This is a genomic window from Pantoea sp. AG702 (assembly GCF_003182295.1).
In the GTDB taxonomy this organism is placed as follows: domain Bacteria; phylum Pseudomonadota; class Gammaproteobacteria; order Enterobacterales; family Enterobacteriaceae; genus Pantoea; species Pantoea ananatis.
Genome location: NZ_QGTU01000004.1, coordinates 295,780 through 353,450 on the forward strand (window position 1 = coordinate 295,780; position 57,671 = coordinate 353,450).

The 57,671-nt window shown below is 54.1% G+C and carries 51 protein-coding genes and 1 tRNA gene (2 of these 52 only partly in view); 23 read left to right on the forward strand and 29 right to left on the reverse strand.

Annotation, left to right across the window (positions count from 1 at the left end):
* Together DFO57_RS13665 and sanA are read left to right on the forward strand one after the other, a co-directional pair.
* Window positions 1–1,096, forward strand: partial view of an NAD-dependent malic enzyme gene (locus tag DFO57_RS13665; RefSeq protein WP_014594107.1) — the 3' portion only. The gene continues 602 nt to the left of window position 1, outside the view; the window shows 1,096 of its 1,698 coding nt (coding positions 603–1,698); its start codon lies beyond the left edge, outside the window; its stop codon occupies window positions 1,094–1,096.
* Window positions 1,097–1,229: 133 nt separating this feature from the next.
* The gene (gene sanA, locus DFO57_RS13670; protein WP_014594108.1) at window positions 1,230–1,949 is read left to right on the forward strand and encodes an outer membrane permeability protein SanA; all 720 of its coding nucleotides are present in this window, start codon (window positions 1,230–1,232) and stop codon (window positions 1,947–1,949) included.
* Between the two features lie 262 nt (window positions 1,950–2,211).
* Here the strand turns inward: sanA and mglC are convergent, their stop codons facing one another.
* The 7 genes from mglC to DFO57_RS13705 form a co-directional block, all read right to left on the reverse strand.
* Window positions 2,212–3,222 carry a galactose/methyl galactoside ABC transporter permease MglC gene (mglC, locus tag DFO57_RS13675; RefSeq protein WP_013026418.1) on the reverse strand — a complete coding sequence of 337 codons (1,011 nt, stop codon included), beginning with the start codon at window positions 3,220–3,222 and terminating at the stop codon, window positions 2,212–2,214.
* Between the two features lie 19 nt (window positions 3,223–3,241).
* Window positions 3,242–4,762, reverse strand: coding sequence for a galactose/methyl galactoside ABC transporter ATP-binding protein MglA (gene mglA, locus DFO57_RS13680; RefSeq protein WP_013026419.1), 1,521 nt, complete (start codon window positions 4,760–4,762; stop codon window positions 3,242–3,244).
* A 70-nt stretch (window positions 4,763–4,832) separates the two neighbouring features.
* A complete protein-coding gene (mglB, locus tag DFO57_RS13685) occupies window positions 4,833–5,828 on the reverse strand; it encodes a galactose/glucose ABC transporter substrate-binding protein MglB (protein WP_013026420.1) in 996 nt (331 codons plus the stop codon).
* A 321-nt stretch (window positions 5,829–6,149) separates the two neighbouring features.
* Entirely contained in the window at window positions 6,150–7,190 is a 1,041-nt protein-coding gene (gene galS / locus DFO57_RS13690) for an HTH-type transcriptional regulator GalS (RefSeq protein WP_013026421.1), read from the reverse strand.
* A 142-nt stretch (window positions 7,191–7,332) separates the two neighbouring features.
* Complete coding sequence (yeiB, locus tag DFO57_RS13695) at window positions 7,333–8,493, reverse strand: DUF418 domain-containing protein YeiB (protein ID WP_014605427.1); 1,161 nt, start codon at window positions 8,491–8,493, stop codon at window positions 7,333–7,335.
* 50 nt (window positions 8,494–8,543) lie between these two features.
* Complete coding sequence (gene folE / locus DFO57_RS13700) at window positions 8,544–9,209, reverse strand: GTP cyclohydrolase I FolE (RefSeq protein ID WP_014594111.1); 666 nt, start codon at window positions 9,207–9,209, stop codon at window positions 8,544–8,546.
* Window positions 9,210–9,334: 125 nt separating this feature from the next.
* Window positions 9,335–10,462 (reverse strand): YbfB/YjiJ family MFS transporter, encoded by a 1,128-nt coding sequence (locus tag DFO57_RS13705; RefSeq protein ID WP_019106545.1) that lies wholly within the window; start codon window positions 10,460–10,462, stop codon window positions 9,335–9,337.
* Window positions 10,463–10,568: 106 nt separating this feature from the next.
* Between DFO57_RS13705 and DFO57_RS13710 the strand changes: the two genes are divergently transcribed.
* From DFO57_RS13710 to fghA, 3 genes are all read left to right on the forward strand, one after another.
* Window positions 10,569–11,480 (forward strand): LysR family transcriptional regulator, encoded by a 912-nt coding sequence (locus DFO57_RS13710; RefSeq protein ID WP_013026425.1) that lies wholly within the window; start codon window positions 10,569–10,571, stop codon window positions 11,478–11,480.
* 78 nt (window positions 11,481–11,558) lie between these two features.
* Window positions 11,559–12,683 (forward strand): S-(hydroxymethyl)glutathione dehydrogenase/class III alcohol dehydrogenase, encoded by a 1,125-nt coding sequence (locus DFO57_RS13715; RefSeq protein ID WP_028715350.1) that lies wholly within the window; start codon window positions 11,559–11,561, stop codon window positions 12,681–12,683.
* A gap of 15 nt (window positions 12,684–12,698) precedes the next feature.
* Window positions 12,699–13,544, forward strand: coding sequence for an S-formylglutathione hydrolase (fghA, locus tag DFO57_RS13720; RefSeq protein ID WP_013026427.1), 846 nt, complete (start codon window positions 12,699–12,701; stop codon window positions 13,542–13,544).
* A gap of 36 nt (window positions 13,545–13,580) precedes the next feature.
* Here fghA and DFO57_RS13725 read toward each other — a convergent pair whose 3' ends face one another.
* The 5 genes from DFO57_RS13725 to DFO57_RS13745 all read right to left on the reverse strand — a co-directional run bounded on the left by DFO57_RS13725 (window position 13,581) and on the right by DFO57_RS13745 (window position 18,484).
* Window positions 13,581–14,372, reverse strand: a complete 792-nt coding sequence (locus tag DFO57_RS13725) for an ABC transporter ATP-binding protein (protein ID WP_028715352.1) — start codon at window positions 14,370–14,372, stop codon at window positions 13,581–13,583.
* The gene (locus tag DFO57_RS13730; RefSeq protein WP_013026429.1) at window positions 14,369–15,445 is read right to left on the reverse strand and encodes an iron ABC transporter permease; all 1,077 of its coding nucleotides are present in this window, start codon (window positions 15,443–15,445) and stop codon (window positions 14,369–14,371) included. Before DFO57_RS13730 ends, DFO57_RS13725 begins: the two co-directional genes overlap by 4 nt.
* A gap of 142 nt (window positions 15,446–15,587) precedes the next feature.
* Window positions 15,588–17,054, reverse strand: coding sequence for an amino acid permease (locus DFO57_RS13735; RefSeq protein ID WP_029570288.1), 1,467 nt, complete (start codon window positions 17,052–17,054; stop codon window positions 15,588–15,590).
* Between the two features lie 183 nt (window positions 17,055–17,237).
* Window positions 17,238–18,104, reverse strand: coding sequence for a DNA-binding transcriptional regulator YeiE (gene yieE, locus DFO57_RS13740; protein ID WP_014594115.1), 867 nt, complete (start codon window positions 18,102–18,104; stop codon window positions 17,238–17,240).
* Window positions 18,105–18,118: 14 nt separating this feature from the next.
* Window positions 18,119–18,484: a YkvA family protein gene (locus tag DFO57_RS13745; protein WP_013026432.1), complete on the reverse strand. Its 366-nt coding sequence runs from the start codon at window positions 18,482–18,484 to the stop codon at window positions 18,119–18,121.
* 102 nt (window positions 18,485–18,586) lie between these two features.
* On the opposite strand from DFO57_RS13745, the gene DFO57_RS13750 reads away from it, so the two are divergent.
* The 3 genes from DFO57_RS13750 (at window position 18,587) to nfo (ending at window position 21,801) form a co-directional block, all read left to right on the forward strand.
* Window positions 18,587–19,639: a YeiH family protein gene (locus tag DFO57_RS13750; RefSeq protein WP_110015428.1), complete on the forward strand. Its 1,053-nt coding sequence runs from the start codon at window positions 18,587–18,589 to the stop codon at window positions 19,637–19,639.
* Window positions 19,640–19,817: 178 nt separating this feature from the next.
* On the forward strand, window positions 19,818–20,711 hold the full coding sequence (locus DFO57_RS13755; protein WP_078828800.1) for an Rpn family recombination-promoting nuclease/putative transposase: 894 nt from the start codon (window positions 19,818–19,820) through the stop codon (window positions 20,709–20,711).
* A gap of 247 nt (window positions 20,712–20,958) precedes the next feature.
* Window positions 20,959–21,801 (forward strand): deoxyribonuclease IV, encoded by an 843-nt coding sequence (gene nfo, locus DFO57_RS13760; RefSeq protein ID WP_014594118.1) that lies wholly within the window; start codon window positions 20,959–20,961, stop codon window positions 21,799–21,801.
* 45 nt (window positions 21,802–21,846) lie between these two features.
* Here the strand turns inward: nfo and fruA are convergent, their stop codons facing one another.
* The 6 genes from fruA to DFO57_RS13790 all read right to left on the reverse strand — a co-directional run bounded on the left by fruA (window position 21,847) and on the right by DFO57_RS13790 (window position 29,828).
* Entirely contained in the window at window positions 21,847–23,541 is a 1,695-nt protein-coding gene (gene fruA, locus DFO57_RS13765; RefSeq protein ID WP_014605420.1) for a PTS fructose transporter subunit IIBC, read from the reverse strand.
* A 16-nt stretch (window positions 23,542–23,557) separates the two neighbouring features.
* Window positions 23,558–24,496: a 1-phosphofructokinase gene (gene fruK / locus DFO57_RS13770; protein WP_013026437.1), complete on the reverse strand. Its 939-nt coding sequence runs from the start codon at window positions 24,494–24,496 to the stop codon at window positions 23,558–23,560.
* Complete coding sequence (fruB, locus tag DFO57_RS13775) at window positions 24,493–25,623, reverse strand: fused PTS fructose transporter subunit IIA/HPr protein (protein WP_014605419.1); 1,131 nt, start codon at window positions 25,621–25,623, stop codon at window positions 24,493–24,495. Before fruB ends, fruK begins: the two co-directional genes overlap by 4 nt.
* A 394-nt stretch (window positions 25,624–26,017) precedes the next feature.
* Entirely contained in the window at window positions 26,018–27,304 is a 1,287-nt protein-coding gene (locus tag DFO57_RS13780) for an anaerobic C4-dicarboxylate transporter family protein (RefSeq protein ID WP_028715355.1), read from the reverse strand.
* A 315-nt stretch (window positions 27,305–27,619) separates the two neighbouring features.
* Window positions 27,620–28,549 carry a dihydrodipicolinate synthase family protein gene (locus DFO57_RS13785; RefSeq protein ID WP_022623417.1) on the reverse strand — a complete coding sequence of 310 codons (930 nt, stop codon included), beginning with the start codon at window positions 28,547–28,549 and terminating at the stop codon, window positions 27,620–27,622.
* Window positions 28,550–28,796: 247 nt separating this feature from the next.
* Window positions 28,797–29,828: a LacI family DNA-binding transcriptional regulator gene (locus DFO57_RS13790; RefSeq protein WP_064374086.1), complete on the reverse strand. Its 1,032-nt coding sequence runs from the start codon at window positions 29,826–29,828 to the stop codon at window positions 28,797–28,799.
* 475 nt (window positions 29,829–30,303) lie between these two features.
* Here DFO57_RS13790 and DFO57_RS13795 point away from each other — a divergent pair, with 475 nt between their 5' ends.
* Window positions 30,304–31,686 carry an MFS transporter gene (locus tag DFO57_RS13795; protein ID WP_044042313.1) on the forward strand — a complete coding sequence of 461 codons (1,383 nt, stop codon included), beginning with the start codon at window positions 30,304–30,306 and terminating at the stop codon, window positions 31,684–31,686.
* A 160-nt stretch (window positions 31,687–31,846) separates the two neighbouring features.
* Here DFO57_RS13795 and DFO57_RS13800 read toward each other — a convergent pair whose 3' ends face one another.
* Entirely contained in the window at window positions 31,847–32,101 is a 255-nt protein-coding gene (locus tag DFO57_RS13800; protein ID WP_014605415.1) for a YkgJ family cysteine cluster protein, read from the reverse strand.
* 284 nt (window positions 32,102–32,385) lie between these two features.
* Between DFO57_RS13800 and yeiP the strand changes: the two genes are divergently transcribed.
* The 9 genes from yeiP to yejF all read left to right on the forward strand — a co-directional run bounded on the left by yeiP (window position 32,386) and on the right by yejF (window position 43,218).
* A complete protein-coding gene (yeiP, locus tag DFO57_RS13805) occupies window positions 32,386–32,958 on the forward strand; it encodes an elongation factor P-like protein YeiP (protein WP_014594125.1) in 573 nt (190 codons plus the stop codon).
* 77 nt (window positions 32,959–33,035) lie between these two features.
* Complete coding sequence (locus DFO57_RS13810; RefSeq protein ID WP_110015429.1) at window positions 33,036–34,013, forward strand: GTP-binding protein; 978 nt, start codon at window positions 33,036–33,038, stop codon at window positions 34,011–34,013.
* A gap of 41 nt (window positions 34,014–34,054) precedes the next feature.
* On the forward strand, window positions 34,055–34,756 hold the full coding sequence (locus DFO57_RS13815) for a phosphatase PAP2 family protein (RefSeq protein WP_029569009.1): 702 nt from the start codon (window positions 34,055–34,057) through the stop codon (window positions 34,754–34,756).
* A gap of 516 nt (window positions 34,757–35,272) precedes the next feature.
* Window positions 35,273–35,842 carry a bifunctional murein DD-endopeptidase/murein LD-carboxypeptidase gene (gene mepS / locus DFO57_RS13820; RefSeq protein ID WP_013026447.1) on the forward strand — a complete coding sequence of 190 codons (570 nt, stop codon included), beginning with the start codon at window positions 35,273–35,275 and terminating at the stop codon, window positions 35,840–35,842.
* Window positions 35,843–36,048: 206 nt separating this feature from the next.
* The gene (locus tag DFO57_RS13825) at window positions 36,049–37,611 is read left to right on the forward strand and encodes a cyclic di-GMP phosphodiesterase (RefSeq protein ID WP_089517179.1); all 1,563 of its coding nucleotides are present in this window, start codon (window positions 36,049–36,051) and stop codon (window positions 37,609–37,611) included.
* Between the two features lie 65 nt (window positions 37,612–37,676).
* Window positions 37,677–39,485 carry an extracellular solute-binding protein gene (locus tag DFO57_RS13830; protein ID WP_110015430.1) on the forward strand — a complete coding sequence of 603 codons (1,809 nt, stop codon included), beginning with the start codon at window positions 37,677–37,679 and terminating at the stop codon, window positions 39,483–39,485.
* A gap of 11 nt (window positions 39,486–39,496) precedes the next feature.
* Window positions 39,497–40,591: a microcin C ABC transporter permease YejB gene (locus DFO57_RS13835; RefSeq protein WP_015699894.1), complete on the forward strand. Its 1,095-nt coding sequence runs from the start codon at window positions 39,497–39,499 to the stop codon at window positions 40,589–40,591.
* Window positions 40,591–41,613 (forward strand): ABC transporter permease, encoded by a 1,023-nt coding sequence (locus DFO57_RS13840; protein ID WP_029569011.1) that lies wholly within the window; start codon window positions 40,591–40,593, stop codon window positions 41,611–41,613. The genes DFO57_RS13835 and DFO57_RS13840 overlap by 1 nt, the downstream gene beginning before the upstream one ends.
* A complete protein-coding gene (gene yejF, locus DFO57_RS13845) occupies window positions 41,614–43,218 on the forward strand; it encodes a microcin C ABC transporter ATP-binding protein YejF (protein WP_022623421.1) in 1,605 nt (534 codons plus the stop codon).
* Here yejF and DFO57_RS13850 read toward each other — a convergent pair.
* The 3 genes from DFO57_RS13850 to rsuA form a co-directional block, all read right to left on the reverse strand.
* Entirely contained in the window at window positions 43,205–43,525 is a 321-nt protein-coding gene (locus DFO57_RS13850; RefSeq protein WP_013026453.1) for a hypothetical protein, read from the reverse strand. The genes yejF and DFO57_RS13850 overlap by 14 nt on opposite strands.
* A 265-nt stretch (window positions 43,526–43,790) precedes the next feature.
* Window positions 43,791–44,987 (reverse strand): Bcr/CflA family multidrug efflux MFS transporter, encoded by a 1,197-nt coding sequence (locus DFO57_RS13855; protein WP_013026454.1) that lies wholly within the window; start codon window positions 44,985–44,987, stop codon window positions 43,791–43,793.
* Between the two features lie 11 nt (window positions 44,988–44,998).
* Window positions 44,999–45,718 (reverse strand): 16S rRNA pseudouridine(516) synthase RsuA, encoded by a 720-nt coding sequence (gene rsuA, locus DFO57_RS13860; RefSeq protein ID WP_013026455.1) that lies wholly within the window; start codon window positions 45,716–45,718, stop codon window positions 44,999–45,001.
* Window positions 45,719–45,873: 155 nt separating this feature from the next.
* Between rsuA and DFO57_RS13865 the strand changes: the two genes are divergently transcribed.
* Both DFO57_RS13865 and rplY read left to right on the forward strand, forming a co-directional pair.
* Window positions 45,874–47,628: a DEAD/DEAH box helicase gene (locus tag DFO57_RS13865; protein WP_110015431.1), complete on the forward strand. Its 1,755-nt coding sequence runs from the start codon at window positions 45,874–45,876 to the stop codon at window positions 47,626–47,628.
* A 131-nt stretch (window positions 47,629–47,759) separates the two neighbouring features.
* On the forward strand, window positions 47,760–48,044 hold the full coding sequence (rplY, locus tag DFO57_RS13870; RefSeq protein ID WP_013026457.1) for a 50S ribosomal protein L25: 285 nt from the start codon (window positions 47,760–47,762) through the stop codon (window positions 48,042–48,044).
* A gap of 92 nt (window positions 48,045–48,136) precedes the next feature.
* Here rplY and yejK read toward each other — a convergent pair whose 3' ends face one another.
* The gene (yejK, locus tag DFO57_RS13875) at window positions 48,137–49,141 is read right to left on the reverse strand and encodes a nucleoid-associated protein YejK (protein ID WP_014605406.1); all 1,005 of its coding nucleotides are present in this window, start codon (window positions 49,139–49,141) and stop codon (window positions 48,137–48,139) included.
* Between the two features lie 158 nt (window positions 49,142–49,299).
* Between yejK and DFO57_RS13880 the strand changes: the two genes are divergently transcribed.
* The 3 genes from DFO57_RS13880 to DFO57_RS13890 all read left to right on the forward strand — a co-directional run bounded on the left by DFO57_RS13880 (window position 49,300) and on the right by DFO57_RS13890 (window position 51,451).
* The gene (locus DFO57_RS13880; protein ID WP_013026459.1) at window positions 49,300–49,524 is read left to right on the forward strand and encodes a YejL family protein; all 225 of its coding nucleotides are present in this window, start codon (window positions 49,300–49,302) and stop codon (window positions 49,522–49,524) included.
* Between the two features lie 22 nt (window positions 49,525–49,546).
* Window positions 49,547–51,301, forward strand: a complete 1,755-nt coding sequence (gene yejM, locus DFO57_RS13885; protein WP_110015432.1) for an LPS biosynthesis-modulating metalloenzyme YejM — start codon at window positions 49,547–49,549, stop codon at window positions 51,299–51,301.
* A gap of 73 nt (window positions 51,302–51,374) precedes the next feature.
* Window positions 51,375–51,451, forward strand: a tRNA-Pro gene (locus DFO57_RS13890).
* A gap of 105 nt (window positions 51,452–51,556) precedes the next feature.
* On the opposite strand, the gene DFO57_RS13895 is transcribed toward DFO57_RS13890, so the two are convergent.
* The 6 genes from DFO57_RS13895 to DFO57_RS13925 form a co-directional block, all read right to left on the reverse strand.
* Window positions 51,557–51,742, reverse strand: a complete 186-nt coding sequence (locus DFO57_RS13895) for a hypothetical protein (RefSeq protein WP_064352332.1) — start codon at window positions 51,740–51,742, stop codon at window positions 51,557–51,559.
* Between the two features lie 96 nt (window positions 51,743–51,838).
* Window positions 51,839–52,867 carry a DUF2891 domain-containing protein gene (locus DFO57_RS13900; RefSeq protein WP_042678205.1) on the reverse strand — a complete coding sequence of 343 codons (1,029 nt, stop codon included), beginning with the start codon at window positions 52,865–52,867 and terminating at the stop codon, window positions 51,839–51,841.
* Window positions 52,868–53,089: 222 nt separating this feature from the next.
* The gene (gene tldD, locus DFO57_RS13910) at window positions 53,090–54,547 is read right to left on the reverse strand and encodes a metalloprotease TldD (RefSeq protein ID WP_110015434.1); all 1,458 of its coding nucleotides are present in this window, start codon (window positions 54,545–54,547) and stop codon (window positions 53,090–53,092) included.
* Window positions 54,548–54,564: 17 nt separating this feature from the next.
* Window positions 54,565–55,914, reverse strand: coding sequence for a TldD/PmbA family protein (locus DFO57_RS13915; RefSeq protein ID WP_233255864.1), 1,350 nt, complete (start codon window positions 55,912–55,914; stop codon window positions 54,565–54,567).
* Between the two features lie 26 nt (window positions 55,915–55,940).
* A complete protein-coding gene (locus DFO57_RS13920) occupies window positions 55,941–57,197 on the reverse strand; it encodes a co-chaperone YbbN (RefSeq protein ID WP_110015435.1) in 1,257 nt (418 codons plus the stop codon).
* A 29-nt stretch (window positions 57,198–57,226) separates the two neighbouring features.
* Window positions 57,227–57,671 carry the final stretch of an ABC transporter ATP-binding protein/permease gene (locus tag DFO57_RS13925; RefSeq protein ID WP_019106562.1) on the reverse strand. It continues 1,247 nt past the right edge of the window, so 445 of the gene's 1,692 nt are visible here — the last part of the coding sequence; its start codon lies beyond the right edge, outside the window; its stop codon occupies window positions 57,227–57,229.

A 57,671-nucleotide genomic window follows, 5' to 3' on the forward strand; every position in this document is an offset into this window, starting at 1 on the left:
CCAGCAGCTGCTTAACGATCCGCTGTACATGGGCTGGCGCCATCCCCGTATCACGGGCGAAGAATATGACGAGTTTGTAAACGAGTTTATTCAGGCCGTAAAACGCCGCTGGCCAAAAGTGCTGTTGCAGTTCGAAGATTTTGCACAGAAAAACGCCATGCCGCTGCTGGAGCGCTATCGTGACGAAGTGTGCTGCTTCAATGATGACATTCAGGGTACTGCTGCGGTCACCGTTGGCACCCTGATTGCCGCGAGCCGTGCAGCAGGCAGCCGCCTGTGCGAGCAGAAGGTTGTCTTCCTGGGCGCGGGTTCAGCCGGTTGTGGTATTGCCGAACAGATCATCGCACAGATGAAATCGGAGGGTCTGAGCGACGACGAAGCCCGTCGTCGCGTCATGATGGTGGATCGCTTTGGTTTGCTGACCGACAAACTGCCTAACCTGCTCGATTTCCAGAGCAAGCTGGTGCAGAAAAGCGACAACCTGAAAGACTGGGATACCTCAAATGATGCGATCTCACTGCTGGACGTGGTGCGTAACGCACAGCCAGACATCTTAATCGGTGTGTCAGGTCAGCCTGGGCTGTTCACAGAAGAGATCATCCGTGAGATGCACAAGCACTGCAAACGTCCAATCGTGATGCCGCTTTCTAACCCAACGTCTCGCGTTGAGGCCACGCCGGCAGACATTATTGCCTGGACCGATGGTGCCGCCCTGGTCGCTACCGGTAGTCCGTTCTCACCGGTTTCGTGGAACGGTAAGACCTACCCGATCGCGCAGTGTAATAACTCCTACATCTTCCCTGGCATTGGCCTGGGCGTGATTGCGTCTGGCGCATCGCGTGTCACCGATACCATGCTGATGACGGCCAGCCGTGCTCTTGCGGATTGTTCACCGCTGGTGAACGATGGTGAAGGCCCGGTTCTGCCTGAAATTAAAGATATTCAGGGCGTGTCGAAGATTATCGCGATGGAAGTGGGCAAAGCTGCCCAGCTCGCGGGCGTCGCGGTGGTGACTTCAGAAGACGTGCTCTCACAGTCTATCGCCAATAATTTCTGGCTGCCTCAATACCGCCACTACCGCCGTACCTCTATCTAAAAACACGGCGCTGGACCCCTGCGGATCCAGCGCTGCTTAAATTTACACCAGCCAGACGGGGTAAACTTGCTTAGCGGGTGACGCTCAAGTAGCCTTGTCCCACCCAAACTTCGGATCTCGAGTGCTCAGGCGCATGTTGAAACGCGTTTTCATTGCTCTGCTTTTCATCATCTTAACGATGGTGGCGACGGCGCTCGGCCTGGACCGCTGGATCAGCTGGAAAACGGCACCCTATATCTATGACAACCTTGCATCCCTTCCCCACCGTCAGGTCGGGGTGGTACTGGGCACGGCCAAATATTATCGCACCGGCGTGATTAACCAGTATTACCTGTACCGCATGCAGGGCGCGCTTAACGCCTATAACAGTGGAAAGGTGAACTACCTGCTGCTGAGCGGGGACAATGCGCAGCAAAGCTACAACGAACCCATGACTATGCGGCGCGATCTCATCAAAGGTGGCGTCGATCCTGCTGATATTGTGCTGGACTATGCGGGCTTCCGTACGCTGGATTCTATCGTCCGTACGCGTAAGGTATTCGACACCAACGACTTTATTATCATTACCCAACGTTTTCACTGCGAACGGGCGCTGTTTATTGCCCTGCACCTGGGGATTCAGGCGCAGTGCTATGCGGTTCCGTCTCCTAAAAATATGCTCAGCGTACGAATGCGTGAAGTCGGTGCGCGGCTGGGTGCGCTGGCCGATCTGTTTTTACTGAAGCGCGAACCGCGTTTCCTTGGCCCGCTGGTGCCGATCCCGGCTGTACATGAAGTTCCTGAAGATGCACAGAGCTATCCTGCAGTGACGCCGGAACAGCTACTGGAACTGGAACAGAAACGCCGTCAGTAATTCACCCCGTTTACCCGCGTTTCAGTAACAGATGAGCCCGGAATGGCTTATGGCTCCCCCACCTTACCTGCCTGATGCGGCTGTCAGAAATGAAACGGGAAGGCTGCGGCGACGTCCGCCAGCCAATTCAGGGTTGCGCACCGTGACGTTGAGCCGGTGCCATGAAAGAAACAGCGCCCCGACGATGAGCAAACCCCACAACACCACGTAAAAGGGCGCAAAAAAAGCGGCCCTGAGGCCGCTTGCATCATTGCCACTGCTGTTATTTTTTACGCGAGTACTTCAACGAGTCGAGCGCCACAGCGAAGATAATGATGCCGCCCTTGATGATGTACTGCCAGTAAGGGTTGATACCGATATAGGTCAAACCGTAGTTGATGACCGTGAAGATCAGCACCCCGGTCACCACACCGGCCACCGTACCGACACCACCGGCAAAGGACACGCCACCGACTACGCAGGCTGCGATAGCATCCAGTTCATACATGAAACCGAGGTTATTCGTGGCTGAGCCGATACGACCCGCTTCCAGCATACCGCCGAAGGCATAAAACACGCCTGACAAGGCATAAATCAGGATCAGGTTCAGGTTAACGTTCACACCTGACACTTTTGCCGCTTCCGGGTTACCCCCGATAGCAAAAATGTTTTTACCAAAGCGCGTTTTATTCCACAGAATCCAGACAAACACGACAGCAATCGCTGCATAGAAGGTGATGTAAGACAGTTTGAAATCACCGAAACGAAGGAAGCCTTGTGTGAAAGTTGAGAAGCCATCATAGAAGCCCGCAATCGGTGAGGCCCCAACGAAGTCGTAATACAGTGAGTTAATGCCATAAACGATGATCATGGTACCCAACGTAGTGATAAAAGGCGTCACTTTCAGATAGGCAATAATGACACCATTCACCAGACCAATAACGGCACCAATCACACAAACAATCAGGATAACGACCGGAATCGGCACGGTTTCCAGATGCGGAAACACTTTGTTGACGTTATCCATGGATTGCAGCAATGAGGCGGCCACAATGGCGGCCAGCCCCACCTGACGCCCGGCAGAAAGGTCAGTACCCTGGGTCACAATCAGCCCCGCCACGCCCAGCGCGATAATAATACGCACCGAAGACTGGGTCAGAATGTTACTCAGGTTCATTAAACTTAAAAATGTCGGATCCTGGAAAATAATAACAGCCAGTAGTACCAGCAGTACGACATAAATGCCGCCCTCTTTCAGCCAGGTTAGCGCATTCTTTTTTGTAGTCGCTTTCATGTTAACAGCCCTTACTTCATTAAAGGTGTAATGACGCTAAACGCAATATTTCGTTCTGCGTGGTCGTTTTCGTATCAACAATGCCGGCGACCAGACCGTTACTCATTACCAGAATACGATCGGTGATGCCCAGCAACTCTGGCATTTCGGAAGAGATAATAATGATGCCCTTTTCCTTCTTCGCCAGCTCAGCCATCAGCTGATAAATTTCGAATTTGGCCCCCACATCAATACCGCGCGTGGGTTCATCAAGCATTAAGATTTCAGGCTGAGTCAGCAACCAGCGACCAATAATGACCTTCTGTTGGTTACCACCAGAAAGTGAACCAATTTGCGTATGATGCCCTGGCGTTTTTACCCGCATAGCGTCGATAACCCATTGGGTATCGCTTTTCATGCGTTTATTATCCAGCAGACCAATACTGTTCTTATATTTTTTGATATTGGATATCAGGGAATTAAATCCAATATCCAGAAAAGCGTAAATACCGGTAGAACGACGCTCTTCAGTTACCAGCGCAAAACCATGGTTAATGGCTTCATTGGCGGTATGATTGTTAATCGTTTTACCATGCAGTTTAATTGTGCCGCCCGATTTTTCGCGAATGCCAAACAGCGTTTCAACGATATCGGTACGTTTTGCACCCACTAACCCGGCAATGCCGAGTATCTCCCCTTTACGTAAATCAAAAGAAATATCGCGAATTGAGGGCTGACGCAGCGAGGTCAGATTGCGCACCTCCAGAATGGTTTCACCCGGAACATTGGTGCGATCCGGGAAGCGCTGACTGAGAGAACGCCCAACCATCATGGAGATGATCTTATCCATATCCAGCCCTTCAAGCGGCTGAGTCACAATCCACTGGCCATCACGCAGGATGGTAATTTCATCGCACAGCTGGAAAATTTCTTCCATTTTATGCGAGATGTAAACAATTCCGCAGCCGCGATCTTTGAGCTTACGAATAATCGTGAACAGATGATTAACTTCTTTTTCGGTTAACGAAGAAGTCGGTTCATCCATGATCACGATTTTGGCGTCATAGGAAAATGCTTTGGCAATCTCAATCATCTGCATTTGCGAGACGGAGAGATGGGCGACTTTATCACGCGGATCGATATTAATATCCAGCTCGTCGAAAATCGCTTTGGTATCACGGTACATTTTGTCCTGATCGACAAAAAGGCCTTTGCGTGGATAACGCCCAAGCCACATGTTGTCCATCACGGTACGCTGTAATACCAGGTTTAATTCCTGGTGCACCATCGACACGCCGTTTTCCAGCGCTTCTTTGGAGCTTTTGTAATCTATTTCCTGCCCTTGAAAAAGAATGCTGCCTGTATCTTTTTTATAGATACCAAATAAACACTTTAACAATGTCGATTTACCAGCGCCGTTTTCACCCATCAGTGCATGAACGGAGTGAGGCCGCACTTTTAAATTAACGTTGTCGAGAGCTTTCACGCCGGGAAATGATTTACTGACGTTGGTCATTTCCAGCAGATATTCGCGCTGCGCGGTCGTATTATCACTGGCCATAATTTACCTGGCTACAAAACGGTGATGACATAAAAAAGGCGCAGCAGCTGCCGCGCCCGTCTGCAAAGAGTTATTTCTGGAACTGAGACAGGTTTTCCTGATCAACCGGTACATAAGGTACGCGTACGATCTTATCAACCATCTTGAAGTTGGTGCCTGCCGTCGCCGGTTTGCCATCTGCAAGGTTCTTGGCCATGTCGATGGTGGCTTTCGCCTGGTTTTCCGCGTCATTCAGCACGGTACCGGCCATTGCGCCTGACTTAACCAGCGCCAGTGCTTCAGGTAACGCATCCACACCGAAGACAGGGATGGAAGACATGTTGTGTGCTTTCAGCGCTTCTACGGCACCCATTGCCATGGCATCGTTGTTGGCGATAACCACTTCGATTTTCTTGGCGTTAGGGCCTGACAGCCAGGCGTCCATCTTATCTTTCGCCTGAGCGGTATCCCACATTGCCGTATCCATCGCTAACTGCTGGGTTTTAACACCGTCTTTGTTCAGCGTATCGATAACGTATTTGGTACGCGCTTCCGCATCCGGATGACCCGGCTCGCCTTTCAGCAGAACGAACTGAATCACACCGTCTTTATTCAGGTCCCAGGCCGGGGTTGCTTTCCAGTGCTTCTCAATCAGTTTGCCCTGAATCACACCAGACTCTTTTGAGTCTGTCCCCACGTAGTAAGCTTTGTCATAGCTGGCCAGCACTTTCGCGTTTGGCTCTTTGTTAAAGAACACCACGGGAATGTCGTTAGCACGGGCTTTCTGGACAACCACCGCGGCAGCCGCCGGATCGACCAGGTTAATTGCCAGCGCTTTCACGCCTTTTGCCATCAGCACGTCAATTTGATCGTTCTGTTTAGACTGGTCGTTCTGCGAGTCATTCATCAGCAGCTGAATACCGCCCAGCGTCTTGGCTTCTTTCTCGATATCTTTACGTACCATCGACATGAAGTTGTCGTCGTATTTGTAAATGGTTACGCCGATACGCGTGTCAGCGGCATGCGCCGTTGCACCAAACATCATGCTGGCAACCAGTGCTGTGAGCGTGAAAACCTTCTTATTCATGGTATCTCCGGTTTTTTTGCAGGGTCTTTTTTTTGTTCTGCCGCGCAGATGGCGTTAGAACATCAGGTAGAATTATTCGGCGAGGCAGGATGCGCTCTCTATCAGGCTGAGCCACTGCTGTGCCATGCAAAACTCAACTTCCGTGACTTCCGTGTAGGCTACTGCATCCATAGTGCGTGTCATGAACCATGTAAACCGGCGACCAGGCCGGTGCCCTCAACAGGAGAGTGGCGTTACATAATGTTTCAGTACTGTAAGACGCTGCCATCATAGTGATAGCAATGTTAATTAACTGTGAATACAATCACAGATTGAAAACGGTTACATCGTGGAATCGCCTGAATTAGTGACGGACTCCACAATTTGCTTTTGCGCTACGGAATGGCGGCGTACCAGCGTCGGCATAAAGATGTGTTTTGCACTGCTGTCGATACAGCCCGCGGCCCCCTGAAGCGCCAGCTCCGTGGCAAGTTTTGCCATTGAAACAATGGGATAGCGAACGGTGGTCAGCTGCGGATCGGTGTATCGTGAAATCGGAATATCGTCGAAGCCCACTACGGAAAAATGCTGAGGGACCTGAATTCCGTTGTCTTTAAGGGCCGTAAGCGCGCCTGCCGCCATGCTGTCGTTATAGGCGAATATGGCGCTCAGATTGAGATTACGCCCCAGCAGTTCAACCATTGCGGCTTCGCCGCCCTGCATGTCGGGTTCGGCGCTGGCTATCCAGCTTTCCTGCGGACGAATCCCCTGCTCTGCCAGGGCCTGCAGCCAGCCTTCACGCCGCTGTGTAACGTCTTCAATGGGATGACTGGAACACAAATAGCCAATGCGGCAATGCCCCTGTTGCAGCAGCATTCTTGAGGCCATCAATGCGCCCGTTACATTATCAAGGCTGACACAGCGATGCTCGAAACCCGGCACGCTACGGTTAATCACCACCATACCGGGCACCTGGCTCATAAAATCGGCCAGTTCGGCGTCTGAAAGCGTTTTCGCGTGCACCACCAGCGCATTGCAGCGTTGGCGTATCAACACTTCAATGGCGTGGCGTTCTTTTTCTTCATGGTGCCAGGAGTTACTGATCAGAACATGCTTGTGCACGCGCTGTGCCACGGTATCTACCGCCTTCACCAGCGCGCCGAAAAAGGGGTCGGAAACATCCATAACCACCACCCCGATGGTATCACTCACCTGGGTAGCCAGCGCCTGAGCGTTGGCGTTTGGGCGATAGCCCAGAGCGTCAACCGCCTGTAACACGACGTCACGTGTTTCAGCGGTGACCGCGCTGCTGTTATTTAGTACGCGCGAAACGGTGGCCACTGACACACCGGCCTGACGCGCAACATCACGAATCGTTATCATGCAGCACTTCCAGAGAGATAAGGCATTACGCCAGTTACAACACCGGCGCTATTTTGTCAGGGAAGATCGCCACACAGCGTGAATTACGTCACATCAATGAAAACGGTTACATACAATTCTGTAACCTTTGTGATGGCGGTCATTATCTTTCAGAGGGGGAAGTGGACGGTGCGCCTGCGGCAATCAGCGTCAGACGACGCCAGATCCATTCGAGGGGGCCCTGCGGGAAGTAACGCAGCCACAGCACGGAAAACAGCAGGTTAACGCACCAGATGACTGGCACCAGCATCACCAGCTGCAGGCGTGAGAAATGCATAAACTCGCCGAAGCGATAAAAGAGCGTGGTACAGATCAGGGATTGCAACAGGTAGTTGCTGAGCGCCATTCGACCTACGCAACGAATGGCATAGCTCAGCCGCCAGCGCTGGACAGAAGACCAAAAGCCGAAACACAATGCCGTATAGCCGAGGCTGATGAGCGGACTGGCCAGATCGCGCGGCAGTTGCAGATAAAACGCGCTCCAGCGGTAGTCCCAGTGAACCCACCACTGTGCGGCAACGCCCGCCGCCGCCATCAGCAAACCCAGCGGCAGCAACAGCGCAGCAACGCGTCGGTAGTGCTGTAGCGGAAAGGTTCCTTTCAGCCATCCGCTGCGCACCAGCGCCGCCCCCAGCATCATCAGTCCCGCCAGTTGCCAGCCGTACTGGGCCACCAGCGCCATCAATCCCGAAGAAAGGTGATCTAAACGAATCTGCACGGCGGCCAGACCGCCCGTGAGCTTCCAGAACTGCTCGTACTGGATCTCTGCAGCGCCCGGGAGCCATGAGGGCGACGGTTCAGGGCTGGAGATCAAGCCAAATACCAGCAACACGGCGCATCCCATCAGATAGAGCAGAATTCCGGTGTTAATTAACCCCCGGGTAGAGGGAACATCGCGCAGCATACGCCAGATAACCAGCCCGATAATGCCGTAATCCAGCAAGATATCGCCTTCCCAGATAAATACGCTGTGAATCAATCCCAGCATCACTAACAGGGATAAACGGGCAGTCAGCCAGCGGCTACCGCGTGACAGCTGCATCTGCAGGCCTGCTCCAAACAGCAGGGCGAACAGCGTCAGGAATTTAAGCTGGGCAAAGACATCGGAAATAGCCCACGTCCAGGCATCAGAAAGGGTGATGCTGCCCTGCCAGGCAGGATTAAGGTAGGCAGCAGAAGGTAAACCAAAGCCAATAATATTTAACAACAGAATGCCGAGAATGGCACAGCCCCGAATAAAATCCAGCACGAGGTAGCGTTGCATGTGGGATCCTGATGTCTCAGGCGGGCGACCGTCGCGCCCGCCCGTCAGCTTTAGTTATGACGCACCGCGCGCAGGAATTCCTGACGGGTATTTTGACTGGATTTAAACAGCCCACCCAGCGAGGTCGTGGTCGTGGCGCTGGTGGCATCCTTCACGCCGCGCGCTTTCACACAGTAGTGAACGGCATCGATCGAAACGGCAACGTTATTCGTTCCCAACAGCGTTTGCAGCGCCAGCAGGACCTGCTGTGTTAAACGCTCCTGCACCTGAGGCCGCTGCGCGAAGAACTGCACGATGCGGTTGATCTTGGATAAGCCGATCACCTTATCTTTAGGGATATACGCGACGGTGGCTTTCCCGTCGATAATCACAAAATGATGTTCGCAGGTGCTGGTCAGCGTAATGTCGCGAACCGTCACCATCTCATCCACTTTCATCTTGTTTTCGATGAGCGTGATTTTGGGGAAGTTGGCATAATCGAGACCGGAAAAGACCTCATCGACATACATTTTGGCGATGCGATGCGGGGTTTCCATCAGGCTGTCATCTTCAAGATCCAGATTCAGCAGCTGCATGATTTCCGTCATATGGCCTGCAATCAGGCTCTTACGCGTTTCATCGTCTATTTCACGCGTGGGTGCGCGCAGCGGCGTTTCCAGCCCACGCGCCAGCAGCGCTTCGTGGACCAGTGCAGCTTCCTGACTCAAGGTGCTCATCTTACTCTTCTCCGGCAGGTGTTGCGCCCGCCGTCTGTTGCCAGCGGGTCATATTTCTGAGTGCGTATTGTGAAACTTTCTGTGCAGGGAATCCAGCAATCAATCCGATTGGAGATGAAAGCTTTTCACGCGTCCCGCCGCCAGACCAGAAGCCCTGCGACGATCAGACTGGCCCCCGCCACCCACAGTGCGGGTTCGAGACGATGAAGAAACAGCGTTGACAGCGAGGAGAGCATAGGCCCTGCCAGTTGCCCAACCGCATAGCCGGTTGTCAGCAGGCCGGCCATATAACGCATATGCTGTGGTGCCAGTTCACGGGCACAGAGCAAAGACAGCTGTACCACACACAGAAAGCCGCCCCCTACCAGTAGCGCGCCGATAAGCAGCCCGCTGAATCCCGGCAGCAATGCGGCCGCCAGCACTCCCAGCGCCTGTGCCCACAGGGCCACCGCCAGGCGGGCATGACTGCTCCCCGTCTTGCGCGTGACAATGCCCAGAACAATACCGATGACCGCCGCACCGCCGAATATCGGCCAGACAAACTGTGCCATGGCACTGCCTGGAAAACGCACTGCAGCCATTTGTGAAAGAAATGTCGCGGGGAGAATATAGCCAAATCCCGCCAGGCTGTAACTCAGGACCAGCCGCCGGAGGTTACGGGTCAGCACCAGCGATGGCGGTGCCTGCTCCGGACGATGTAGCTCAGCCTTGCGCGGCAGATTTCGGCTAATGAGCGCCACCAATACCGCCGCCAGCGCGGCATAAACCCACCAGGCCAGCGCCGCTGAGACCTGATATCTGTGCAAGCTCACCGCGAGCAGACCGCTGATAAAAATGCCTGCACCCGGTCCGGCAAAGACGGCTGCCGACAGCCCCGGACGACCATACTGATGCAACTGCTCGTTGCTCCACGCCGCCGCCAGCACCAGGGCGCATCCACTGGCCCAGCCGATGGCAAAGCGAATAACGCCATGCCACCACGGCCCGTCGGCAAAGGCCGACAGTGCCGTCAGCACCACGGCGCCCCACGTTCCGAGCTGCAGACGCAACGCGACCTTATGGCGTGCGCGCATGGCATCGAAAGACCCGCACAGGTAGCCCAGATAGTTTAACGCCGCCACAAGGCTGGCGCTGGTCAGCGTTAACTGGTGCGCCTGAATCATCAGGGGAACCTGCGGGGTGAAGGCAAAGCGCCCGATTCCCATTACAACAAACAACGTCAAAAATGCACTTATTGCCACGCGAAACGCCATCTGCCACCTCAGTTTTTTACACAGAAACTTGCTTATAGCATGAACGATGCTTACACTCACAAAAAGTGAATAATCTTAAGCAACTTGTTTACAGGAAGAGAACACTATGGATTTAGTTCAGTTACGTATGTTCTGTTCCGTGGCAGAAAGCGGTTCCCTGGCCCGTGCTGCGGAACAGCTGCATCGGGTTCCCTCCAACCTCACGACGCGTCTGCGTCAGCTGGAAGAGGAACTGGGTGTCGATCTGTTTATTCGCGAAAAACAGCGCATTCGCCTGTCGCCCATGGGCCATAATTTCCTTAACTACGCCCAGCGTATTCTGGCCCTGAGTGATGAAGCATTAAATATGACCCGAGCGGGTAAACCCGGCGGGAATTTTGCACTTGGCTCGATGGAGAGTACCGCCGCGACGCGCCTGCCTGGCCTTCTGGCTGCCTTCCATCAGCGTTTTCCTGCTGTCGCCTTATCGCTGATTACAGGCACCTCAGGGGAAATTATTGATCGAGTACGTGAAGGTACGCTGGCCGCGGCCCTGGTCGATGGCCCGGTTCAGCACGACGATCTGAATGGCTGTATTGCCTTTCGCGAGGAGATGGTCTTGATCACCGATCTTGATCATATCCCGGTAACCTGCGCGCGCGACACGCAAGATGATACCCTGTTTGCCTTTCGCAACAGCTGTTCTTACCGGGTTAAACTTGAAGCCTGGTACCGCGACAGCCAGGCCGCGCCTCACAGCGTGATGGAAATTCAGTCTTACCATGCCATGCTGGCCTGTGTCGCAGGCGGCGCGGGCGTGGCTATGATTCCCGCGTCGGTGCTGAAACAGATGCCAGACCGCGCCCGTGTTCAGGTACACAGCCTGCCGGCGGAATATCGCAACACCGCCACCTGGCTGATGTGGCGACGCGATGCCTTCACGCCCAACGTTGAGGCGCTGAAGTATCTTATTATTGAACAATTTCACGATCGTCCGCTCAATGACGAGCTGATGCATCCATTGCAGGCGGCGGAATAGAGTTTTCGCGCTATTTTTAACTTATCACGACCATCCAGACGCCACATCGCGTCACAATCTGACTGGAAGAGGGATTGCATGAACATGATCAAAACCCGTGCCGCCGTAGCCTGGGCCGCAGGTGAACCGCTAAAAATCGAAGAAGTGGATCTTATGCCGCCGCAGAAAGGGGAAGTGCTGGTACGTATCGTCGCCACCGGCGTCTGCCATACGGATGCGTATACGCTGTCCGGCAGCGATCCTGAAGGCGTGTTCCCGGCGATTCTGGGCCACGAAGGCGGTGGCGTTGTTGAAGCGGTCGGCGAAGGCGTGACCAGCGTTGAAGTGGGCGATCACGTGATCCCGCTTTACACGCCAGAATGTGGTCAATGTAAGTTCTGCCTGTCCGGTAAAACGAATCTGTGTCAGGCCATCCGCACCACGCAGGGCAAAGGTCTGATGCCTGACGGAACCACGCGTTTCTTTAAAGACGGCAAGCCGATTTTCCACTACATGGGCACTTCAACCTTCTCTGAATATACCGTCGTGCCTGAAATCTCCCTGGCGAAAATCAGTAAAGAAGCGCCACTGGAAGAAGTGTGCCTGCTGGGTTGTGGCGTAACCACCGGTATGGGCGCAGTGATGAACACCGCCAAGGTTAAAGAAGGCGATACCGTTGCCATCTTTGGGTTGGGCGGCATTGGTCTGTCGGCGATTATCGGCGCGAAAATGGCCAAAGCGGGCCGCATTATTGGTATTGATATCAACACCAGTAAGTTTGATCTGGCGCGTAAGCTGGGTGCCACCGATCTGATTAACCCGAAAGACTATGACAAGCCTATTCAGGACGTGATTGTTGAACTCACCGACGGCGGCGTGGATTATTCCTTTGAATGTATCGGTAACGTCAATGTGATGCGCTCTGCTCTGGAGTGCTGTCACAAGGGCTGGGGCGAGTCGGTGATCATCGGCGTCGCAGGCGCAGGTCAGGAGATTTCAACGCGTCCATTCCAGCTGGTAACCGGCCGCGTCTGGCGTGGCTCTGCTTTCGGTGGCGTGAAAGGCCGTTCACAACTTCCCGGTATCGTGCAGGATTATCTTAATGGGAAATTCGCGCTGAACGATTTCATTACCCATACCATGCCGCTTGAAGAGATTAATGACGCCTTTGATTTAATGCATGAAGGGAAATCGATCCGCTCCGTCGTGCATTTTAACAAGTAACCGGGGGCGCTATCTATGACATCTACTCTGGAGCTGCTGGAAGAGCATCGTATTTTTGGCGGCTGGCAGCAGCGCTGGCGTCATCAGTCTCAGGTGCTTCATTGCCCGATGACGTTCAGTATCTATTTGCCGAGTCCGCGCGGTGATTCCCCGCCGCCGGTGGTGTGGTTTTTGGCGGGCCTGACCTGCAACGACGAGAACTTCACCACCAAGGCTGGCGCACAGCGTGTCGCTGCCGAGCTGGGCCTGGTGTTAATCATGCCGGACACCAGCCCACGCGGTGAGCAGGTTGCGAATGACGAAGGCTATGACCTGGGCCAGGGCGCAGGTTTTTACCTCAACGCCACGCAACAGCCCTGGGCGGATCACTACCGTATGTTCGACTACCTGAGTGACGAGCTGCCTGAGCTGGTTGCCGATAACTTTAAGGTCAGTGAACGTCAGTCGATAATGGGCCACTCCATGGGCGGACACGGTGCGCTGATGCTGGCATTACGTCTGGGAAACCGCTTTGCGTCGGCTTCCGCCTTTGCGCCAATCGTTAACCCTTGTGAGGTTCCCTGGGGCCAGAAAGCATTCACGGCCTATCTGGGGGACGATCGCCAGGCCTGGCTCGCCTACGACAGCTGCCAGCTGATGCGGGAGGTTCAGCATCGTCTGCCGTTGTTGATCGATCAGGGCGACAGCGATCAGTTCCTGGCGGATCAACTGCAGCCGGAGCGCTTAGAAGCGATCGCGCAGGAAATGGGCTTCCCGTTGACCCTGCGCATCCAGCCTGGCTACGATCACAGCTACTTCTTCATTGCCAGCTTTGTCGAAGATCACCTGCGCTTCCATGCGCAACACCTGCTGGTAGGGTGATCTCACACAGGGGATTGCCAGTGCAATCCCCTGATTTCAAGACAGTCCTTCCTGTACCAGCCCGTCAATCATGACCTGCGGTGTACCGCGTGAACAGTGCTCAATGCGGCCCTGTACGCCGTAAACCTGCGCCAGGGTTGCTGGGGTGATAACGCTATCCGGCGTGCCTTCGGCAATTAACCTGCCCGCTTTAAGCATCACCGCATGCTGAGCGTGGCGTAAGGCAATATTGATATCGTGCACCACCACCACCGTGACCATATTGCGCAGCGCGGTTTCACGCCGTACCAAATCCATCACGTGGAACTGGTAGTTTAAATCCAGCGCGCTGAGCGGTTCGTCCAGCAGCAGCAGCGCAGGCCGACGAATCAGCGACTGCGCCAGGCCCACTAACTGTTTCTGTCCACCGGAGAGCTGGTCAAGGTAACGCATGGCCAGATGCGCAATGCCCAGTTGCTCCAGCAGCGCCATCACGTCCGCCTCGCTGGCGGCGCTATGTAAACCACTGGAGGCGCGCTGTGCCACGATAATGGACTCCAGCACGTGCAGATGAACGCCAGCCGGCAGCGACTGGGGCAGATACACGACCTGTCTGGCACGCTGGGCGAAAGGCTGGGTCATCAGGTCTTTCCCGTTGAGCCACAGCTCGCCCTGCCCTTTATTCAGTCCGGCCAGCGCACGCAGCAGCGTAGATTTGCCACAGCCGTTCGGTCCTAGCAGAACCGTAATTTCCCCACGCGGCAGGCGCGCCACATTCAGGTTTTCAATGACCTGGCGTTTGGGATAGCCGGTCGTGAAGCCGCGCAGGCTTAATCCTTGCTCCCTCATACTGTCCCCCGGTGACGCAGAATAATACTCAGGAAGAACGGTACGCCAATCAGCGAAGTCACAATGCCTACCGGCACGATGGCGCCAGGAATAAGGTTTTTCGACGCCACAGAAGCCAGCGACAACACCAGGGCACCGGTCAGCGCGCTGGCCGGCAAATAGAAGCGATGATCTTCACCAAACATCATGCGGGAAATATGCGGCGCCACCAGCCCAATAAAGCCAATCGGCCCGACGAAGGCCACGGCCAGCGCGGACAGTACGCTGATACGGAGCAGCGTGGCCAGGCGTAAACGACGAACATCAATACCAAAACTGATCGCCCTGTCTTCACCCAGGCGCAACGCGGTAAGTTTCCAACTGCTGAGCATAGAGAAGGGAACCAGCAGCGCAAAGGCCGCACTCAGTACGCCCAGCTTTTCCCAGGAGGCGCGCGCCAGGCTGCCCATGGTCCAGAACACCAGCCCCTGTAACGTATCTTCGCTGGCAATAAACTGCATCATTGAAACCAGGGCGTTAAAAGTAAACACCAGGGCGATACCAAACAGCACCACACCGGACGATGACACCTGGGTCCATCGCGTAATGCCATCCAGCATCAACGCGGCAAACAGGGCAAACAGAAAGGCGTTGGCCGAGATAAACCACTGCCCGGAGATGCCCGGAATCCCTACGCCCAGAATAATCGCCAGTGCTGCACCAAACGCCGCCGCAGAAGACACGCCCAGCGTGAACGGACTGGCGAGCGGATTATTCAGGATCGTTTGCATTTCGGCGCCGGCGAGGCCCAGCGCCAGGCCAACAACAATCGCCATCAAGGCATAAGGCAAGCGAATATCCCAGACGATTACGCGGGTACCTGCATCGACGCTCTCAGGAGAGAGCAGCGTGTGCCACAACACGGACAAAGAGAGCCCTGCCGGACCGAGCGTAAAATCAAGAACGAGTGAGGCGAGTATCGCTATCAGCAGCGCACCCAGCCAGAAGATTCGGCGGCGCACAACCTGATGATAGTTTTTTAATGTGTGCTGATGGTCCGCTTCAGCACCGATCAACGAGGATTCCGTTGTCATGATTCAACCCAGTAATGGCTCCAGAATTAAAAACGCAGCCACAATAGTGCAGGTGATAATAATTATCAATTCATGGAATGTTAACAGTGATGACGTAAGCTTAAAAAAACGCCCGGTGTTCACCGGGCGCTTCCAGGCATTGCTAGTCTTTATAGACGGGAAATTCCATCTCAGTATATTTGACGATCCGACCGCCCCGCACCAGCCTGTAACCCAGCCAGATCAGCAGGAACAGCGGCAGACCGATATAGGTAGCCGCCACGCCGTACCAGTCAATTTTATCCTGCAGGAACGCCTGATAATTCTGGCCCAGAGTGATAATCAGACAAAGGACAAAAGCAAAAATCGGTCCAACGGGAAAAAAGCCGGAACGATATGGCAGCGCAGTAAGATCGTGGCCCTGCGCAACGTAACCCCGACGGAAACGGTAGTGGCTGATTGCAATACCGAGCCAGGCGATAAAGCCGGTCATGCCTGAGGTATTCAACAGCCAGAGATAGACTTCCTGGTTGCCAAATTTCGAGGTTAAAAAGCACAGACCAGCCACCACCGTGGTCGCCCACAGGGCATTACGGGGGACGCCACCTTTTGACAGGCGGGCAAAGATACGCGGTGCTTTGCCTTCGCGTGCAAGGTTATAAAGCATGCGCGTTGAGGCGTACATTCCGGAGTTACCCGCGGACAATACCGCCGTTAAAATGACCGCGTTCATCACCGCCGCCGCTGACAGCAGACCGGCATTTTTGAACACCAGCGTAAACGGACTGACGCTGATATCTTTAATATCATTGTGTAACAGCTGCGGATCGGTATAAGGCAAAATCAGGCTGATGATCAGGATAGCCAGCACATAGAAGAGCAGGATACGCCAGAACACCTGACGTACTGCGCGAGGAATATTCTTCGCCGGATCTTCTGATTCGCCCGCCGCAATACCGATGAGTTCAGTGCCCTGGAAGGAGAAGCCGACAATCATCGCCACGCCGATCATCGCGGCGAAACCGCCCGCAAATGGCGCGTCACCGACCTGCCAGTTATGCCAGCCCGCATTTTCAGCGCCGCGCATAATCCCGACAATCATCAGTACGCCAACCACGATAAAGATCACCACGGTGACAACCTTGATCAGCGAAAACCAGTACTCCGTTTCGCCGAAGCCTTTCACCGAGATGTAGTTGATCAGGAACATCAGGCTCAGGAACAGAGCGCTCCAGATCCATCCTGGCGTGTCCGGGAACCAGTAATTCATCACCAGTTGGGAAGCCACCAGGTCAACGGCAATCGTAACCGCCCAGTTGTACCAGTAGTTCCAGCCAAGGGCAAAACCAAAGCCTTCTTCGACGTATTTCGCACCGTAGGTAGCAAAAGAACCGGATACCGGCATAAATGCCGCCAGTTCACCCAGGCTGGTCATAAGGAAATAAACCATCAAACCAATCAGAACATAGGAGAGTAACGCGCCGCCTGGACCGGCCTGAGAGATGGTGGCACCTGATGCCACAAAGAGGCCTGTACCGATTGAACCGCCAATGGCGATCATGGTGAGGTGACGCGCTTTTAGATCGCGTCGTAACGCAGGTTGTTGTGTTGTTTTTGTGTCATTATGCATGTGTAAACATTACGCTGGGTAAAAATAAGGCGCGATTGTAGCAGCAAAGGCCGCACTGTATAGCGAATGCTGCGTTGATATAAGTTACCTTCATGATAGGCGGCAGATTATTAGCGGCAGCGCCTGTCTCCCTGAATTTCAAGGGGTTGAACCGCTTATTTCATCATCAGCCTCCCCCTGCGGTTATTCCCGGCAGTAGGACAAAAACCGTGACAGCGCCTTTGAGATATGTTTTTGCCGGTGATGAATACGGTAAAGCGTACGCGTCAAATTGGGCAAAGGCGTATTCAGCTCAATGAGCGTTCCGGCACTGAGCTGGTCGGCAATAACCCGGCGGGATAAACAGCTAATGCCCATGCCGTGACGCACGGCATGTTTGATCGCTTCGGAGTTGCCCAGTTCCATGCCCAGCTGGAAGGTTGGCAGATGAGACAGCAGCAGGTAATCAACGATTTCGCGCGTCCCTGAACCCCGTTCGCGAAGAATCCAGGTGGCCTCCGCCAGCGATGCCAGCGTCACCGGCTGCTGTAAAATGGCAGCATCCGGCGCGGCAAACACCACCAGCTCATCGTCAAGCCAGGGCTCGCTTACCAGTTCCGTCATATGACAGGGACCTTCGATTAACCCGACATCAACCCTGAATTCAGACACGGCCATGATCACGTCCTGGCTGTTTCCCACGCTCAGCTCTAAAGGTAAGGTCGGGAAATCACGGCGGTAGCCGGCAATCATCCCCGGCAACAGGTAATTCCCGATTGTGCTACTGGCATAAATTCGGATAGCCCCGTTATCTTCTTTAAACAGCTGTTCGATTTCCGTCGCCTGTTCAAGCAGGCCCACGGCCCGCGGGTAAAGTAACCGGCCGTGTTCATTCACTACCAGTCGCTTACCTACACGGTCGAAAAGCTGAACGCCAAGCTGGTTTTCCAGATCGGCGAGTGCCGCACTGACGGCTGACTGGGACAAGGCCAGCACCTGAGAAGCCTGCGTGGTGGAGCCGCTTTTCAGCACTTCGGTAAAAACGTCGATTTGTCGCAGTGTAATGTGCATGGAGACTCCTGAATCTAACGCTGTAAGAGGTAAACCATCAGGGCTATCCACAGCAGAAAAACCACACCCAGCACACCGAACAGGGTTTTACCGCGTGCACGCTGCTGCCGGGCACGCTCTGCGCTGCTGGCGCGCACTTCCGTGGGTAACATTTTCAGCAGCAACATGACGCCGGTGGGAATGATCACTGCATCATCGAGTAGCCCGACGACCGGGATGACATCAGGGATCACATCAATGGGGCTGATGCCGTACGCCATAAGTCCCACGGCCGCGCCTTTACACCACAGCGGCGTTCGGGGATCGCGGCAGGCATAGGCGAGCGTTAAAACATCCCTTTTGATGAGCGTGATGAAGCGCCCCAGTCGTGCGAACAGCATATATCCTGCCTTATCACTTATAGCGGTAGATTATAAATATATAATCAATTTCACTTTTAACAAACCTGGCGCGATGATGCGTGCTCAACCAGGAGCGTAATCATGGCCGACATCAGCATTTCAAAATCTCACACTGTGCAGCAATGGCTGCCAGGCCTGTTGCTATGCGGTACCCTTGCCAGCGTCACGGCGCTGCTGGCGCAGGTACCTGCCGTCTCGCATCTGGGGCTGGGTTCGTTAACTCTGGCCATTATGCTGGGCATCATTATCGGCAACAGTGTTTATTCCCCCATGGCCGGTCAGTGCGACGCTGGCGTACTGCTGGCCAAACAAAAACTGCTCCGGCTGGGCGTGATACTGTTCGGATTTCGCATCACCTTACAACAAATCACGGATGTCGGCCTGAGCGGCGTCGTTATTGATGTACTGACCCTGAGCAGCACGTTTTTTATAACCTGCCTGCTGGGCAGGCGCCTGCTCAGGCTCGATCGTGACACCGTGTGGTTAATCGGTGCGGGGAGCAGCATCTGCGGTGCCGCTGCCGTACTGGCCACAGAGCCAGTCGTGAAAGCGGCCCCCTCAAAGGTGGCGGTGGCGGTGGCAACGGTCGTGCTGTTTGGCACCCTGGCGATCTTTGTTTATCCCTTGCTGTGGCCATGGGTTCATCATCTTTTCCCTGCCGTCAGTCTGACACAGTTTGGTGTTTTCACCGGTTCGACGATCCACGAAGTGGCCCAGGTGGTCGCCGCCGGGCACAGCATTGCGCCCGAAACCGAGAGCAGCGCAGTCATTGCGAAAATGCTCCGGGTGATGATGCTGGCTCCGTTTTTACTGTTGCTAAGCGGTGTACTGCGACGTGAACAGACAGCACAGCATAGCGCACAGCCGGTCACCTTTCCGTGGTTTGCTTTAATGTTTGTTGCTGTCGCTCTGTTCAACTCCCTGCACTGGTTGCCGGCCGGGTGGGTTAACACATTAAATACCCTCGGCGGGATCCTGCTGACCATGGCAATGGCAGCGTTGGGCTTAACTACCCGCTTTACTGCCCTGCGCGCTGCCGGATTTAAGCCTGTGCTGTTAGGAGCACTGGTATTTGTCTGGCTGATTGTGGGTGGCGGTACTATTAATCTGCTGGTCCAGCACATCATGGCGTAAGCACGCAGCCCTCTCCCTTCCTGACCGGCCCTTGACGGGGCAGGTTATGGCGGCCACTTCCCCTTCACTGCCCCACACGCGGAGATTTGCGAGACGCGCCGTACATTACTGCGCCGTTATTAGGCGAACGCCCCGGTCTGCCCTATTTTAGGCGGGTCATTTTTTCGAGCCGGGACGGATGAAGATAAAAACCACCACGCCAACGCCTCACGATGCCCTGTTCAGGCAGTTTCTGACACAGCCCGATATTGCGCAGGATTTTATGGCGATCCACCTGCCAGAACCGTTACGCGCCCTTTGCGACCTGTCCACCCTTAAACTGGAATCGGGTTCGTTTGTCGAAGACGATCTGCGTCAGTATTTCAGCGACGTGCTCTACAGCCTTAAAACAGCATCCGGGGAAGGCTACATCCACGTGCTTATCGAGCATCAGTCCGGTCCGGATCAACATATGGCCTTCAGGTTGATGCGCTATGCGGTTGCCGCCATGCACCGCCACCTGCAGGCCGGGCATAAAACACTGCCGTTGGTTATCCCGATGTTGTTCTATACCGGTAAACGCAGCCCGTATCCTTATTCCCTCTGTTGGCTCGATGAATTTGCCCGACCGGACATCGCGGGCGCACTGTACACCACGGCTTTCCCTTTGGTTGATGTGACGATTATCCCTGACGAGGAGATTGCACACCATCGCAGCATGGCCGCCTTAACCTTACTGCAAAAGCATATCCACCAGCGAAACCTGACAGCCCTGATTGACAGCCTGGTCAGCCTTCTTCTACATAAACATCTCTCTTCATCGCTGGTGATATCGCTGGTAAACTACATGATACAGGTGGGCGAAGCTTCAGATGCGCAAACCTTTGTTCATAAGCTGGCACAGCGGGTGCCGCAACACGGAGAGGCTCTGATGACCATTGCAGAACAGCTGGAACAAAAAGGCATTGAAAAAGGCAGGAAGGAAGAAGCGCTGAAGATTGCCCGGACCATGTTAAATAACGGCCTTGATCGCCCGACCGTGATTAAAATGACCGGCCTGACCGAAGACGAATTGGCGAAACTCCGCCACTGATCCGCTGCGTTGCCTTCTTCCGACAGACAAGGTCGATTCGGCACCGGCCGGTTTCGCCTCACGCCCGGCCCCTTTTCTGAGACTTTTCGCGTATTCGGGTGAAAACAGCGAGCCCTTTGTGGCACGGCTGTATTCCTGATAATGCCCCCTCCTGACCTCGCTAAAAATTTCCTGCGCAACGCGCTTTGCCACAGCGCCATCGTGTATCATGCCGTTCAATCTGAGTTAAATCCTTCAGGAGAACGGCATGAAGTATATTGGCGCGCACGTCAGCGCATCGGGTGGTGTGGATCAGGCGGTCCTCCGCGCCCACGAACTGGAAGCCACGGCTTTTGCGCTGTTCACGAAGAACCAGCGTCAGTGGAAAGCCGCCCCGCTGTCAGACGAAACCATCGCCGCCTTCCGCGCTGCCTGTGAGAAATATCATTTTGGACCGGGCCAGATTCTGCCGCACGACAGCTATCTGATAAACCTGGGGCATCCGGTCATGGACGCGTTGCAAAAATCGCGCGATGCGTTCGTAGATGAAATGCAGCGCGCGGAACAGCTGGGGCTGACGCTACTGAATTTTCATCCGGGCAGTCATTTACAGCAAATTGATGAGCTGACCTGCTTAAAGCGCATCGCCGAGTCAATTAACATCGCCCTGGATCAAACTCACAGCGTGACCGCCGTTATCGAAAATACCGCCGGTCAGGGCAGCAACCTGGGGTTCCGCTTTGAACATCTGGCGACCATTATTGAACACGTCGAAGATAAGTCGCGCGTCGGCGTTTGCATCGATACCTGCCATGCCTTCGCGGGCGGATACGATCTGTGCAGTGAAGCCGCCTGCACGGAGACCTTTGCCGAATTTGAGCGCGTGGTGGGTTTTAACTATCTTCGCGGGATGCACCTGAATGATGCCAAAAGTACGCTGGGCAGCCGGGTTGACCGTCATCACAGCCTGGGTGAGGGGAATATCGGTAAAACCGTCTTTAGCTGGATGATGAAGGATTCGCGGTTCGATGGTATTCCGCTGATTCTGGAAACCATTAATCCCGATATCTGGAAAGATGAAATTGCCTGGCTTAAGTCAGAACAACGTTAAGAAATAAGACAAAGGAGCCTTGCGGCTCCTTTGTCGTCTTACCTGTCAGGCTTTCGCCAGCTCTTCTTCCGGGCGCTTCAGTACTGCATAGCCTAATCCGGCAATCGCGGTACCAATCAAAATCGCCATCAGATAACCCACGACCGGCGTAATCGCCCCCGGGATTAACAGGACGAACAGGCCACCGTGCGGTGCCATCAGCTTGGCCCCAATCGCCATGGAAACGGCACCGGTTACTGCGCCACCGACGATACAGCATGGCAGGACGCGCATCGGGTCACGGGCCGCAAACGGAATCGCACCTTCTGAAATAAAGCATAGACCCAGAACCAGCGCGGCTTTACCGCCTTCCTGCTGACCTTTGTTAAATTTACGACGCGCAACCAGCGTCGCCAGCCCCATCGCCAGCGGTGGCACCATACCGGCAGCCATAATCGCGGCCATAGGTGCGTAGGTTTGTGAACTCAGCAGGCCGACGCCAAATGCGTAAGCAACTTTGTTAACAGGACCACCCATATCGGTACACATCATGCCACCCAGGATAGCGCCCAGCAGGATTGCATTCGCGGTACCCATGTTAGCCAGCCAGCTGGTCAAACCGCTCATGATGCCCGCGACCGGTTTACCTACCACGTAGATCATCAGCAAGCCGGTGATCAGGCTGGCAAACAGCGGAATAATCAGGATAGGTTTTAGCGCTTCCATACTCTGTGGCAACTTCACCTTACCGCTGATCAGTTTGGCCGCATAACCCGCAATAAAACCGGCGATGATGCCGCCAAGGAAGCCCGCGTTGATGCTGGTGGCGATCATACCGCCAATCAGGCCAGGCGTCAGACCAGGACGGTCCGCGATTGAGAAGGCAATAAAGCCCGCCAGAACCGGAACCATCAGTGCAAAGGCACTCCCGCCACCGATTTGCATCAGGGCAGCGGCCAGCGTACCGGGCTCTTTAAAGGCCGTGATACCAAACGCAAAAGACAGCGCGATACTCAAGCCACCCGCCACCACCATGGGCAGCATGTAGGAGACGCCGGTCAACAGGTGACGGTAAGCCCCCGCGCCGCCCTCTTTTTTCTCTTCCTGAGAACTGTTTTGCGCGCCAGAAGGTTTATAAGGCTTCGCTTCTGCCACGGCTTTATCCAGCTCCTGCGCGGTCTTTTTCAGTGCCAGACCAGTTGAGGTGCGGTACATCGGTTTACCCGCAAACTTAGCCAGATCCACTTCGATATCCGCGGCCACGATAACCAGATCGGCTGCGGCAACTTCTTCAGGGGTGATCGCGTTACCGGCCCCTACAGAGCCACGGGTTTCAACTTTAACCCACCAGCCGCGTTTGGTCGCTTCCGCCTGGATTGCCTCGGCCGCCATAAAGGTATGCGCAACGCCCGTTGGGCAAGCGGTCACAGCAACCACACGTTTTGGCCCATTCGCTGGCACAGCGGCAACGGCAGCAGGTGCTGCCACGCTGGCTTGCCAGGGTTTCGCTTCGGCTTTGGCACGATTCAGGAACAGTTCAGGTTCACTGACTGCCTGCTGCACATCGCCCAGCCACACGGATTTCCCCGTCAGCGCGGCATCCTCTGGTACTGTTTTACCGGTGACGATCACCAGTTCGGCCTCGGCCGGGTTTTCGGTTAGCGTTATACCAGCCTGAGCAGCCGCAGCGGCCAGACGTTGTTTTGCCATGTAGGCAGAAGCCAGTCCTGTTGAAGGATCTTTTATCAGCAGCGTTTTCACTATCGCTCTCCTGCTGTCAGTTAACGGGTTGTAAGTCGACGCGCGCCATCATTGCGGCCAACTGGGTACGATCGGTCACGCCGACGTTGCTCTGGCTGACAGCCATCGCGGCTACCGCAGTAGCCAGACGTAACGTATGTTCACTGGATTCACGCATTAACAGGCCATAAATCAGGCCACCTACCATGGAGTCACCTGCGCCAACGGTGCTGACAACTTCGCACACCGGCGGTTTAGCTATCCATTCACCTGAGGCATTGACCCAAAGTGCGCCTTCAGCACCCAGAGAAATCACCACATGTGCAATGCCCTGCTCACGCAACTCGTGCGCTGCGTCAATCACGTCCTGAAGTGCAGGTAGCTTGCGCCCTGCCCAAATCTCAAGCTCGCGACGATTAGGTTTAACCAGCCAGGGGGCGGCTTTCAGGCCCGCCACCAGGGCTTCGCGGCTACTGTCAAAGATGATGCAGGGACAGTGCGTACGCAGTTCAGTCATCCAGCGGGTAAAGGCATCAGGATCGACCCCCTCCGGCAGGCTGCCACTCACGCACACCATGTCGAACTGGCCCAGCCAGGTTAATGAGTCGCTGGTAAAGCGATCCCAGTCCTGAGCCGTCACCTGAAAACCGGAAAAGTTAAGATCGGTCACATCACCGGTTTGCTCAGTCAGCTTGACGTTGATGCGCGTGCGGCCATTCACGACCTGAAAACGGTTGGCGATCCCCAGTTCACTAAAGAGCTGCTGAAAACCATCCTGATTGTCTTTACCCAGAAAGCCACCAACGGTTACGTCGATACCCAGATCTTTCAGCACCTTCGCCACATTGATGCCTTTCCCGGCAGCATGTAAGCCAGTGGTTTTCACCAGGTTCACTTCACCACGTTCAATTTCTGGCGTATAACCGACCAGATCGTACGCAGGATTCAACGTGATGGTTGCAACACGTCTGGTCATGCCGCCCCCTCACCTAAGCCACTGTTGATGGCTTCTTCGATAGCCGTCAGCGCCTGTTGGGCATCTTCCCCACTGGCAGTAAAACGCAGGCGGTGACCTTTTTTCACACCCAGCGCAACGACTTTCATCAGGCTGCGTCCGTTTGCAGGTTTACCGCTGCCATCGAGGTTGGTAATCGTAATGTCGCTGTTGAACTGTTTAATCACGCTCACCAGGGCGGTCCCCGGACGCGCATGTAAGCCATGCTCGTTGCGAATAGTAAATTCAGCCGTCAGTTGGTCTGCCTGCTCGTCAACTTCGCTGGTTAGCAGGGCATAAACACCTGCCGCATCGGCTTTCAGCAAACGGTCGGCTTTGTTGCTGTGCAACAGTGCGCTCAGGTAACCCAGTACCTCCAGCGGGCGGTCATCGACGGCGGCCACGCTGACTAGCATTGCCACGGATTCACCTTCATGTTCAAAGGCTGTCGCCGCGCGGCTGACGGCCACACCGCTTTGCAGATTGCCTTTGCCGCTGTCGCTTAACCAGATGCCCTGCCCCAGACTCAGCGGTTTACTGGAAACCACCTCAGCAACATAGCTGGCATCAACCACACCCGCAGCCTGTAAGCGGCCGGCATTGACGGCCTGCAGCGTTATCAGGTCACGTGCGCTGACATCCAGGGAAATTAGTGAAGTATCGAAGCTGAATTCAGCTGACTGCTTCTCACCCATCAGCAGCGCGCGCAGATCTTCAGCAGAGGCCGTTTTAAGCTGTTCGGCGATGCTGTCGTCACTCAGTACGTGCGTCAGCTGGCGCAGCAACGTCAGATGTTCATCAGATTTCGCGGCAATACCAATCGCGACATAGGCCGTTTGATCGTCGCCCCAGGCAATTCCCTGAGGAAACTGAAAGACCTGAACGCCGGTTTTCAGCACCAGATCGCGCGTGTCGGTGGTGCCATGAGGAATGGCGATGCCATTACCCAAAAAGGTTGAGGTTTGCTGCTCACGCGCCAGCATGCCGTTGACATAACCTTCCGCCACGTTACCCGCAGCGGTAAGTGCCGCCGCAACCTGACGAATCGCATCTTCTTTATTTTGGGCGCTGGCTCCGGTATGGATGGCCTGCAATTCGAGCTGGAACATAATTCTCCTCGCTTGCTGATTGAATCGTTTCAGCTCAATGGTGTTGAATCTTGCTGTTTGACCTGGTGAAGGTTGTCACAGCAACGCTGAAACGTTTCAGGGATTGTTATTCAGCTTGGCTTTGCAGGCAAGAAAATGCGTAAACGGCATAACAGATCTTTGACATTACGCACAATTCAGAGAGGTTACGGAATTTTCTTAAAAATAGTGCTGAAGTCTGGACGACACGAGGCCGATTTTTTGAGCGTGATTTCAGCAGCGTCAGCAGACGCTGCAAACAGGGTAACGTTAACCTCTCAGAGGCACGTTGCCAGACAGTGATAATCCACCAGCACGGGCTTCACAGCATGGCGGCAAAGGGGCTTAGCCTTTTACCCTCATGATGTCCTTAAGGTTAGAACAGCCTTGCTAAACCTGCTGCAAAAAGCATCGACAGACCGGTAGCCAGCAGGCCAGGCAGGATAAATGGGTGATCGATTATCCGTCGGCCAAGGCGGGTGGATCCCGTATCATCCAGCGCAACGGCGGCCAGCAATGTGGGATAGTTCGGTAAGATAAACAGGGACGCGGTAGCGGGAAAACAGATAACAAGCGTGGCGGGCGCAATGCCCATACTTAAGGCCATCGGAAATAAAATTTTGGTCGATGCCGCCTGAGAATAGAGAAAACATGATGCCAGTACGATAATCAACGCCAGTAACCATGTGGAATCCAGAAAATAGCTCGCCACCCTATCCTGCAACCACAGACGATTGCTCTCCATAAATGTGGAACCCAGCCAGGCCACACCCAGTATGCATATACAAGACGTCATTCCGGTTTTAAACACCGACGATCCCGGAATTGTATGCACATTCACCCGACAGAACATGACGATAGCCATCGCCACCGTTAGCATTACGGCAATCCGTGCCTGTCCGCTATTGAGAACGGGGCGGGTAATGATCTCCATTTTAGGGCTGCTGATAATGGCATAAATCAGCACTGTCACCAGGCCGACAATAAAAATCAGTACTGAACGTCTGCCGTGGAGAGCGGAATGCGAATGCTGTACGGTGTTTACCGCATCATCCTGATGCTCAAGCTGGTCTGTGTGACGTAAGCGATCCCACCACAGGTAAAACAAGGCGGAACAGAAAAGCGCCATGAAGGTGGCGGGAATGGTCACGGCAATCAGTTCAATATAGCCCCAACCATGCGGTCCCTGTTCCAGAATCCCAGAGAGAAAAATCACGGCGGCAGAAATGGGCGAGGCCACAATGCCCAGTAAGGATGCGGCAACGGAAAGCGCTAATGCGCGGGTTGGACGAAGGTGATTATCTCTGGCCACAGCCACAATCACGGGCATACAGGCAAAAGAGACCTGCCCGGTACTGGCCATCATGGTCAGTAACCAGGTTGAGAGCGGTGCCGTAATCACCAACAATCGCGGATAGCGACGTAAGGCACGTTCTGTCAGTTGCACCAGATAATCAATGCCGCCTGCCTGTTGCATGGCCGATATGGCGACGATCACCACCATAATAAATACCATTACCAGCATGGGCAGATCGCCAGGCGTGGCACCCAGCGCGCACAACATGATTACACCCGCCCCACCTGCAAACCCCACACCGATACCGCCAATACGCATTCCCAAAAACAGAAAAAAAAGCACGGTCATAAACTGTAGTAGTAGCATGATCCCATTCCTTCTGACTGCGGTTTACACCGTTCCAGCCCACACTCAAGGCCGGTACAGGCTTCCTTTCACTCCGCAAGGTTGCAACGGGTTATTTATCGGTATGTCCTACAGAGAAATGGCACGCGGCTAAATAACCGTTTTCTGCGTATCAGGTGCACTGAGGGTGTAAATTCTTATCGCGCTGATGCCTTTTTTCTCTGGCTGGCTGCCGGTCAGTAAACCGGGTTATCCCAGAGATACGTTGAATAGCCTTAGGCCGCGACGACAGGCAGTTCCCACATGAAGGCGCCCTGCCTGCCAGACTCGCCCGTTTTATTTCACCCGGCCCAGCTCAGCAGAACGCATTGCGGCATGAATCTCTTCGGCCGCTCCCTCACCCAGCGGTAACAGCGGTGAACGGACAGTGGCATGTTCCAGAATGCCACGCGCAACCAGCGCATGTTTGAGTGCGACAGTGCCTTCCATATGTGAGCCACGATGGTAAACCGCTTTAGTCACAGGCATCAGTCGATCATGTAAAGCACGTGCTTTCTTATAGTCCTGCGCTTTACCTGCGTTAATCATTTCAATCAGCGGCTCAGGGGCAATATTGCCGTAGCCCACCAGGAAGCCATCAACATCAAAAATGGTATGCAGCAGATATTCATCGTGGCAGGTCAGAATCTGTAGATCGGGACGTTCACGGCGGATGACGGGAATTTCAGTATCCCACCGCCGCATATTACGCACGCCATTTTTCATCGCAAACACGCCGGGTTGCGCGGAAATATCCAGCAGCGTTTTCAGGTTATAGGTGGCTTTGGTCACATCCGGGTACTGGAATAAAATAAGCGGTAAACCACTCTCTTCATACACGACGCGGTAGCGATCCTGAGGTGCGCCGTCCTGGTATCCAAAACGCAACCAGCCGTGTGAGGGATAGAGCAAACCGGCAGCCGCACCGGCCTCGACAGCGCGTTTTGCCTCACGCGCCGCGACTTCGGTGCCTTCCCCGGTAATACCGGCAATAACGGGGATTTTGCCTTCGACCGATTTTACAAATGCCCGAATCACGTCGGCCTGTTCATCCTGCGTCAGAAAGGTGCCCTCGCCAGCATGCCCCAGGACCACCAGCCCCTTTACGCCGTCGATACTTCCCAGCCAACTGCCCAGACGTTGAATCGCGTCAAAATCCACTTGCCCTTCGCGCGTGAATGGGGTGACAGGCGCAGGGGTTAAACCTCTGAGGTCGATATTAATCATGATTAACTCCTTGATGTGAAATACTTTTAGTCACAGGTTCAGTCAAAGTGAACACAATATGAAAACGTTACTGCAATCGTTTTCACATAAGATAAATTGGCAATCTAATTTCATCGCGTCAACCAGCGGCGATTGATAAATGAGGCAGTTATCACAAAACGCTTTGGGAGACGAAGAGAGTTTGCGATCGGGATCCCAGCGGCTTAATGACCACATTACATTCGCAATGCGGTCATTAAAGGAACGATTACTGATGAGGAGAAGACGTGGATTTTCGCGGAATTAACGTAGGAATAATGGTCGATAAATGGGGTTCATGCCTGCCATGGATAAGCATATCTACAGCATTACCGGCAATATGTTCCAGCGGTGTTCGCACTGAGGTCAATGCGACAGGCAAGCGGCTGACCAGGGGGATATCGTTGTATCCGACCAGTGACAGGTCTTTGCCGATGGTCATGCCTGCACGATGCGCCGCAGCCATGACCCCAATCGCAATCTCATCATTGACCGCAAAAATTGCGGTAGGCCGCGAGGGATGGTTCAACATTGACGACCCCACATCTTCGCCTGACTTGATATTAAAGTCAGACGAACGGCACCATTCTGGCCGAACAGGCAAACCGGCTTCATTCATTGCCCGTTCAAAACCTTTACGACGATTCAACGCATTGGACGCAAAATCCGGTCCACCAATCATCCCGATTTTTCTATGGCCTAAATCGATCAGATGACGCGCTGCAAGGTAGCCGCCCATTTCGTCATCGCCAACGGAAGAGGGGCTTATTCCATCCGTACGCAATACCAGCACGTGCGGTATTTCGCGCTCCCGCAGGGTCTGGGGAAGCGGATCGCCCAGACGACAGGTTGAAAGAATCAGGCCGTCAACGCGTCTGTCCAGTAGGGATTCTGCGGACGCTTTTTCCTGTTGCGGATCGTCACCACAGGTTGCCACGATGGCAAAATAGCCGCGTCGTGAAGCCGCTGTCGCGATAGCCTCAAACAGCATCGCCGTCACCGCATCCGTCATACGCGGAACCAGAACGCCAAGCGTGCCGGTATCGCCCCTGCGCAGGCTGGAGGCAACATAATCACGCCGATAGCCAAGTTCACGGGCAACCTGGCGAACCTTTTCAGCTGACGCGCTTTTTGACTGTGGAAGCCTCTCATCCAGAATTCGCGATACGGTGGAGATGCTTACGCCCGCGGCATTAGCAACATCACGCATCGTTATCAGCCTTTTATCCGACTGTTCCTTTTCCTGGCTTTCCTGATCCATATATCACTCCGAGGATTAATGTGGGTGGCAAAGGTCCCTCTGCAGACGGCAATACTATACAACAGACGCTATAACAACGGGATACGCCCTTAACATGCACTGCGTGGGGGCCGCATTTCTCTTTGTCGTCACGCCTGAAGAATACGATTTTCAACGCTTAGGCTCTTATTGTTCTCCCCAGCCTGAGCATCCCCGTAAAGGCTATTGAAGAGAGTATGACCTGTTTCACGCTTTTTCGATTGCCTGAGAGCGGAATGTGAACACGTTAACAATTAATCAAGCCGCTTAATTGACGCAGCGGGATATTAAACCAACGATAACTCATGTGAAAACGATTGCATTAACGTTTTCAAACTATCCATTTTGCACAGGTTTTATGCAACTACCGTCAGTGAGTGGGCTGCAAATGCATGGCTCAGGAACGCGCGTCGTCTTGCATGTTTGCCCCATATCCATCACGCAACAGGGTGTAACTATGTCAACTCAGGTTATCGCTTCCCACGCTCATCCCGCCGACGCATCAGTATTACTGGCACGGCTTGAGCGATTGCCCATCACACGCCGGTTAATGGCGATTCGTGTTGTGGTAGGGCTGTCCACTTTTTTTGATGCCTATACCATTATTGCCATCGCGTTTGCCCTGCCACAACTGACGCAGGAATGGGGGCTTACGCCGACGTTCGTCGGTCTGATCATTGCAGCCAGCTATATTGGGCAACTGGTGGGAGCGCTCTTTTTTGGTACGCTGGCAGAAAAAATTGGCAGGATTGGTGTTTTACGTATCACCATCGTGATGTTTGTGATTATGGATGCCGCCTGCCTGTTCGCCTGGAACGGCTGGTCAATTCTGATCATTCGTTTTTTGCAGGGACTGGGCATTGGTGCTGAGGTTCCCGTTGCCAGTGCCTATATCAACGAATTTGTCGGTGCAAAGAAGCGGGGTCGGTTTTTTCTGCTTTATGAAGTGATCTTTCCGGTCGGCATGATGTGTGCTGGCCTTATCGGATTCTTTCTGGTGCCCATTTATGGCTGGAAAATCATGTTTCTCATTGGTCTGATCCCTTCAGCTCTGGCGGCGCCTTTGCGTTGGTTTATGCCAGAGTCTCCGCGCTGGTTAGTCTCTAAAGGCCGCCATCAACAGGCTGAAAAAGTCGTTCAGTCGTTTGAAGCAGAAGCCCTACGTCGCGGTATGTCATTGCCCGACCCCGTAATAAAACCCGTACCGGTGATGCCCGCCTCGTCCAGCGGCGTAAAGGCGCTGTTTTCAGGTATCTACAAATCCCGCACGTTTATGCTGTGGGGATTATGGCTCACGGTTTATACCGTTAACAACGGCATGATTACCTGGTTTCCCACTATGTACAGAACCTTGTTTCATCTGCCACTAGAAACCAGCCTGGCCTATGGATGGATTACCTCTACCTGTGGTGTTATTGCCTCTGTCATTTGTGCCTTTAAGATCGATCAAGTAGGCCGTAAGCGCTGGTACACCTGGGCATTTATGCTGGCCATTATTCCGCTCATCGTGCTGTGTGTACTGGGTGCCAATACGCCATGGCAGATACTGATATTGGGCAGCATGGCCTATGCTATTTTGCAAACAATTGCCTTTTCACTTTATCTCTATTCTGCCGAACTGTATCCGACCAGACTTCGCGCGACAGGTACTGCCTTTTCCAGCGCCTGGCTGCGCGCCGGGTCGTCTGTTGGGCCGCTGATGGTGGGTTTCATTGTATCTGGATTTGGTATCCGGTTTGTTTTCATTGCGTTCGCCGTGATTGCCCTAATCGGCGGAATGATTACCCTGCTCTTCGCCATTGAAACCAAAGGGAAATCGCTTGAAGAGTTATCGCCTTGAACGGGCAACATCACGTCGGGTCAGATACATCGCTATCGGGGGCTTTCCTGTAAAACCCGTTCCGCCACGGAAAGCGCAGGCAGAGCAGCGTTAACAGGCGGACGTTGGCATAAGTCGAGGGCACAGGGTGACACGCTAAGGATCGGCAGACCGCTACGCATTAGGGCGCGGTGCTCTGCTCAAGGTGAATCAGGTAATCCATCGCGTCATGGCGATTACTGCCGCACATGTCAGCCGAGGGCTGAAGCCCGGCGCAAACTTTTGGTCGCAGGGGAGAACCAAAAATTTTGCACAGATTATTCTCCGCAAGTTGGACGCACCGGGTATTCGCGGGCTTGCCGTGCGGCATACCGGGAATGGGCGAGGAGATGCTGGGGGCAATACAACAGGCGCCACAGCCTGTACGACATTCCATGGTTTACGTCCTGGATAGGTGTAAACCGCGCACGATAGCAGAAGGGCCCCGCGCCCGAAATCACCTTTACAGAAAAAAGCGCTTAACCACTAAGAAGATAAGACAGGGTCAGGGGCTCAAATGGCCCGTGTCATGCCAGAACCCATGAAATATCGCTGTCCTGGTTGCCCTATCCGACGCGCCCTGCTGTTGCCCCCGACCACAAAATTTTTCGCGCTATCTTGCCTGTTCACGACCGCGCGAGTAACGTTGCGCGCACTATTACTCTGCAAGTGAGAACAGCAATGCCAAAGGCGAATGAAATCAAAAAAGGAATGGCCGTTACCCACAATGGAAAACTGCTGCTGGTAAAGGATATTGATGTCCAGAGCCCCAGCGCGCGCGGTGCGGCAACGCTTTATAAAATGCGTTTTACCGATGTTCGCACCGGTATGAAGGTGGAAGAACGCTTTAAGGGCGACGAGATCATTGAGGCCATCTCCCTGAGCCGCCGCAGCGTTACCTTCTCCTATATTGATGGTGATGAATACGTCTTTATGGACGACGAAGATTACACGCCCTATTCCTTTAAAAAAGCGCAAATAGAAGAAGAGCTGCTGTTCATCCCGGAAGGTGGCATTCCCGGCATTCAGGTACTCACGATGGATGGCCAGGTGCTGGCGCTTGAGCTGCCACAAACCGTGGACATGGATATTGTGGATACTTCACCCGGTATCAAAGGCGCATCGGCCAGTGCCCGCACTAAGCCGGCGGGAATGTCTACCGGTTTGATCATTCAGGTTCCCGAGTACCTCAGCAACGGCGATCGCATTCGCATCCATGTTGCCGAGCGTCGCTATATGGGACGTGCCGACTGATAACGCGCGCTGTACGCCGGGTTGACAGGTAGTGTTATATTATAACACCGCCCTCTTTCTCTACAGGAGTCACTGGCATGACACGCGTTAACCTTCTCACCGGATTTTTAGGCAGCGGAAAAACCACCACGCTGCTTCATCTGCTGGCGCACAAGCCCCAGAATGAAAACTGGGCTGTGCTGGTCAATGAATTCGGTGAGATTGGTATTGATGGCGCGTTACTGGCCAACCGTGGCGCGACGTTAAAAGAGATCCCCGGCGGCTGCATGTGTTGCGTTAATGGGCTGCCCATGCAGGTCGGGCTAAACAGGCTGCTTCAACAAAACAAGCCCGACCGCCTGCTGATTGAACCCACGGGACTGGGCCATCCACGCCAGCTGCTACAGATGCTGACGTCGTCTGTTTATCAACCCTGGATCGAACTGCAGGCCACGCTAACCCTGCTGGACGCACGCCAGCTCGCCGACGTGCGTGTAACGGAAAATGAAAACTTTCGCGATCAGCTGGCCGCGGCCGACATTATTGTCGGCAATAAACGCGACTGCTGGTGCGAGGCCGATCGGCAGCGCCTCCAGGCGTGGCTTGCCGCCCATCAGGACGATCGTGAATTTGTTACTGCCGAGTTCGGTCAGATTCCCCTGGCGTTACTTGACAGTCCGCGCGGGAAACCGCGCGCCCTTCCGCATCCGGTCCACCATCATCACGCTGCGGCCCCGGGCAGCGGTATCGCAGCCTTGCGACTCGACGGGCGCGCGTCATGGCGTCGGGCGGTGAATGAGGGTCAGGGTTATGTCGCCTGCGGCTGGATTTTTGACCACGAAACGGTGTTTGATAGCCTTCCTTTGCTGGAATGGGCGCGGCTTGCCCCCGTCGATCGGGTTAAAGGCGTGCTGCGCATCCCCGAAGGATGCGTCAGCATTAACCGTCAGGGAGAAGACGTGCATGTTGAAATTCTCGCCGCAACCCCACCTGACAGTCGCATTGAGATGATTCATTCCTCATCTGCCGACTGGAATAGTTTACAATCTGCTTTGTTGAGGTTTCGTTTAAGCTGACAGGATTAAGGTCGGCGGTTATTTTTTACTAGGGCAGAATTATGCACGCAACACGCCTTGTCACCATCCTGTTGCTTAACGCACTGGGACTGGTGCTGTTTTTTTCATGGTATTTACCGCCCCATCACGGGTTTTGGTTTGATATCGATAAAGGGATTTTCTTCGCGTTTAATAATGAAATGGTGGATCACCCAAGGTTTGCCCTGCTGGTCGCCATCACTAACTTTCGCGGTTTTGACGCCGTGTCGTTGCTGGCGATGGGGTTACTCTATCTATGGCTGTGGCGGCGGGAAACGCCTGCGGGCCGCCGTCGTATGTTTGCCATTGGCATTACGATGTTGCTGACAGCGGTCGTTTTGAACCAGGCGGGCCATTTGATCCCGGAAAAACACGCCAGCCCGACGCTGTTCTTTGAGAACGTTCACCGCGTCAGTGAGTTAACGGGTATCCCAGCCAAAGATGCGTCAAGCGACAGTTTTCCGGGCGATCATGGCATGATGCTCATTATCTTTGCGGCATTCATGTGGCGTTATTTCGGCTTCCGTACGTTTTTAGTGGGTGTTGTCATTGTGGGGCTGTTCTCGCTGCCACGCGTCATGGCAGGCGCGCACTGGTTTAGCGATATTGCAGTCGGATCGCTTTCCGTGGCGTTAGTGGGATTAAGCTGGTGGCTATTAACGCCGGCAAGTGATTATCTGGTTAATTGGTTTTATCACAAATTACCGGGTAAAAATAAACCCTAATAGTAATTAATTAGCGAGGGCGGAATAATGATTAAATTATAACCCGCCCTCACTTATAAAAAACCCATGGAAATAATTAGCAAGCTAACCAAAAAAGACATCCGAACCCGATGATAATACAGGACTTCTCTTCAGCCTTCGACGACAGTTACTCTGCTGACCTTCTCCCAGCCCGCACTAAGCCTGGAATTAGCGCCAGATCACCCCTTTCCTCCTGTTATCACCTTGAATAACTGTTGATAAAGTGAACAAGTTATTTAAGTTTGATAAGTATCAAAAAAACCTATCAGAATTTGATTAAAAGCGCTCGCCACGGCCTCTGGAATCGGTTAATCTCGGTCGCAGTGAGAAAAGAAGACGCGGTATTAAGCATTCTTTAATAGATAAAATGTGGTGATTTACACATTTTTATAATTAAAGCATTGTCTTGTTCTGACTGGCTTATTAATCTCATTCCGTTTTGTCATCTGGCTGGCGACAATCTTGTCGTAAGGACTTCGAAGGAAAACCCGAATAATGGTCAAGTCTCAACCAATACTGAGATATATCTGGCGGATTGCGCCCGCTCTGGCGCTGGCAACTCTCCTCTCAGCTTGTAGCAGTACCCATAACACCGTTAAAAACGAGAATCATGAAGTTAACAACCAGAATGGTTTTTTACTTCAAGCGTCTCAGGATGAGTTCGAAGAGATGGTGCGCAACGTTGATGTTAAGACGCGCATCATGGATCAATACGCGAGCTGGAAAGGTGTTCGTTACCGTCTTGGCGGTGATACCAAGCGTGGTATTGATTGTTCCGCTTTCGTTCAGCGTACGTTCCGCGAACAGTTTGGTCTGGATCTTCCTCGCTCAACGTCCGAACAGCAGGGAACGGGAAAAGAGATTTCTCGCAGCAGACTGCGACCGGGTGACTTAGTTCTCTTCCGTGCTGGCTCAACGGGCCGTCATGTCGGTATCTACCTCGGCAATGACAACTTTGTTCATGCTTCGACCAGCAGCGGTGTCATGATCTCCAGCCTTAATGAAGATTACTGGAAAAAACGTTATCGCGAAGCGCGGCGGGTCTTAAGTCGCAACCCGAGCTAATGCAGCTCCCGAATGTCCTCTCAGCCAGAGAAAAACAGAACGCTGCCCAGGCAGCGTTTTTTTTTAATCCCTCGAATCCCCCTAAAAATACTTGTTTATCAAAATAATAACGAGACATTATTAACAGACTCGTTATATTCTCAGACGCAAATATTCGGGCGATTGCGCACCAGTAAGTTTTATATTTTGATCAGGGGAAGCACTTCATGCCATTGTCGCGGGCGCTGATACGCCAGGCAACTTATCCTCGTCAAATCGCGTGGAATAGCGCGATTATTGGCAGTCTGTTTTTTTTGTTGTTAACCTCTGTTTTGCTCATCGAAACCCAACATCGTCGGGAAAGCCAACATAAACAGTTGCTCATCGACAGTAGTAACGACTTTCAACGTAGCGTCCAGACGCTTATTTCGGACACGCTTTCCCCCCTGCTTCCATTCGTTCAGTCAGAATGCTATATCGGTAATCATGAGTTAACCGCGCGAGCCGCGTTTGCCGGCGACATACGCGCCATTATTTTAGTTAAAGACGGCAACGCGTTTTGCTCTTCCGCAACCGGAAGCTTTTTTCAGCCGCTCAGCGCGCTCTCAGCCCGAACGGATAGCACACGTGACAGGGACATTCGGTTGTTGCCGGGTACGCCGATGCAGCCGACAAAGCCGGTGCTGGCCATCTGGATTAAGCAGCCCGGCACCCTTCAGTCCGGCATTTTTACGACATTGAATCTGAGCCTGGCAACGTATCAGCTAAAAGCGTCTTCTTACCCCGAAATCACCGGGATTGCCTTACTCGCCCATAAAACTGCCATGACCAGTTGGCAGCCAACGCTGGTACGAAATCGTCAACTCCCGCCGCCGCTAATGCAAACGCCCCTGGAAGGCCTTCCTTTCCAGTTTGCTCTCTACGGTTCAACGCTGTCAGCAAGTGACTATCAGACCATCATGCTGAGCAGCCTGCTGATTTCATTAATCGCCAGCTGTGCCTTTTGGTTTTTGCTGACCCGCTTTCAGCGGCCTGGCAAAGAGATCACCCTGGGTATCCGACGAGGGGAATTTCATGTCGAGTATCAGCCTTTAGTTTCGGCCCAGGATGGCAAATCTTATGGTATGGAGGCACTGCTACGCTGGACACATCCTTCGGGTGAAACGGTCCCACCCGATATTTTTATCAGCTATGCTGAAGCACAACGCCAAATCGTCCCCCTGACCCGACACCTGTTTGAACTGGTCGCCCGCGATGCACATCAACTCCGTGATAGCCTGCCCAAAGGAACCTGCATCAGCGTAAATATTTCCCCTCTGCATCTCAGCGCCTGCAGTTTTCGTGACGATGTCCTGTACTGGCAGGACAATATGCCTCACGATCATTTTCTGTATGTTTTTGAAATTACCGAGCGCGCAGTCGTCGAGAACGCGAATGCGGCCGAACTGTTTCACTGGCTACAACAACGAGGCATTAAAATCGCGGTTGATGATTTTGGCACCGGGCACAGTGCATTAATCTATCTTGAGAAGTACCATTTTGATTACCTGAAAATCGATCGTGGATTTGTGCAAAGTATCGGAACGGAAACGATCACTTCGCCGGTGCTGGATACGGTGTTACAACTGGCTAAACGGCTCAATCTGATGAGCGTGGCCGAGGGCGTTGAAACCGACGAACAGGCCAGTTGGTTGATCGACCGCGGCGTCACCTATTTACAGGGCTATTTTTATAGCCGTCCGTTACGCCCGGAGCAGATCAAAGACTATTTTCAGCGTCAAAACAGGTAACCCATGCTTTAATTGCCGTAGATTATCGCTGCGGTGCAAGACACTCACAGGAGAGAACATCCCTTATGCAGCTCCGCTTCGCCCTTCTGCTGCTGTGTAGCTTGCTTACCCTTCCGCTGCACGCTTCCCCGGTTCAGACAAGCTACGCGTTTGCTCAGGTTGGGACGCCAAAGTATGCGCAAGACTTCAGTCACTACGACTATGTGAATCCTGCCGCGCCCAAGGGCGGCAAGATCGTCTTGTCCGTCATTGGTACTTACGACAATTTCAACCGCTATGCCTCACGTGGCAATCCCGGTGCCGGTACCGGGCCCCTGTATGACAGCTTATTCACGACGTCGGACGATGAAACCAGCAGTTATTACCCCCTCATTGCGGAATCTGCTCGTCATCCCGCGGATTTCAGCTGGATGGACGTTACCCTTAATCCCCGCGCCCGGTTCCAGGATGGTTCACCCATTACGGCGGAGGATGTGGCCTTTACCTTCCAAAAGTTTATGACTGAAGGGGTTCCGCAGTTTCGGATATTTTATCGCGGCGTCACGGTCACCGCCCTCAACCGCCAGACCGTGCGTATTAGGTTACCGGCCCCGGATAAAGACCTGATGCTGGGATTGCTGACGCTACCGGTGATCTCCCAAACCTTTTGGCAGACGAGAAAATTTAACGAGCCGCTCAGCCAGCCCCCCTTGTCGAGTGGGCCTTATCGCATCAGTAAGTGGAAGCTGGGCCAGTTTATTGAATTCAGTCGCGTGAACGATTACTGGGCGGCGGATTTGCCGGTTAACCGTGGCCGGTTCAATTTTGATGTAATGCGTTACGACTATTACCTGGACGACAACGTGGCATTTGAGGCATTCAAAGCCGGGGCCTTTGATCTGCGGGAAGAGACGTCGGCAAAGAAATGGGCCACGCAGTATCTGGGGCGTCATTTCGACGATCGACAGATCGTGAAAGAAACCACACCGAATACCGCCTCAATTGATACGCGCTGGCTGGCGCTGAATAATGAAAAAGCCCTGTTTAGCGATCGTCGGGTCCGGCAGGCGATGGCGCTGGCTTTCGATTTTGAATGGATGAATAAAACGCTTTTCTATCAGGCTTTTAAGCGCACAGGCAGCTATTTTCAGAATACCCACTATGCCGCACGGGGCCTGCCCGATGCCGCGCAGCTGCGCATTCTGACGCCGTTCACAGCACAGTTACCGCCTGAAGTCTTCAGTGAAACCTATGTGCCGCCACAAACTGACGGCAGCGGCTACGATCGCACCAACCTGCTCAAGGCAATGTCCCTGCTGAATCAGGCGGGCTGGCACATCAGGAATCAGCGCCTGATTAATGATAAAACCGGGCAGCCCTTTAGCGCAGAGCTGCTGCTGCCCGCAGGCGCAAACAGTGAATGGGCGCTTCCTTATCAACATAATCTGGCGCGGCTGGGTATCACGTTAACGCTACGCCAAATTGACAGCTCGCAGTACCTGCGCCGCCTGCGCAGTGGTGACTATGATATGGTCAGTAATCTTTATCATGCGATGCCAACCCCCTCACGCAGTCTGCAGGCCAACTGGCAATCGGACTATATTCAGTCCTCCTGGAACACGGCCAGGGTCAAGGACCCCGTTGTCGATAGCGTTGTGAAACAGATCATCGCCCATCAGGACGATGCGGACGCCTTGCTGCCGTTGGGCCGGGCGCTGGACCGTATTTTACTGTGGAATGCGTATATGATCCCGATGTGGTACAACGCCGAGCAGCGACTTGCCTTTTGGGACAAATTTTCCCATCCTGCGGTTAAACCTGCCTACAGCACAGGTCTGGATAACTGGTGGTATGACGTGAATAAAGCCGGGCGACTGCCGGCCGACAAACGCTGAGGAGAGGCAGGTTGGCAAGTTACTTTTTACGTAGACTGTTACTGATTATTCCTACCTTGTGGGCCATCATTACGCTCAACTTTTTTATTGTACAAATTGCGCCGGGCGGCCCGGTCGATCAGGCGCTGGCGAATATCCAGTTTGGCCAGACCAGCGGGCTGCCTGGTGCGGGCAGCGGTGAAGGCGGCGGCACCCAGGCCAGCCTGCATCGCGTCACGCCAGGGGATAATCAATACCGCGGCGCGCGCGGCCTGGATCCGGAGGTCATCGCAGAAATTGAGCGACGTTACGGCTTCGATAAACCTATCGGGGAGCGCTATCTCACCATGCTGTGGAACTATCTGCGCTTTGACTTTGGCGACAGCCTGTTTCGCAGTGCTTCCGTATTGCAGTTAATCAAACAGAGCCTGCCCGTCTCTGTCAGCCTTGGCCTGTGGAGTACCTTAATTATCTACCTGGTCTCCATCCCGCTGGGCATTAGAAAGGCGGTGCGTAACGGCAGTACCTTTGATGTCTGGAGCAGCACCTTCATCATTATTGGCTACTCCATTCCGGCGTTTCTGTTTGGCATTATGTTGATTGTTCTGTTTGCTGGCGGCAGCTATTTTGACTGGTTTCCGCTGCGCGGTCTGACGTCTCCACAGTTTGATTCGCTGCCTTGGTACGCCAGGGTAACCGATTATCTCTGGCACATTGCGCTACCGGTACTGGCGACGGTGATTGGCGGTTTTGCTACCTTAACTATGCTGACCAAAAATGCATTTCTGGATGAGATTCGCAAACAGTATGTGGTCACCGCCCGGGCTAAAGGCCTCTCAGAGCGGCGCATTCTTTACCATCATGTGTTTCGCAACGCGATGCTGCTGGTGATCGCCAGCTTTCCCGCCACCTTTATCAGCATGTTTTTTACCAGTTCGGTATTGATTGAGGTGATGTTCTCTCTTAATGGCCTGGGCCTGCTGGGTTTTGATGCGACGATCCAGCGCGATTATCCCGTGATGTTTGGCACCCTGTATATTTTCACCCTGATAGGTTTGCTGATGAATATCCTCAGTGATTTGACCTATACCCTGGTGGATCCCCGTATTGATTTTGAGGGCCGGTGATGCATCTTTCTCCCCTAAATCAGCAGCGCTGGCAGCGCTTTCGTCATCACCGCCGTGGCTACTGGTCGCTGTGGATTTTTCTGTCTGTCTTTATGCTTTCCCTGTGCGCGGAATTCATTGCCAATGATAAACCGCTGCTGGTGCATTATCAGCAGCGCTGGTACGCTCCGCTGTTTTTTAACTATAGCGAAAGCGATTATGGTGGCCCGTTTGCCACGGCAGCGGATTATCAGGATCCCTGGTTGCAACAGCGCATTGAAAATCACGGCTGGGCGCTTTGGGCACCCATCCGTTTCGGTGCCAACAGTATTAATTTCGCTTCTCAGGTGCCCTTCCCTTCGCCGCCCTCCCGGCAGAACTGGCTGGGCACGGATGCCAACGGCGGCGATGTTATGGCGCGTCTGTTATATGGTCTGCGCATTTCACTCCTGTTTGGGGTGCTGCTGACGCTGTTTTCCAGCGTGATTGGGATCGTCATCGGTGCCATACAAGGCTACTTTGGCGGCAAGGTGGACCTGATAGGTCAACGCCTGATTGAGGTCTGGTCCGGGATGCCCTCGCTGTTTTTGCTGATCTTGCTTTCCAGCGTGATTCAGCCCAGCTTCTGGTGGCTGCTGCTGGTTACCGTGCTGTTTGGCTGGATGAGTTTGGTCAGCGTCGTACGTGCCGAGTTTCTGCGTACCCGTAACTTTGACTATATTCGGGCCGCGCAGGCGCTGGGCGTCAGTGACGGACGTATTATGCTGCGTCATATCCTGCCCAACGCCATGGTGGCAACCCTGACCTTTCTGCCTTTTATCCTGTGTGGCTCTATCACCACCTTAACCTCGCTCGATTTTCTCGGGTTTGGTCTGCCCATCGGCTCTCCCTCTCTGGGAGAGCTGCTGCTGCAGGGGAAAAATAACCTGCAGGCCCCCTGGCTGGGTTTATCGGGCTTTTTTACGCTGGCGATTCTGCTGTCGCTGCTCATTTTCATTGGCGAAGCCGTGCGCGACGCCTTTGATCCCAGTAAAGGAGTCTGAATGAGCACCCCGCTGCTTGCTGTTAACCATCTCTCCGTCGCCTTTCGTCAGGGCAAACAGCTGTATCAGGTGGTGGACGATGTCTCGCTGCGTATAGAGGCAGGAGAAACCCTGGCCCTGGTAGGCGAATCCGGTTCCGGAAAAAGCGTTACCGCCCTGTCGATCATGCGGCTACTGCACGCGTCCGCCGTCGCCTATCCTCAGGGCGAAATTCTGCTGGCAGGCGAAGACCTGCTCAAGGCATCGGCGCAGCGACTCCGCGGCCTGCGGGGTAATCAGATGGCGATGATTTTTCAGGAACCCATGGTGTCACTCAACCCTTTGCACAGTATTGAAAAGCAGCTATATGAAGTGCTTTCTCTACATCGCGGCATGCGACGCGAGCCCGCGCGAGCGGAAATCCTGCGCTGTCTCGATCGCGTGGGTATTCGCCAGCCGGCCTCTCGCCTGAACGCTTTTCCACATCAGCTCTCCGGGGGCGAGCGCCAGCGTGTGATGATCGCGATGGCCCTGCTGACCCAGCCGAGGCTGCTGATTGCCGATGAACCGACCACCGCGCTTGATGTCACCGTTCAGGCGCAGATCCTTGGCCTGCTGCGCGAACTGCAACAGGAACTGAATATGGGCATGCTGTTTATTACCCATAACCTGAAGATTGTTCGCCAACTGGCAGACAGCGTCAGCGTGATGCGCTCTGGTCGGGTGGTTGAGCATAACGCCGGCCAGCGCCTGCTAACACAGCCTCAGCACGCCTACACGAAACAGCTGCTGGCAGCCGATCCGGAAGGTCGTGCCGTGCCGCTCCCTGCGGATACGCCGGTTATTCTTAAGGTGGACAACCTGCGCGTCAGTTTTCCCCTGCGTCAGGGCCTGTTTAAACGTAAAACAGGCGAAAAAATTGCAGTAGAGAATCTTAGCTTTAGCCTGAAACGAGGCGAAAGTCTGGGGTTGGTAGGCGAGTCAGGCTCAGGTAAAAGCACCACCGGTATGGCGTTGTTGCGTCTTATTGCCGCTCAGGGGGAGGTCTGGTTTGACAATCAGCCGCTGCATCAGCTGTCGAGAAAAGCGCTGTTGCCGCTGCGTCGCCGCATTCAGGTCGTTTTTCAGGATCCTAATTCTGCGCTGAACCCCCGAATGACGGTTCAGCAGATCGTTGCCGAAGGTCTGGCCGTGCATTATCCACACCTGAGTGCCGCACAACAGGACGAACGGGTTAAAGCGGTCATGACCGAGGTCGGGCTGGACGCGGAAAGCCGCCATCGCTATCCAGCTGCGTTTTCCGGCGGTCAGCGTCAGCGAATCGCTATTGCGCGCGCCCTGATTCTTGAACCGGAGCTGCTGATACTGGATGAGCCAACCTCCTCACTCGACCGCTCCGTACAAAAACAGATTCTGACGCTGCTACGGGGATTACAGCAGCAGCGTCAGCTGAGTTATCTGTTTATCAGTCACGATTTGGAAGTGGTGCGATCGCTCTGCCATCAGCTCATCGTACTGCGTCAGGGCGAGGTCGTTGAACAAGGCGACTGTGAGACACTCTTTGCCACACCTGCACAGGCTTATACCCGCGAGCTGCTCGGCTCCGTTTCGCTCAGTGACCGATGAAGGTTTCCGCAATCGCCACGCCTTGATTTTTCAGGCAGCAGTTCGTGGCGCTCTCATCACAACGGCGGATAAAAAGGCAGGGCTGCCCTTCGCACTCAGCGATTTTGCCGTCAACCTGAATGGCGGCCAGCATGTCTTTCAGTTCCCGCAGAATCTCCCATGCCGGAACACCATCATGGCTTATCAGCCGGAGCGCAATAACGTCATGCTCTTCTGAGCCCGCATCGTCGGTTTCAATCACGGCATGACGATCGCTAATCCAGCGAAACCGCTGCGGCAGGCGATGCACAACCGAAAGTTGCAACATAATGATCCCTATCTCCAGAGAATGAAGCGCAATTCACAACCAATGATGTCAGCCTGCAGAGTGGGTAAAGTCTGCTTAACGCGCCGATCCGCAATCGCCCGGTAGAGCAAATTTGCGAGTTAAATCTCACTTTGGGCTATATGTACCGCGTTTAATGATAACTAACAATCATTTTAGTCCCAATACGATTACTTTATTTGCTATTTTTTTTCACAAATAAGAAACATTTTTGACTAAGCGGAAAAAGAGGATGGCAGACGCCCGCTTAGCGGGCGACGGTACGCGGACGTGAGGCGTAGAGAAATAACGAAACGGAGATTGTCGCGCACAGTGCAATGGTTCCCACCATGGGCCAGGCACTGTTGAAGCTGAACAGGGAGAGCAGCGCCCCCGCCAGCGCACCCACGCCAAAACGCAAGGTGCCCGCCAGAGAAGAGGCCGTACCGGCCATATGCGGAAACTCATCAAGGATAACCGCCATAGCATTTGACGACACCATCGACACGCAGCCGATGAACATTGCAATGCCTAATACCAGCGGCAGGAACCCCAGATCGAAAGCGCTGACGATCAACAGCCAGATGCCCATAGCAAACTGCACCAACAATCCGAAGCGAAACAGGACCACGGGGCCAAAACGGCGCACTGCCCGGCTGTTAATCAGCGTCATGATGAACAAAAACACAATATTCAGACCGAAGTAGTAGCCAAAACTCTGCGGTGAAATGTGATTCAGTTCGATGTAAACAAAGGGGCCAGCGTTGAGAAAGGTAAACAGCCCCGCAAACGAGAATCCGCTCGATAACATATAGCTGAACGCGCGCTTGTGGCGAAACAGGATAACGAAGTTACCCAGCGTGGTGCGCAGGTGAAAGCGCTGTCGCTGCTCAGGTTTAAGGGTTTCGCGAATCTGGGTTGCCACCAGCACAGTGGTGATAACCGCCGCTATCGACAGCGTCCAGAAAATGGCGTGCCAGCTCCAGACTAACAGCAGCCAGCCGCCGATGATGGGCGCCAGCAGCGGTGCAATGGTGGTAATCAACATGACGAACGACATCATGCGCGAGAAGTCTTCTTTCGAGTAACTGTCACGCATCAACGCATTGATCACGACGCTGGCCGCCGCTGCCGCCAGACCGTGTAAAAAACGCATCGCAATCAGTTGTTCAATCGACTGCGAAAGTGCGCAGGCTGCCGCTGCGCAGGCAAATATCAGGGTGCCGAGCGTAATCACCGGCTTGCGGCCATAGCTGTCGGCGAGCGGACCGTAAATCAACTGACCGATGGCAAAACCCAGGATATAAAGATTGAGCGTCATCTGAACGCTACCGGCGGACACGGCAAACTGGCGCGCAATTTGTGGCATTGCAGGCAGATACATATCTATCGACAGCGGCATCAACATCGCTAACAGGCCGAGGATGACGACCAGCCCCATTGGCGAATTCTTTTCCTTACGCACCAGGTTTCTCGCTATTTTTGTTTAAGTTCATCCGGTAAGCCAATGCTGGCTATCTCTTCTTCCGTTAACGGGCGGTATTCACCCGGTTCCAGCGCCTCGTCCAGCACAATCTCACCAATGCGCTCGCGGTGCAGGCCAACGACCCGGTTACCCACGGCTGCAAACATGCGTTTGACCTGGTGATAGCGGCCTTCGCTCAAGGTCAGCAGCACTTCCGTGGGGGTGATGACCTCAAGCTGAGCGGGTTTAGTCAGGCTTTTTTCATTATGCAGCTGCACCCCGGCGCTGAACTGTGCGGCCGTGTCATCGCTCACCGGCGCTTCCAGCGTTACCCGATAAGTTTTCTCACAATGGTGGCGCGGTGAGGTAATGCGATGTGACCACTGACCGTCGTCCGTCAGCAGGACTAAACCGGTGGTATCAATATCCAGCCGGCCTGCGGCATGCAGCTTAAACGCCATCGGTTCTTCAATGAAATAGACGATGGTGGGATGATCGGGATCGTCCGTTGAGCAGACATAGCCCTGAGGTTTGTTCAGCATAAAGTAGCGCGGCCCGGTCTGCATCTGCAATACATTGCCGTCATACTCAACCTCATGATCGGGCTGGAGTTTGAAAGCGGTGTCGCGCACCACATCACCGTTAACGGTAACACGTTGACCACGGATTTCACGTGCGGCGATGGCACGGCTGATTTCCAGTTGCTGAGAGATGAATTTGTCGAGTCGCATGAATTCGTTTTGCCTGTTACTGCGGAGGGAAACTAAAACGGCATTTTTAACCGTTGAAAAAGTAGGGGAAGTATAGCCTGATCTGCGCCTCGCTGACAGCGCGTTTATTGTGGATTCGTGGCATAATTGCGGCAGGTTTTACAAAAGTGAACAGCATGTCTTTTACCTTACGCCCTTATCAACAGGAAGCGGTCGATGCCACCCTCGCCCACTTCCGTCGTCATCCTGAACCTGCCGTGATCGTTCTGCCCACCGGGGCCGGAAAAAGCCTGGTGATCGCCGAGCTGGCGCGCCTGGCTCGAGGTCGGGTGCTGGTGCTGGCGCACGTCAAAGAGCTGGTGGCGCAAAATCACAGCAAGTATCAGGCTTACGGACTTGAGGCTGACATCTTTGCGGCAGGATTGCAGCGCAAAGAAAGCCAGCGGAAAGTCGTGTTCGGTAGCGTCCAGTCTGTTGCACGTAATCTCAGCCTGTTTGACCGCGCCTTTTCGCTGGTGATTGTTGATGAGTGCCACCGCATTGGTGATGACAAAGCGAGCCAGTATCAGCAAATTTTCAATCACCTGCGCCAGCATAATCCTCAGTTGCGTCTGCTCGGCCTGACCGCAACACCGTTTCGCCTTGGCAAAGGCTGGATCTACCGTTTTCATTATCACGGTATGGTTCGGGGCGACGAGCAGGCCCTGTTTCGCGACTGCATCTATGAACTGCCCCTGCGCTATATGATCAAGCATCAGTTTCTGGTGCCGCCAGAACGGCTGGATATGCCGGTGGTTCAGTATGATTTCAGCCGCCTCACCGCTCAGGCAAATGGCCTGTTCAGCGAAGCCGACCTGAATCGGGAACTCAAACAGCAGCAGCGGGTGACGCCTCATATTATCCAGCAGATTGTGGAATTTGCCGAGGATCGCCACGGCGTGATGATTTTTGCCGCCACCGTCGAACACGCGCGCGAAATTTTGGGCCTGCTGCCTGAAAACAGCGCGCTGGTGTCGGCAGAAACTCACGCGAAAGATCGGGATGCGCTAATCGCGGCGTTTAAAGCCCAGCAGCTTAAGTTTCTGGTCAACGTTGCGGTGCTAACCACCGGCTTCGATGCGCCGCATGTGGATCTGATCGCGATCCTGCGCCCTACCGAGTCAGTCAGCCTGTATCAACAGATTGTCGGGCGCGGTCTGCGCCTGTCGCCCGGCAAAAAAGACTGCCTGATTCTGGACTATGCCGGTAATCCTCACGATCTGTTTACGCCTGAAGTGGGCGCACCGAAAGGGAAAAGTGACAATCAGCCCGTGCAGGTATTTTGCCCGGCCTGCGGCTTCGCCAATACCTTCTGGGGCAAGGCCACGAGCGATGGCATGGTGATTGAGCACTTTGGCCGGCGTTGTCAGGGCGTACTGGAAGACGACGACGGCGGGCGCGAGCAGTGTGACTACCGCTTTCGGTTTAAGAACTGCCCGGCGTGCAACGCGGAAAACGACATCGCCGCGCGCCGCTGCCGCGAATGCGACAAGATTCTGGTCGATCCTGACGATATGCTTAAAGCCGCGCTGAAGCTGAAAGATGCGCGCGTTCTGCGCTGCGGCGGCATGACGCTGGAACAGGGCCGCGACGACAAAGGCGAATGGTTGAAAGCCACCTATTTCGATGAAGACGGCACCAGCGTCAGTGAGCGGTTTCGTCTGCAAACGCCCGCACAGCGCAAGGCGTTTGAGCACCTGTTTATGCGCCCGCATCAGCGCGCGCCCGGCGTGCCGCTGGGCTGGCAAACCGCCGCCGATGTGCTGGCCCTGCAGCCTCTTCTGCGCCATCCCGATTTTGTAGTGGCCCGTGCCAAAGGCCAGTTCTGGCAGATTCGCGAAAAGCTGTTTGACTACCAGGGGCGCTTTCGCCGCGCTAACGAACTGCGCTAAGCCTTATTAGCGTTTGCCCCTGTAGGGGATTACCGCTATAATGCCGCCCGCTTTTGCATGTGCATAAGCGGTGTTGAATAACCCTTCTGTTACTGGGTCGCCTGTAGCAGAAATCATAAAGAGACGTATTAATGTTCACTATCAATGCAGTAGAACGTAAAGAGCAGGGTAAGGGTGCGAGCCGCCGCCTGCGCGCAGCAAACCGCTTCCCGGCCATCATTTATGGTGGTTCAGAAGCCGCTGTTGCTATCGACCTCGACCACGACCAGGTGATGAACCTGCAAACCAAGCCAGGCTTCTACGAAGAAGTGCTGACTCTGGTGGTTGACGGTAAAGAAACCAAAGTTAAAGTGCAGGCTGTTCAGCGTCATCCGTTCAAGCCAAAACTGCACCACATCGACTTCGTTCGCGCTTAATCGCCGAATGCGTTGAAAGTAGAAGGGCCGGTTGCGAAAACGGCCCTTTTATTTTGCCTGTTATCCGCCAGAACGCCGGATCGGGCAGATGCTTATTTACTGCTGGTGCGGCGTTGCAGCTGCTCACGCAGGTTAGGCGGTGTTCCTTTGATGGTCAGCGTATCGGTGACCGGATCCCAGAAAATGCGCTCGCCAAGCAACAGGGCATCGAAGTTCAGGGTCAGCCCCCCACCGCTACCGGCAAACTTGGTTAACTGACGTAACGTACTGCGATCTGCCGGGAAATGCTCTTCCAGGTCATAGCCCTGCTCCTGAGTAAAGGCTTCAAACGTCTTTTCACCCAGTGGCGGCAGCTCACCTGATAACGCTTTCAGCGCGATCTCTTCCCCAGCCTGAAGCTGTTCATTACAGTAGCTGTAAACCTGCTGACGATAGTTTTGTCGTTCATTCTTATCCAGATTCGACTCGTCACAATAGTCATCTACCGCCTGTAACAGCCCCCGGTTCTGCGCCTTGGTATCCAGTCCGACTTCCGCCCCCAGAAAATCCATGAAGAAATCAGAAACTTTTCGCCCTACCCGTCCACGCAGGAAGGTGAGGTAGCGCGTCGATTCAGGGCTGGTTTCCCACTCGGTAAGATCGATTCGTGCCACAATATCGGCGTGATTGATATCCAGATAGTGGGTACTGCTGATATCCATCTGTTCGTTGACGCGCATACTCGACTGGCTGTTTAACACCGCCACCAGCAAGTATTCTACCGCCAGATAGCGGTACTGGATAAACAACACCACGCCGCCTTCGGCGAACGGATATTTTGCCAGTTCATCACGCAGGCGTCCGGTAGCAGCCCGGCTAAAAGCGAGAAAATCATCGTTACCCTTGCGGCAGTTGCGCAGTGCATCTGCCAGTTCGCTTTCAGCATTAAACAGCCCGTAAGCTTTACTTTTTGCACTGTATACACGGTGCAGCTCTTCCACCATCGCCTCGACGGTATTGGTGGCCGGCAGTAACGAATCACGAAGCACCAGCTCTAACTGATTTTCATCACGTTTGATTAACTGGTGCAAGGCAATCTGGTCGATATCCAGACTCATGGTAAACTCTCCTAATAGCACAGGCGCGTATTCAAACACCGCCAGCAGCAGCTTTCAACTCCATGCACAACCCGAACACCGCGCTTTCGATAAATTTGCGGAAAAAAGTGCGCTGTTCCGGTACTATATCGCCTTTTGAGACGAGATAAGTTTTCGCTATGCCACAATCATCCCGTTACAGCGACCAACGCGTTGAACAACTCCTCGCGGAAATGGCGCAGGTTTTGCAAAAAGACCAGGCGCCAACCGACCTTTCCCTGATGGTACTGGGGAACATGGTAACCAATCTGATCAACAGCGATGTTGCTCCCGCGCAACGCCGCTCTCTGGCCCGTTCTTTTGCTGATGCCCTGCAGGCGTCGGTAGACGACAGCGCCCATTAATTTGCTAATCTGACGTCAAACTATGGTAACCAACCGACAGCGCTACCGCGAAAAAGTCTCCCAGATGATTAGCTGGGGACACTGGTTTGCCCTGTTCAATATCTTTTTCGCGCTCATTCTGGGTAGCCGCTATCTGTTGGTTGCCGACTGGCCTGCCTCACTGGCTGGGCGCATTTATGCGTACAGCAGCTGGATTGGTCACTTCAGCTTTATTGTATTTGCCGTTTATCTGCTGATTATCTTCCCGCTGACGTTTGTCGTGATGTCGCAACGTCTGATGCGGGTGATTTCGACGGTGGTCGCCACCGCCGGTTTGACACTGCTGATGGTCGACAGCGCCGTCTTTAACCGTTTCCATTTACACCTTAATCCGGTGGTGTGGGAACTGGTGATTAACCCCGATCAAAGTGAGATGGCGCGCGACTGGCAGCTGATGTTTATCGGCGTGCCGCTCATTTTTCTGGTGGAGATTCTGTTTGCCACCTGGAGCTGGCAGAAGCTGCGTAGCCTGAACCGCCGTTCGTTTGGTAAGCCGCTGGCCGCCCTTTTTATCAGCGCCTTTTTTGCCAGTCATTTGATGTATATCTGGGCGGACGCTAATTTTTATCGCCCGATCACGATGCAACGTGCGAATCTGCCCCTTTCTTATCCGATGACCGCCCGTCGCTTTCTTGAGCGTCACGGCTTGCTGGATGCGCAGGAATATCAGCGCCGTCTGGTGCAGCAAGGCGATCCTGAGGCTGCGGCAGTGCAGTATCCGCTCAGCGATATCACCTTTGCGGACAAAGGCTCACGCGATAACCTGTTGGTCATTACGGTGGATGGTCTGAACAGTGCCAGTGCCGATAACGCCCTGCCGGCGTTGAACCAGTTTGCCAGCCAGAACGTGCGTTTTACCCAGCATTTCAGCGCCGGGGACAACGCAGAAAAAGGCCTGTTTGGCCTGTTCTACGGCATCTCCCCGAGTTATATGAACGGTGTTCTGGCACAGCGGACGCCGTCTGCCCTGCTTACTGCACTGAGCACCCAGGGCTATCAGTTTGGCCTGTTCTCGTCAGAGGGTTTTAGTCAGCCGCTGTATCGTCAGGCGCTGCTGTCCGACTACTCTCTGCCCCCCAGCGAGGAGCAGCCCAATGCCAGCACCGTTTCACAATGGCAAAGCTGGCTGAGTGCCCAAAAAGGCGATGGTACGCCCTGGTTCTCCTGGGTGGCGCTGAACGGCCCAAGGGTGAGCGGTGATAACGACAAAGCACGTCAGCGAAGCTATATGCGGCAGGCTCCTGCCCTCAATGAACAGATTCAGGCCATCCTTACCACACTGCAACAACGTGACTTACTGAAAAACACCGTGGTGGTCATTACCGCTCAGCATGGTGTGGCGCTGGATGGCAATCCGGACAACGAAGGCAATCGCCAGACCTTGCAGGTGCCACTGGTTATTCACTGGCCGGACACGCCCGCGCAGGCGGTGACTCGGCTTTCCGATCATCAGGACGTGATGGTGACCCTGATGCAGCGCCTGCTGCATGTGCGCACCAATCCGGTCAACTATACTCAAGGTGAAGATCTGTTTGCTGCTCAGCGTCGTCATGACTGGGTCACCAGTAGCGAAGATAATAAGCTGGTCATTACCACGCCTAAAATCACGCTGGTGCTGAACAATAACGGCAGCTACCGTGCTTACGACGCCAGTGGAAATGTGCTGAAAGATCACAAACCGGAACTCGCGCTCTTGTTGCAGGTGCTCACAGAAGAGAAACGTTTTATCGCTAACTGATTAATAATGAGGCAGTTAGTTGCCTGATCGCTTGCATTCGTGCAGAGAATCAGTAGACTAGCTTTCCAAAGTTCGGCACGTAGCGCAGCCTGGTAGCGCACTGTCATGGGGTGTCAGGGGTCGGAGGTTCAAATCCTCTCGTGCCGACCAAATTATCCCTTAAAAAACCAACCTTTACGGTTGGTTTTTTATTGCCTGCGATTGGTGAGGGTAAAACAATGGTAAAACCAGCCATCATTTTGCTGTGATCAGATATCAGAAGCGCGTGGCATGAGACAACGCCGCTTCGCACATCATCGTCCAGTACATTTCTGCCCTCGTGCCCCAAAAACGTCCCACGCCCGCACCCAGCAAAAGCGCAGGCTCTAGCGTCAAGATGCCAAACGGCGTCAACGTCTTTGCCGCAAACGGACCGCGCTTTGTCATTGAAAACAGCGTCATGACAAATTCCCTGCGATATCTACAGGACCATCGGTTTACTGCTACGTATCTTGTTATCGTAACCTCAGGATGCCGAAGAGGATCTCAAACGCGAGATCACGTTTGATGATGAGCCTGGCCGTCAACAGGCGACGCCAAAGCCAGCAGTGCAAAGCTGGCAAGCCAGTGGCCGCCGCTGTAATGGCTGCCCACCACGTGAGGGAGACTGGCTGTCAGATGCCGCTCGGCTGCGGCCTGAAGCAACGAGACAGCGGGATGAGCGTTTGGCAATGCAACAGCAAGATGCCTAAAGCACCAGGCTCTGCTGAGATTCAATCCGTCAAGATGTGTGATGGTGGGATCGGTACGATCGCTGACCTCTGCAGGCTGCATCAGCGCGGTCTTACTGGCGATATCAGGTAGAAATGCATCGAACCAGTTGGCGAAGTTAACGGTGACTTTACTCATTAACATGGCTTCCGTTAATGCACCAGAAAGGTATTCGTCCCCACCGGGTTCATAATGTGCTGGATAATCAGTGTCCTCGCGGTAAAAACGTTCTGCGACATTAACGATGACGTTTTCCAGCAAGCTGTCCTCTAAAGTGCGTGCGTAATCCAGTGCTAACATCAGCGCGAAGGCAGAATTGGTATGGGTCCCGACCCGAATAGCGTAGGTCAGCTTACTGAAGTAGTCGATAAAGCGACTGCGAATGTCCTGCGTCAGTGGCTCAAGCCTCTGATACCACTGCGCAGCCTGCGGCAAGGCAGATTTTTTCAGCTCCCCGGATAAGCCAAGCAACCATGCATAACCGTAAGGACGTTCGAACGCCGTGCGAAACGGTACGGTAAAATAAGCACGTTCCTGCGCGATATTTTCTTCAGTAAAATGCGCATGAAAAACAGCAATGATTTCATCACGGCATGACAACGTGGGATAAAGGCTCAGGGCACGGAGCAACAGCCAGTAACCGTGTACCGCAGAGTGCCAGTCGTAGCAGCCATAGAAAACCGGATGCAGTACACGTGGCGACAAGGCATCACTGTCATCAAGCATTAAGTGTACAAGATGACTGGGATATTCCTGGCGCAAATAGGTTAATGGCATCCGGGCAAATGCATCAGTCCAGGATGGCGTTAATTTCATCATCATTCCTTACACGAGAAAGCGTTAACCGTCTCAAGATTCCCCTTACCGCCAGTCAGTGACGGCAGGTTCATTTTTGGCTTAAAACACATGATTGCTGCGGGCTCTGGCGCGTCCGCAGCGCGCGCAAACGCTGGCATCGACATTTGAACAGCGGTCAGCCCACCCATAGCGTCCGTCAAAGCGACAAGCGCCACAGACCGGTTTCGTCGGATGATGACCTCATCGCTGGCGCGTACCGCCAACGATCAGGTTATCCACTTTAAGCGTGGGTTGCCCTACGCCCACTGGAACATTTTGTCCCGATTTCCCGCAGGTGGCGACGCCACGATCCAGGGCCAGATCGTTGCCAACCATGCTGATCTGCTGCAGCGTTTCCGGTCCCTTTCCGGTCAGCGTGGCGCCTTTAACCGGTGTTGTAATTTTGCCGTCTTCGATCAGGTAGGCCAGCGCGCTTTGAAAGCTGTATTGGCCACTGACGATATCCACCTGTCCGCTGCCCAGGTTGGCCAGATATAATCCACGTTTAACAGACGCAATGATCTCCTCAGGTTCATACTGGCCATTACGCATAAAGGTGTTTGTCATGCGCGGCATAGGAAGATACGCGTAGGACTGACGTCGGCCATTGCCAGTGGGGGGAAGTTTCATCAGACGGGCACTCAGGCTGTCATGCATATAACCTTGCAGAATACCGTCTTCAATCAATGAGGTGCACTGCGTCGGGTGCCCCTCATCATCTGTATTGAGCGAACCCCGGCGCCCCTGTAGCGTGCCGTCATCGACGATATTCACCCCAGGTGGTGCAACTCTCTCTCCGATGCGCCCTGCGTAAACTGAGGTACCCAGCCGGTTATAGTCACCTTCAAAGCCATGCCCCATCGCTTCATGCAACAACATGCCGGGCCATCCGGCGGCAATGACAACAGGCATTCCGCCGGACGGGGCCGCAACCGCCTCTAAATTTATCAGTGCTGAATCCACCATCGTGCGTAAAGTCTGTTGCAGCACCTGATCGTTGAACATGTTGAAATCGCCGCGCCCACCTATGCCGGTCGTGGCCGACTCACGGACGCCCCGCTGCTCGACGATGACGCTGACCTGCAACAGCAGCATCGGACGAATATCTGCAGCCTGATAAAAATCATGGCGCAGAACATAGTTAACCGAATGGGACAATCGAAGGCTGGCCGTGACCTGAATCACCCGTGGGTCAAGCGCACGAGTCATTTGGTTGATTTTTTCCAGCAGACTGATTTTCTCTGCCGCCTCCCATGCCACTAAGGGATCGCGGGAGCCGATATGCGTTGACTCGGGCCGGGCTTTAACAGGTTCAGGCAGGGCGAGACAGCAATGCTTAGCGATGGTCCGTACCGATCGCGCGGCTTCGCGCAAATGTTTGAGATCAAGATGCTGAGAATAAGCGAAGGCGGTCTGATCGTACTCTACCGCACGCAGGCCGAACCCCTGATCGACATCAAACGATCCAAAGTTCACCACGCCATTTTCCATTGCCCAACTTTCATGGCGAAGACTCTGCACATATAAATCGGCGTAATCGACCCGATGGACGAGAATCCGTCCCATGATGTCCTGTAGCAGGGCATCGTTCAGGCCGTAGGGTTCCAGCAATTGCTGTTTGGCCTGTACCAGGCGAGTGGTTGTGCCTGTTTGACTCATAGTAAAACTCCTTTGGCTCAGCGTCCTGCCACCTGAAGGTTATCAATTAATACAGACCCGGAAGTCAGTGCGCCCTGGGTTATCACGTCAGTCCCGATAGCCACAATGTTGCGGAACATTTCGGCCAGGTTACCCGCCACCGTAACGCCATCAACGGCGTACCGTATTTGCCCGCCTTCAGCCCAAAAACCCCGCAGGCTTCGCGAGTAATCACCGTTAATCAACCGTGGCCCGCCGCCGCTGAAACTGGTCACGATCAGCCCGGTATGAAGTTTTTTTACCATCGCGTCGAAATCATCGCCCTTCTGCGTCAGGCTGCTGGTCAGAGACAGGTTTCCCGGCCCCCAGCCATTCCCGGTCGGAGCCATATCAAGATGGCGCGCGGCATAAGCCGAGAGGAAAAAACCCGCCAGAATCCCCTGATTAACGATCTTGCGGGTTGTGCCGCCGATACCGTCGCCGTCGAATGACCGGCTGGCGAGCCCCTGCGGCGCGAAGGGATCTTCAGTGACGCTGACGTGGTCGCTGAAAACCGTCTCGCCCAGTCTGTCAGCGAGGAAGCTGTTACGGTGATACAGCACGCTACCGCTGGTCGCCTGAACCAGATGGTCAAGCAAAGACAGCGCACATTTAGCGTCAAACAAGACCGGACAGCGCTGGCTGCCCTGAAGCGGGGCAGTATCCAGCGCCGCTATCGCGCCATTTCCAGCCCGGCGTCCGATCTCTTCCGGTGCCATGAGTGACTGGGCGTGGCGGGCAACCGAGAAATGGAAATCCAGCAGGCTGCGATTCTGCTTACGGGCCAGCGCGCGGGCTGCCATCAGGTGATTGCTCTGGCGTTCGCTGCAGCTAAATCCATGACTGTTCATGATGAAGCAGTCCGAGTGCCCGGTGTGCACGGTAACACCGTCGCTAATGACGTCGTCACCCGCTGAAACAATCCCGGCCTCTATGCGCTGTGCCAGTGCTGTCGCATCGACTTCGTCGAGGTTCCAGGGATGCCAGAGGTCCAGTTCGTCCGATGCACGGCAAAGAAAGCGTGCCTCCGCCAGTCCGGCGAAACGATCTTCGCCGGTGTAACCTGCAATACGGCATGCGGCCTGCACCGTTTCACGCAGGCTTGCAGACGAATAGTTCGTTGAGCTGGTCGTTCCCTGATGATGACCTCGGTAAACGGTGAGAAACAGGCTGGATTGACTGGCGCGGGTGCGCGTTTTTAACCGGCCCTGACGCATTTCAAGTAGCAGTCCTGTGCTTTCGTTAAACATCACCTGCGCATCGGAAGCCCCTTCCTGCAAGGCCATCCTGATAACGCTATCAGCCAGGTCCGACAGCTGAACCCGGCTGTGCGCCAACGTATTTGCCATAGCGGCCCCCTGTTTATGCATCATTATTAAAGGTCCGGTGCCGCGGCAAGCAGGCGATTCAAAACCGTCTGCGATGCTGTGCTTATTGGCAGCGCAAGCTGCAACAGGTTTTGATGAAGCGCGTTTTCTTTACTAATAAATTCACCATTTAGCGACTTCCATTCTTCTCTGAGCTGGGCGATCTCCCCCTGAGTGAGCTTGCCCGTCGGCGTTTGACGCTCTTTCGCCATAAACCATCCCATTCGCTTCTCTGGTGTGGCGCGATCGTCGTCGCTCCAGCCTGAGTGGATTTGCATAATGTGGAAATGCGCCCAGTTCATATTTTTCGTGATGATGTCCCACCGTTCACCGTCGGTCGTAACAGGAAACGGTGAAAGATGTTGGATCAGCATGGCGACTATCTTTTCCAGCTGTCGGTCTGACGTTTGGAAGCCAGACAACAGGGAAGATGCCAGATTGCCAATATCGGCCCAGGCCTGCGGCGTCGTTTCGCGTCCAGCAAACCGGTCGGCGCACAGTGTTTGCCACTGCGCCAGTAGCGTTATTAGCTCGGGCGCACGCAGATGATTATCCCAGGGGAAGAACCCATCGCTCAGCCACCACTGCATAAACGCTGGCGGCACCAGTCGGTAATCTTTACCTGCCCGTAACGCCCCAAACAGGCCTTCCACCTGTTCCACCGTGAGATATTCACAACGGTCAAGCAGGCAGCCCAGTGCAGGGGAAAGCCCGGTGATACGTTCAAATGCATTACTGTCGGGTTGATGGACCATCGCCGCCGCAAGGGTGCCTTTACCCTCGATCCAGTAGCGACTCTGGCCCGTGGTAATCTCTCGCTCGCGGGCATGTCGCAGCACACGTGCCGCAATAAAAGCGAGCAGTTCGTCATCCCCATAGAAACTGCCCCATTCCAGACTTTCGTCCTGCTGTACGTGCACTGTGGGTACCGAGATGTTGACCTGATGGTTGGCAAGCCATTCGTTGAGCTGAGCCAGAGACTGAGCGCCCACTAACCGAACCGGGTCCTGAGCCGGGTTAAACAGCAATAAGGTGGGAATGCCCCGTACGCTAAAGCGCTGCATGATGGAAGGATATTTTTCGACATCAAGTTTGGCGACCAGTAAATGTCCCGCCGTGTTGCGGGCCAGCTTATCGATAATCGGCGACATCGCTCGGCAAGGCGCGCACCAGGGGGCCCAGAGATCGACGAGAACCGGTAACTGAGCATCGGCCAGAAAGACATCAAGCTCAAGATCGGTTAATTCAATGGATTTATGCGTCATAGTGTTTCCTTTGCAAGCGTTAACGCTCATTAACGGGCCGTGAGCGTGAGAATATGAGGGTGGAAGTGTTCAAGCTCTTTACGGTGTGCCACGCTGATAAGCGTACAGTTGGGCAACTGGTCGATAAGCGCCTGATAAAGTCGGTTTTCTGTCTGCGGATCGAGTGCGCTGGTCGCTTCATCAAGAAACAGCATTTCGGGTTTGTGCAACAGCACCCGGGCCATCGCCAGCCGTTGCTGTTCGCCGCCGGAGAGCACCTGCTGCCAGCGGTCAAATTGTGTTAACGAAGCGGCGTGAGCCTCCAGGCAGCAGTCAATTAACGCCTGTTGGCACTGCTGATCGGTAAAAACGTCAGGTTCAAGCGGATAGGTCAGCGCACTTTTTAACGTGCCTACCGGGATATAGCTTTTCTGGGGTAAAAAAAGCGTACGAACAGACTCGGGGGCAATAATAGTGCCTTCGCCATAAGGCCAG

Bases quoted from the DNA above. Each gene is read 5' to 3' on its own strand.
- yejK (WP_014605406.1), bottom strand. From the start codon at position 49,141: ATGAGTCTGGATATCGACCAGATTGCCTTGCACCAGTTAATCAAACGT.
- yejF (WP_022623421.1), top strand. From the start codon at position 41,614: ATGAGCACCCCGCTGCTTGCTGTTAACCATCTCTCCGTCGCCTTTCGT.
- mglC (WP_013026418.1), bottom strand. From the start codon at position 3,222: ATGAAAGCGACTACAAAAAAGAATGCGCTAACCTGGCTGAAAGAGGGC.
- DFO57_RS13840 (WP_029569011.1), top strand. From the start codon at position 40,591: ATGCATCTTTCTCCCCTAAATCAGCAGCGCTGGCAGCGCTTTCGTCAT.
- sanA (WP_014594108.1), top strand. From the start codon at position 1,230: ATGTTGAAACGCGTTTTCATTGCTCTGCTTTTCATCATCTTAACGATG.
- DFO57_RS13735 (WP_029570288.1), bottom strand. From the start codon at position 17,054: ATGCATAATGACACAAAAACAACACAACAACCTGCGTTACGACGCGAT.
- DFO57_RS13865 (WP_110015431.1), top strand. From the start codon at position 45,874: ATGTCTTTTACCTTACGCCCTTATCAACAGGAAGCGGTCGATGCCACC.
- yeiB (WP_014605427.1), bottom strand. From the start codon at position 8,493: ATGCAACGCTACCTCGTGCTGGATTTTATTCGGGGCTGTGCCATTCTC.
- fghA (WP_013026427.1), top strand. From the start codon at position 12,699: ATGACATCTACTCTGGAGCTGCTGGAAGAGCATCGTATTTTTGGCGGC.
- fruB (WP_014605419.1), bottom strand. From the start codon at position 25,623: ATGTTCCAGCTCGAATTGCAGGCCATCCATACCGGAGCCAGCGCCCAA.
- DFO57_RS13750 (WP_110015428.1), top strand. From the start codon at position 18,587: ATGGCCGACATCAGCATTTCAAAATCTCACACTGTGCAGCAATGGCTG.
- rsuA (WP_013026455.1), bottom strand. From the start codon at position 45,718: ATGCGACTCGACAAATTCATCTCTCAGCAACTGGAAATCAGCCGTGCC.
- DFO57_RS13705 (WP_019106545.1), bottom strand. From the start codon at position 10,462: ATGGCGTTTCGCGTGGCAATAAGTGCATTTTTGACGTTGTTTGTTGTA.
- DFO57_RS13810 (WP_110015429.1), top strand. From the start codon at position 33,036: ATGACACGCGTTAACCTTCTCACCGGATTTTTAGGCAGCGGAAAAACC.
- DFO57_RS13815 (WP_029569009.1), top strand. From the start codon at position 34,055: ATGCACGCAACACGCCTTGTCACCATCCTGTTGCTTAACGCACTGGGA.
- DFO57_RS13755 (WP_078828800.1), top strand. From the start codon at position 19,818: ATGAAGATAAAAACCACCACGCCAACGCCTCACGATGCCCTGTTCAGG.
- DFO57_RS13880 (WP_013026459.1), top strand. From the start codon at position 49,300: ATGCCACAATCATCCCGTTACAGCGACCAACGCGTTGAACAACTCCTC.
- DFO57_RS13725 (WP_028715352.1), bottom strand. From the start codon at position 14,372: ATGAGGGAGCAAGGATTAAGCCTGCGCGGCTTCACGACCGGCTATCCC.
- mepS (WP_013026447.1), top strand. From the start codon at position 35,273: ATGGTCAAGTCTCAACCAATACTGAGATATATCTGGCGGATTGCGCCC.
- tldD (WP_110015434.1), bottom strand. From the start codon at position 54,547: ATGAGTCAAACAGGCACAACCACTCGCCTGGTACAGGCCAAACAGCAA.
- yejM (WP_110015432.1), top strand. From the start codon at position 49,547: ATGGTAACCAACCGACAGCGCTACCGCGAAAAAGTCTCCCAGATGATT.
- mglB (WP_013026420.1), bottom strand. From the start codon at position 5,828: ATGAATAAGAAGGTTTTCACGCTCACAGCACTGGTTGCCAGCATGATG.
- DFO57_RS13785 (WP_022623417.1), bottom strand. From the start codon at position 28,549: ATGATTAATATCGACCTCAGAGGTTTAACCCCTGCGCCTGTCACCCCA.
- DFO57_RS13850 (WP_013026453.1), bottom strand. From the start codon at position 43,525: ATGTTGCAACTTTCGGTTGTGCATCGCCTGCCGCAGCGGTTTCGCTGG.
- DFO57_RS13895 (WP_064352332.1), bottom strand. From the start codon at position 51,742: ATGACGCTGTTTTCAATGACAAAGCGCGGTCCGTTTGCGGCAAAGACG.
- DFO57_RS13710 (WP_013026425.1), top strand. From the start codon at position 10,569: ATGGATTTAGTTCAGTTACGTATGTTCTGTTCCGTGGCAGAAAGCGGT.
- fruK (WP_013026437.1), bottom strand. From the start codon at position 24,496: ATGACCAGACGTGTTGCAACCATCACGTTGAATCCTGCGTACGATCTG.
- DFO57_RS13825 (WP_089517179.1), top strand. From the start codon at position 36,049: ATGCCATTGTCGCGGGCGCTGATACGCCAGGCAACTTATCCTCGTCAA.
- folE (WP_014594111.1), bottom strand. From the start codon at position 9,209: ATGAGCACCTTGAGTCAGGAAGCTGCACTGGTCCACGAAGCGCTGCTG.
- galS (WP_013026421.1), bottom strand. From the start codon at position 7,190: ATGATAACGATTCGTGATGTTGCGCGTCAGGCCGGTGTGTCAGTGGCC.
- DFO57_RS13745 (WP_013026432.1), bottom strand. From the start codon at position 18,484: ATGCTGTTCGCACGACTGGGGCGCTTCATCACGCTCATCAAAAGGGAT.
- DFO57_RS13730 (WP_013026429.1), bottom strand. From the start codon at position 15,445: ATGACAACGGAATCCTCGTTGATCGGTGCTGAAGCGGACCATCAGCAC.
- DFO57_RS13795 (WP_044042313.1), top strand. From the start codon at position 30,304: ATGTCAACTCAGGTTATCGCTTCCCACGCTCATCCCGCCGACGCATCA.
- yeiP (WP_014594125.1), top strand. From the start codon at position 32,386: ATGCCAAAGGCGAATGAAATCAAAAAAGGAATGGCCGTTACCCACAAT.
- DFO57_RS13715 (WP_028715350.1), top strand. From the start codon at position 11,559: ATGAACATGATCAAAACCCGTGCCGCCGTAGCCTGGGCCGCAGGTGAA.
- mglA (WP_013026419.1), bottom strand. From the start codon at position 4,762: ATGGCCAGTGATAATACGACCGCGCAGCGCGAATATCTGCTGGAAATG.
- DFO57_RS13790 (WP_064374086.1), bottom strand. From the start codon at position 29,828: ATGGATCAGGAAAGCCAGGAAAAGGAACAGTCGGATAAAAGGCTGATA.
- DFO57_RS13780 (WP_028715355.1), bottom strand. From the start codon at position 27,304: ATGCTACTACTACAGTTTATGACCGTGCTTTTTTTTCTGTTTTTGGGA.
- DFO57_RS13920 (WP_110015435.1), bottom strand. From the start codon at position 57,197: ATGACGCATAAATCCATTGAATTAACCGATCTTGAGCTTGATGTCTTT.
- rplY (WP_013026457.1), top strand. From the start codon at position 47,760: ATGTTCACTATCAATGCAGTAGAACGTAAAGAGCAGGGTAAGGGTGCG.
- DFO57_RS13800 (WP_014605415.1), bottom strand. From the start codon at position 32,101: ATGGAATGTCGTACAGGCTGTGGCGCCTGTTGTATTGCCCCCAGCATC.
- yieE (WP_014594115.1), bottom strand. From the start codon at position 18,104: ATGCACATTACACTGCGACAAATCGACGTTTTTACCGAAGTGCTGAAA.
- DFO57_RS13900 (WP_042678205.1), bottom strand. From the start codon at position 52,867: ATGAAATTAACGCCATCCTGGACTGATGCATTTGCCCGGATGCCATTA.
- nfo (WP_014594118.1), top strand. From the start codon at position 20,959: ATGAAGTATATTGGCGCGCACGTCAGCGCATCGGGTGGTGTGGATCAG.
- DFO57_RS13830 (WP_110015430.1), top strand. From the start codon at position 37,677: ATGCAGCTCCGCTTCGCCCTTCTGCTGCTGTGTAGCTTGCTTACCCTT.
- DFO57_RS13915 (WP_233255864.1), bottom strand. From the start codon at position 55,914: ATGGCAAATACGTTGGCGCACAGCCGGGTTCAGCTGTCGGACCTGGCT.